The sequence below is a fragment of the Hydrogenophaga sp. 2FB genome, from assembly GCF_005503365.1.
In the GTDB taxonomy this organism is placed as follows: Bacteria; Pseudomonadota; Gammaproteobacteria; order Burkholderiales; family Burkholderiaceae_C; genus Hydrogenophaga.
The window spans coordinates 113,582-167,320 of record NZ_SCML01000002.1 but is presented as its reverse complement, the minus strand read 5'-3'; the positions used below and the strand labels follow the sequence as shown (position 1 = coordinate 167,320).

Annotated in this window: 68 protein-coding genes (1 of these 68 running past the window's edge); 44 read left to right on the top strand and 24 right to left on the bottom strand. The window is 59.7% G+C overall.

Annotation, left to right across the window (positions count from 1 at the left end; genetic code table 11):
• The 5 genes from FFS09_RS01905 to FFS09_RS01885 all read left to right on the top strand — a co-directional run.
• Positions 1-101 carry the 3' end of a hypothetical protein gene (locus FFS09_RS01905; protein WP_137917176.1) on the top strand. 592 nt of this gene lie to the left of the window's left edge, so only the last 101 of its 693 coding nucleotides appear in the window; the start codon falls outside the window, past its left edge; it ends in the stop codon at positions 99-101.
• Between the two features lie 77 nt (positions 102-178).
• The gene (locus FFS09_RS01900; protein WP_137917175.1) at positions 179-490 is read left to right on the top strand and encodes a hypothetical protein; all 312 of its coding nucleotides are present in this window, start codon (positions 179-181) and stop codon (positions 488-490) included.
• A gap of 66 nt (positions 491-556) precedes the next feature.
• Complete coding sequence (locus tag FFS09_RS01895; protein ID WP_137917174.1) at positions 557-1,411, top strand: hypothetical protein; 855 nt, start codon at positions 557-559, stop codon at positions 1,409-1,411.
• Positions 1,412-1,463: 52 nt separating this feature from the next.
• Positions 1,464-3,230, top strand: coding sequence for a PAS domain-containing protein (locus tag FFS09_RS01890; RefSeq protein WP_137917173.1), 1,767 nt, complete (start codon positions 1,464-1,466; stop codon positions 3,228-3,230).
• Between the two features lie 210 nt (positions 3,231-3,440).
• A complete protein-coding gene (locus FFS09_RS01885; protein WP_137917172.1) occupies positions 3,441-6,683 on the top strand; it encodes a hypothetical protein in 3,243 nt (1,080 codons plus the stop codon).
• Between the two features lie 480 nt (positions 6,684-7,163).
• Here the strand turns inward: FFS09_RS01885 and FFS09_RS01880 are convergent, their stop codons facing one another.
• Complete coding sequence (locus tag FFS09_RS01880; RefSeq protein WP_137917171.1) at positions 7,164-7,568, bottom strand: nucleotidyltransferase family protein; 405 nt, start codon at positions 7,566-7,568, stop codon at positions 7,164-7,166.
• A gap of 12 nt (positions 7,569-7,580) precedes the next feature.
• The gene (locus tag FFS09_RS01875; protein WP_137917170.1) at positions 7,581-8,225 is read right to left on the bottom strand and encodes a hypothetical protein; all 645 of its coding nucleotides are present in this window, start codon (positions 8,223-8,225) and stop codon (positions 7,581-7,583) included.
• Between the two features lie 203 nt (positions 8,226-8,428).
• Here FFS09_RS01875 and FFS09_RS01870 point away from each other — a divergent pair, with 203 nt between their 5' ends.
• From FFS09_RS01870 to FFS09_RS01770, 21 genes are all read left to right on the top strand, one after another.
• A complete protein-coding gene (locus tag FFS09_RS01870; RefSeq protein WP_137917169.1) occupies positions 8,429-9,703 on the top strand; it encodes a hypothetical protein in 1,275 nt (424 codons plus the stop codon).
• Positions 9,704-9,741: 38 nt separating this feature from the next.
• A complete protein-coding gene (locus tag FFS09_RS01865; RefSeq protein WP_137917168.1) occupies positions 9,742-10,446 on the top strand; it encodes a hypothetical protein in 705 nt (234 codons plus the stop codon).
• A 161-nt stretch (positions 10,447-10,607) separates the two neighbouring features.
• Positions 10,608-11,093, top strand: coding sequence for a helix-turn-helix domain-containing protein (locus tag FFS09_RS01860; protein WP_137917167.1), 486 nt, complete (start codon positions 10,608-10,610; stop codon positions 11,091-11,093).
• Between the two features lie 115 nt (positions 11,094-11,208).
• The gene (locus tag FFS09_RS01855; protein WP_137917166.1) at positions 11,209-11,556 is read left to right on the top strand and encodes a hypothetical protein; all 348 of its coding nucleotides are present in this window, start codon (positions 11,209-11,211) and stop codon (positions 11,554-11,556) included.
• 16 nt (positions 11,557-11,572) lie between these two features.
• Complete coding sequence (locus FFS09_RS30835; protein WP_212745034.1) at positions 11,573-12,670, top strand: hypothetical protein; 1,098 nt, start codon at positions 11,573-11,575, stop codon at positions 12,668-12,670.
• Between the two features lie 306 nt (positions 12,671-12,976).
• Complete coding sequence (locus tag FFS09_RS01845; protein ID WP_137917165.1) at positions 12,977-13,660, top strand: hypothetical protein; 684 nt, start codon at positions 12,977-12,979, stop codon at positions 13,658-13,660.
• 3 nt (positions 13,661-13,663) lie between these two features.
• Positions 13,664-14,317, top strand: a complete 654-nt coding sequence (locus FFS09_RS01840) for a hypothetical protein (protein ID WP_137917164.1) — start codon at positions 13,664-13,666, stop codon at positions 14,315-14,317.
• Between the two features lie 18 nt (positions 14,318-14,335).
• Complete coding sequence (locus FFS09_RS01835) at positions 14,336-15,097, top strand: hypothetical protein (RefSeq protein ID WP_137917163.1); 762 nt, start codon at positions 14,336-14,338, stop codon at positions 15,095-15,097.
• Between the two features lie 18 nt (positions 15,098-15,115).
• A complete protein-coding gene (locus tag FFS09_RS01830; protein ID WP_137917162.1) occupies positions 15,116-15,346 on the top strand; it encodes a hypothetical protein in 231 nt (76 codons plus the stop codon).
• Positions 15,339-15,548: a hypothetical protein gene (locus FFS09_RS01825; RefSeq protein ID WP_137917161.1), complete on the top strand. Its 210-nt coding sequence runs from the start codon at positions 15,339-15,341 to the stop codon at positions 15,546-15,548. Before FFS09_RS01830 ends, FFS09_RS01825 begins: the two co-directional genes overlap by 8 nt.
• Positions 15,538-16,086 (top strand): hypothetical protein, encoded by a 549-nt coding sequence (locus FFS09_RS01820; RefSeq protein ID WP_137917160.1) that lies wholly within the window; start codon positions 15,538-15,540, stop codon positions 16,084-16,086. Before FFS09_RS01825 ends, FFS09_RS01820 begins: the two co-directional genes overlap by 11 nt.
• A 583-nt stretch (positions 16,087-16,669) precedes the next feature.
• Positions 16,670-17,881: a DNA-methyltransferase gene (locus FFS09_RS01815; protein ID WP_137917159.1), complete on the top strand. Its 1,212-nt coding sequence runs from the start codon at positions 16,670-16,672 to the stop codon at positions 17,879-17,881.
• A complete protein-coding gene (locus FFS09_RS01810; protein WP_137917158.1) occupies positions 17,878-19,047 on the top strand; it encodes a deazapurine DNA modification protein DpdA family protein in 1,170 nt (389 codons plus the stop codon). Before FFS09_RS01815 ends, FFS09_RS01810 begins: the two co-directional genes overlap by 4 nt.
• Entirely contained in the window at positions 19,044-19,586 is a 543-nt protein-coding gene (locus FFS09_RS01805; RefSeq protein WP_137917157.1) for a hypothetical protein, read from the top strand. The genes FFS09_RS01810 and FFS09_RS01805 overlap by 4 nt, the downstream gene beginning before the upstream one ends.
• Before the next feature lie 31 nt (positions 19,587-19,617).
• Positions 19,618-20,067, top strand: a complete 450-nt coding sequence (locus FFS09_RS01800; RefSeq protein ID WP_137917156.1) for a hypothetical protein — start codon at positions 19,618-19,620, stop codon at positions 20,065-20,067.
• Positions 20,015-21,904 (top strand): RNB domain-containing ribonuclease, encoded by a 1,890-nt coding sequence (locus FFS09_RS01795; protein WP_171019829.1) that lies wholly within the window; start codon positions 20,015-20,017, stop codon positions 21,902-21,904. Before FFS09_RS01800 ends, FFS09_RS01795 begins: the two co-directional genes overlap by 53 nt.
• A gap of 22 nt (positions 21,905-21,926) precedes the next feature.
• A complete protein-coding gene (locus FFS09_RS01790; protein ID WP_137917154.1) occupies positions 21,927-22,985 on the top strand; it encodes a hypothetical protein in 1,059 nt (352 codons plus the stop codon).
• Positions 22,986-22,996: 11 nt separating this feature from the next.
• Complete coding sequence (locus tag FFS09_RS01785) at positions 22,997-24,031, top strand: hypothetical protein (RefSeq protein ID WP_137917153.1); 1,035 nt, start codon at positions 22,997-22,999, stop codon at positions 24,029-24,031.
• 119 nt (positions 24,032-24,150) lie between these two features.
• On the top strand, positions 24,151-24,564 hold the full coding sequence (locus FFS09_RS01780) for a phage protein NinX family protein (RefSeq protein ID WP_171019828.1): 414 nt from the start codon (positions 24,151-24,153) through the stop codon (positions 24,562-24,564).
• 398 nt (positions 24,565-24,962) lie between these two features.
• Positions 24,963-26,129 (top strand): RNA ligase family protein, encoded by a 1,167-nt coding sequence (locus FFS09_RS01775; RefSeq protein WP_171019827.1) that lies wholly within the window; start codon positions 24,963-24,965, stop codon positions 26,127-26,129.
• A gap of 33 nt (positions 26,130-26,162) precedes the next feature.
• Entirely contained in the window at positions 26,163-26,987 is an 825-nt protein-coding gene (locus FFS09_RS01770) for a phosphoadenosine phosphosulfate reductase domain-containing protein (RefSeq protein ID WP_171019826.1), read from the top strand.
• Between the two features lie 3 nt (positions 26,988-26,990).
• Here FFS09_RS01770 and FFS09_RS01765 read toward each other — a convergent pair whose 3' ends face one another.
• The 7 genes from FFS09_RS01765 to FFS09_RS01735 form a co-directional block, all read right to left on the bottom strand.
• Positions 26,991-27,191 (bottom strand): hypothetical protein, encoded by a 201-nt coding sequence (locus tag FFS09_RS01765; RefSeq protein WP_137917149.1) that lies wholly within the window; start codon positions 27,189-27,191, stop codon positions 26,991-26,993.
• A gap of 138 nt (positions 27,192-27,329) precedes the next feature.
• The gene (locus FFS09_RS01760) at positions 27,330-28,355 is read right to left on the bottom strand and encodes a hypothetical protein (RefSeq protein ID WP_137917148.1); all 1,026 of its coding nucleotides are present in this window, start codon (positions 28,353-28,355) and stop codon (positions 27,330-27,332) included.
• A 108-nt stretch (positions 28,356-28,463) separates the two neighbouring features.
• The gene (locus tag FFS09_RS01755) at positions 28,464-28,682 is read right to left on the bottom strand and encodes a hypothetical protein (protein ID WP_137917147.1); all 219 of its coding nucleotides are present in this window, start codon (positions 28,680-28,682) and stop codon (positions 28,464-28,466) included.
• A gap of 31 nt (positions 28,683-28,713) precedes the next feature.
• A complete protein-coding gene (locus FFS09_RS01750) occupies positions 28,714-29,106 on the bottom strand; it encodes a hypothetical protein (protein WP_137917146.1) in 393 nt (130 codons plus the stop codon).
• Positions 29,107-29,122: 16 nt separating this feature from the next.
• Positions 29,123-29,476 (bottom strand): hypothetical protein, encoded by a 354-nt coding sequence (locus FFS09_RS01745; protein ID WP_137917145.1) that lies wholly within the window; start codon positions 29,474-29,476, stop codon positions 29,123-29,125.
• A gap of 89 nt (positions 29,477-29,565) precedes the next feature.
• Positions 29,566-29,955, bottom strand: a complete 390-nt coding sequence (locus FFS09_RS01740) for a hypothetical protein (RefSeq protein ID WP_137917144.1) — start codon at positions 29,953-29,955, stop codon at positions 29,566-29,568.
• 107 nt (positions 29,956-30,062) lie between these two features.
• Positions 30,063-30,473, bottom strand: coding sequence for a hypothetical protein (locus tag FFS09_RS01735; RefSeq protein ID WP_137917143.1), 411 nt, complete (start codon positions 30,471-30,473; stop codon positions 30,063-30,065).
• 170 nt (positions 30,474-30,643) lie between these two features.
• Between FFS09_RS01735 and FFS09_RS01730 the strand changes: the two genes are divergently transcribed.
• Both FFS09_RS01730 and FFS09_RS01725 read left to right on the top strand, forming a co-directional pair.
• Positions 30,644-30,955 carry a hypothetical protein gene (locus tag FFS09_RS01730; RefSeq protein ID WP_137917142.1) on the top strand — a complete coding sequence of 104 codons (312 nt, stop codon included), beginning with the start codon at positions 30,644-30,646 and terminating at the stop codon, positions 30,953-30,955.
• 37 nt (positions 30,956-30,992) lie between these two features.
• On the top strand, positions 30,993-31,565 hold the full coding sequence (locus FFS09_RS01725; RefSeq protein ID WP_137917141.1) for a DUF2939 domain-containing protein: 573 nt from the start codon (positions 30,993-30,995) through the stop codon (positions 31,563-31,565).
• A 44-nt stretch (positions 31,566-31,609) separates the two neighbouring features.
• Here the strand turns inward: FFS09_RS01725 and FFS09_RS01720 are convergent, their stop codons facing one another.
• The 5 genes from FFS09_RS01720 to FFS09_RS01700 form a co-directional block, all read right to left on the bottom strand.
• A complete protein-coding gene (locus FFS09_RS01720; protein WP_137917140.1) occupies positions 31,610-32,464 on the bottom strand; it encodes a sce7726 family protein in 855 nt (284 codons plus the stop codon).
• Positions 32,465-32,605: 141 nt separating this feature from the next.
• Positions 32,606-32,935: a hypothetical protein gene (locus FFS09_RS01715; RefSeq protein WP_137917139.1), complete on the bottom strand. Its 330-nt coding sequence runs from the start codon at positions 32,933-32,935 to the stop codon at positions 32,606-32,608.
• A gap of 4 nt (positions 32,936-32,939) precedes the next feature.
• Positions 32,940-33,182 (bottom strand): hypothetical protein, encoded by a 243-nt coding sequence (locus FFS09_RS01710; RefSeq protein ID WP_137917138.1) that lies wholly within the window; start codon positions 33,180-33,182, stop codon positions 32,940-32,942.
• A gap of 22 nt (positions 33,183-33,204) precedes the next feature.
• Complete coding sequence (locus tag FFS09_RS01705; protein WP_212745033.1) at positions 33,205-34,158, bottom strand: M48 family metallopeptidase; 954 nt, start codon at positions 34,156-34,158, stop codon at positions 33,205-33,207.
• A gap of 95 nt (positions 34,159-34,253) precedes the next feature.
• Positions 34,254-35,006 (bottom strand): hypothetical protein, encoded by a 753-nt coding sequence (locus FFS09_RS01700; RefSeq protein ID WP_137917137.1) that lies wholly within the window; start codon positions 35,004-35,006, stop codon positions 34,254-34,256.
• A gap of 147 nt (positions 35,007-35,153) precedes the next feature.
• On the opposite strand from FFS09_RS01700, the gene FFS09_RS01695 reads away from it, so the two are divergent.
• Genes FFS09_RS01695 through FFS09_RS01685 form a run of 3 tightly spaced genes read left to right on the top strand, consistent with a single transcriptional unit; the run spans position 35,154 to position 36,432 of the window.
• Complete coding sequence (locus FFS09_RS01695; RefSeq protein ID WP_137917136.1) at positions 35,154-35,474, top strand: hypothetical protein; 321 nt, start codon at positions 35,154-35,156, stop codon at positions 35,472-35,474.
• A 58-nt stretch (positions 35,475-35,532) separates the two neighbouring features.
• The gene (locus tag FFS09_RS01690) at positions 35,533-36,000 is read left to right on the top strand and encodes a helix-turn-helix domain-containing protein (protein WP_137917135.1); all 468 of its coding nucleotides are present in this window, start codon (positions 35,533-35,535) and stop codon (positions 35,998-36,000) included.
• A gap of 12 nt (positions 36,001-36,012) precedes the next feature.
• Positions 36,013-36,432, top strand: a complete 420-nt coding sequence (locus FFS09_RS01685) for a hypothetical protein (protein ID WP_137917134.1) — start codon at positions 36,013-36,015, stop codon at positions 36,430-36,432.
• A gap of 58 nt (positions 36,433-36,490) precedes the next feature.
• Here FFS09_RS01685 and FFS09_RS01680 read toward each other — a convergent pair whose 3' ends face one another.
• Both FFS09_RS01680 and FFS09_RS01675 read right to left on the bottom strand, forming a co-directional pair.
• Positions 36,491-37,357, bottom strand: a complete 867-nt coding sequence (locus FFS09_RS01680; protein WP_137917133.1) for a hypothetical protein — start codon at positions 37,355-37,357, stop codon at positions 36,491-36,493.
• Position 37,358: 1 nt separating this feature from the next.
• Positions 37,359-37,796: a hypothetical protein gene (locus FFS09_RS01675; protein WP_137917132.1), complete on the bottom strand. Its 438-nt coding sequence runs from the start codon at positions 37,794-37,796 to the stop codon at positions 37,359-37,361.
• 161 nt (positions 37,797-37,957) lie between these two features.
• Here FFS09_RS01675 and FFS09_RS01670 point away from each other — a divergent pair, with 161 nt between their 5' ends.
• The gene (locus FFS09_RS01670) at positions 37,958-38,383 is read left to right on the top strand and encodes a hypothetical protein (RefSeq protein WP_137917131.1); all 426 of its coding nucleotides are present in this window, start codon (positions 37,958-37,960) and stop codon (positions 38,381-38,383) included.
• A 14-nt stretch (positions 38,384-38,397) separates the two neighbouring features.
• Entirely contained in the window at positions 38,398-39,174 is a 777-nt protein-coding gene (locus FFS09_RS01665) for a hypothetical protein (protein WP_137917130.1), read from the top strand.
• A 36-nt stretch (positions 39,175-39,210) separates the two neighbouring features.
• Here FFS09_RS01665 and FFS09_RS01660 read toward each other — a convergent pair whose 3' ends face one another.
• Positions 39,211-39,798 carry a hypothetical protein gene (locus FFS09_RS01660; RefSeq protein ID WP_137917129.1) on the bottom strand — a complete coding sequence of 196 codons (588 nt, stop codon included), beginning with the start codon at positions 39,796-39,798 and terminating at the stop codon, positions 39,211-39,213.
• A gap of 225 nt (positions 39,799-40,023) precedes the next feature.
• On the opposite strand from FFS09_RS01660, the gene FFS09_RS01655 reads away from it, so the two are divergent.
• The 6 genes from FFS09_RS01655 to FFS09_RS01630 all read left to right on the top strand — a co-directional run bounded on the left by FFS09_RS01655 (position 40,024) and on the right by FFS09_RS01630 (position 44,775).
• Entirely contained in the window at positions 40,024-40,299 is a 276-nt protein-coding gene (locus FFS09_RS01655; protein WP_137917128.1) for a hypothetical protein, read from the top strand.
• Positions 40,300-40,301: 2 nt separating this feature from the next.
• Positions 40,302-41,072 (top strand): hypothetical protein, encoded by a 771-nt coding sequence (locus FFS09_RS01650; protein WP_137917127.1) that lies wholly within the window; start codon positions 40,302-40,304, stop codon positions 41,070-41,072.
• Positions 41,073-41,304: 232 nt separating this feature from the next.
• Positions 41,305-42,090, top strand: a complete 786-nt coding sequence (locus FFS09_RS01645) for a hypothetical protein (RefSeq protein ID WP_137917126.1) — start codon at positions 41,305-41,307, stop codon at positions 42,088-42,090.
• Positions 42,091-42,131: 41 nt separating this feature from the next.
• Complete coding sequence (locus tag FFS09_RS01640) at positions 42,132-42,812, top strand: hypothetical protein (RefSeq protein WP_137917125.1); 681 nt, start codon at positions 42,132-42,134, stop codon at positions 42,810-42,812.
• A gap of 382 nt (positions 42,813-43,194) precedes the next feature.
• Positions 43,195-43,935, top strand: coding sequence for a hypothetical protein (locus FFS09_RS01635; RefSeq protein ID WP_137917124.1), 741 nt, complete (start codon positions 43,195-43,197; stop codon positions 43,933-43,935).
• 57 nt (positions 43,936-43,992) lie between these two features.
• Entirely contained in the window at positions 43,993-44,775 is a 783-nt protein-coding gene (locus tag FFS09_RS01630; RefSeq protein ID WP_137917123.1) for a hypothetical protein, read from the top strand.
• Between the two features lie 110 nt (positions 44,776-44,885).
• On the opposite strand, the gene FFS09_RS01625 is transcribed toward FFS09_RS01630, so the two are convergent.
• The 6 genes from FFS09_RS01625 to FFS09_RS01600 form a co-directional block, all read right to left on the bottom strand.
• Entirely contained in the window at positions 44,886-46,136 is a 1,251-nt protein-coding gene (locus FFS09_RS01625; protein ID WP_137917122.1) for a hypothetical protein, read from the bottom strand.
• Positions 46,137-46,187: 51 nt separating this feature from the next.
• Positions 46,188-47,045: a hypothetical protein gene (locus FFS09_RS01620; protein WP_137917121.1), complete on the bottom strand. Its 858-nt coding sequence runs from the start codon at positions 47,043-47,045 to the stop codon at positions 46,188-46,190.
• A gap of 142 nt (positions 47,046-47,187) precedes the next feature.
• Complete coding sequence (locus FFS09_RS01615) at positions 47,188-47,610, bottom strand: hypothetical protein (RefSeq protein ID WP_137917120.1); 423 nt, start codon at positions 47,608-47,610, stop codon at positions 47,188-47,190.
• A complete protein-coding gene (locus FFS09_RS01610) occupies positions 47,607-47,831 on the bottom strand; it encodes a hypothetical protein (RefSeq protein WP_137917119.1) in 225 nt (74 codons plus the stop codon). Before FFS09_RS01610 ends, FFS09_RS01615 begins: the two co-directional genes overlap by 4 nt.
• Positions 47,818-48,048, bottom strand: coding sequence for a hypothetical protein (locus FFS09_RS01605; RefSeq protein ID WP_137917118.1), 231 nt, complete (start codon positions 48,046-48,048; stop codon positions 47,818-47,820). The genes FFS09_RS01610 and FFS09_RS01605 overlap by 14 nt, the downstream gene beginning before the upstream one ends.
• Positions 48,041-48,925: a hypothetical protein gene (locus tag FFS09_RS01600; protein WP_137917117.1), complete on the bottom strand. Its 885-nt coding sequence runs from the start codon at positions 48,923-48,925 to the stop codon at positions 48,041-48,043. The genes FFS09_RS01605 and FFS09_RS01600 overlap by 8 nt, the downstream gene beginning before the upstream one ends.
• Positions 48,926-49,100: 175 nt before the next feature.
• Between FFS09_RS01600 and FFS09_RS01595 the strand changes: the two genes are divergently transcribed.
• The 3 genes from FFS09_RS01595 to FFS09_RS01585 are packed head-to-tail and all read left to right on the top strand — an operon-like array spanning position 49,101 to position 51,292.
• The gene (locus FFS09_RS01595; protein ID WP_137917116.1) at positions 49,101-49,709 is read left to right on the top strand and encodes a hypothetical protein; all 609 of its coding nucleotides are present in this window, start codon (positions 49,101-49,103) and stop codon (positions 49,707-49,709) included.
• Positions 49,709-50,557, top strand: a complete 849-nt coding sequence (locus tag FFS09_RS01590) for a hypothetical protein (protein ID WP_137917115.1) — start codon at positions 49,709-49,711, stop codon at positions 50,555-50,557. Before FFS09_RS01595 ends, FFS09_RS01590 begins: the two co-directional genes overlap by 1 nt.
• Positions 50,558-50,560: 3 nt before the next feature.
• Entirely contained in the window at positions 50,561-51,292 is a 732-nt protein-coding gene (locus tag FFS09_RS01585) for a hypothetical protein (RefSeq protein WP_137917114.1), read from the top strand.
• Positions 51,293-51,311: 19 nt separating this feature from the next.
• Here the strand turns inward: FFS09_RS01585 and FFS09_RS01580 are convergent, their stop codons facing one another.
• Positions 51,312-52,007: a hypothetical protein gene (locus FFS09_RS01580; RefSeq protein ID WP_137917113.1), complete on the bottom strand. Its 696-nt coding sequence runs from the start codon at positions 52,005-52,007 to the stop codon at positions 51,312-51,314.
• Between the two features lie 631 nt (positions 52,008-52,638).
• On the opposite strand from FFS09_RS01580, the gene FFS09_RS01575 reads away from it, so the two are divergent.
• A complete protein-coding gene (locus FFS09_RS01575) occupies positions 52,639-53,139 on the top strand; it encodes a phage protein NinX family protein (protein WP_171019824.1) in 501 nt (166 codons plus the stop codon).
• Between the two features lie 30 nt (positions 53,140-53,169).
• Entirely contained in the window at positions 53,170-53,730 is a 561-nt protein-coding gene (locus FFS09_RS01570) for a phage protein NinX family protein (RefSeq protein ID WP_137917111.1), read from the top strand.
• Positions 53,731-53,739 lie beyond the last annotated feature (9 nt).

Sequence of the window (53,739 nt, the reverse complement as noted above, 5' to 3'; positions counted from 1 at the left end):
CGCCAGGCTACAAGGCATTGATCGTTCGTGACGCCCCTTCCAGGCAGCGCTTCCTGAAGGAAGCTTCTCGAGCTGGGGAGGTCGAGATTTTGAGCCCCTGATTTTCCCATGACGCCTGTGACGTTTCTAGGCGTAACGGATATACTAAACACGATATTACAGACAACCCGACGACTCCATGACGACTACCTCGATGAACCAAAGTCTTACTCCTGCCCACGCCGTTGGCTTCACCATCATGAAAGCCGGCCATGGCTCGGATCTGCGTGCCTGCCTGGTCACCCCTTATGGGGGCCGAATCGAAAAGGTCGAGTTTGTCAATGAACGGGTGGAGCTGCGGGTCAGCAATGTCGACGTTCACCTCTTCCCGATTCCCGCCGATGTGCGCGATCTCATTCAGAACAAGCCCGAGAACGTGCTCCTGATAAGCGTGGACACCCTTTCTCGCGTGCGCCAGGCCACCGCCCTCGGCAACAAGCTCATGCACTGAGCCTCCAGCGGATTTCGCCTTCAATTCCCCCGATCATCATTTCGCCAAAGCTGGAGAATTCCAACAATGTCCCTCTCGACCACCGAAGCCAGCGAGGCAGCCAGCGTCGTCAACGCCTTCATCCATCACGCGGCCCTTCAGGGTGTGCTGCACGTGGAGCATGTCCGGCACACGGTTCGGCAGACCGAGACCGAGACCTTTGTGCGCAGGATTGGCCTTGGCGTGCACAAATTCGCGCCCACGGCTGAAATCTCCATCCAGGTCACCGATGCGGCCGGCATGGGCCTGAACACCGCCTCCGCCGAGGTTGCGTTCGCCGCTCTCGAGCAGCAGGGAGCCACCAGCTCCGACCCCGTGGATCGCTTCACCCTCTTGCAGGCGGCGACGATGCGCGAGTGGGCCAGCAAATTCGAATCCACCCCTGCCTTCGCCCATTCGCCGGTGACCATCGTCTTGGGCGTGAACCCGCTTCTGGACAACAAGACGCTTCAGGACGCTGCTGACTCTGTCTTCCTGCAGTCCCTGGCCGATGTGCACGCCATCTCGCGCATCGCTGCAGACTCGGGCAACAAGGCAGCGATCAACATCGCGACCTTCGTTTCCGCACGCCGCGAGCACCATGGCGACTTCTCGCAGCCCAATGCCAAGGCCCCGCTGTCCAAAGACAGCCGATTCGCAATCGAGCTTTTGACCGGCCGCCTCTCGCAAGGCGCAGAGTTCTCCCAGATGAGCTCGGCCGAACTGCTCAAGCAGTCATCGATGCTTGCCCGCGCGGCTCTGTGCGCCTGGTTGGAGTCGCACGGCATGAGCCCCACGAGCTCTGTCAAACTCAGCGACAACATCCAGACGTTTGAGCAGATGTTCTTCGACGCGAAACCCAATCCCCAACTGCAGGCAAAATCCAGTTCACGCACACCATGACCACCACCAGGCCGGACCTCTCAAAAGGAGCTCCGGCCTGGTGTCTTGTTCCATGAAGCCTTCTGCTTCCAAATCCTCCGATTCCGTCGAGAACCACAACAGAAATTCGTCCAGCCGGATCGGCAGGTTGTTTCGCCTGGGGATGCTGCTTTTCTGGGCATGCGCGCTTGCGTTTTCCCTCATGCACGTGGTGCGGGGCCTGACGCGCGAAGGTAACGGGGCTGTCGCGTTTTACTCCCTGGGCTTTTTGATCACGCTTTTGCTCGTTGCAATCGCGCTGCAGCTCTACATCATCCAGCGTACCAAGGGGATCAACAGAGCCCTTCTCTCCCAGCTTGAATCGGTCAGTCGCCATCTGCCCAAAGCCACGCTTTGGTCGCGCAATCGCGATGGGAACTTCCAGTGGTTCTTCACTCAAGAAACCGACACACATCGTGTGGCCGAACAGATCAAAGCTGCGCTGACGGCCAAGCCGTATGACCCGAATCTGATCGGCCAGCCAGATCTCGATATCGCCTCGGATTTGGAAGGTCCGACGTCGATAATCCAGCGAACATTCGCCAATTTCAGCACCGAAGCGAACACCGTTGAGATCGGCCTGGGCGACCGCCTCGTTGTGGGCATGAGTCACCACATCGATTCCATCTCCGAGACCAGCCCCGTGATCCAGGCCTTGCTGCCCATGGTGAACGACACATTCCGGATGTACCTCTACAGCGCTGACCTCAAGACCGTCACGGTCTACTGGACAAAGGATCGGTGGAAACTGGAACTGGGCGTTCCACTGGACTCCAGCATCACCTGGGCCTGCATCCACCCTGATGACCTGGAGAACCTGCGCAACGTTTTCGTGCAGTGCGTGAACACGCGCACAAGCGGCGCCTACACCTATCGGTACATCGGGCCGGACGGTACCGACAGCCTGACCATGGCTTCTACCTTCACCCCGATCTATGACGCCGTGGGCAACCTGCGCGGCATCCTGTCAATCGCCCTGGACATCAGCTCCGGTCTCATCGAGTCCCTGGATAGCGTGCGAAACAAGATCTCGGTGCGGATCTACGAGCAGTTCCTCACCCGCCTGCCGATTTTCACGGGCCCGGTCCTCGAGCGCCTGGACACACTCTCCAGCAGCATGGAAACCGAGTCCGCACTTGCCGGCCTGGAGGCAGATCCGCAAAGCGGCATGTTCGCGTTTGAACGTGCCCAAGAAATTTGCGCCCAGGTTGGCTTGACCGCCAACAAGCTTCGGCGCGACCTGAACGATCTCTCCGGGGCAATTTCCTTCATGGCCGATTCGACCATGTCTGAAACCGTTACTGAATCCCTGGCACCCCACTCCCTGGCCGAAGCCAGCCAGGAAGTCATCAGCGAAATGAGCGAGGTGATTCGCGAGCGCTCGATCAGAGTGAAACTTGAGATTGAAGCCGCACGAGGCTTCAGCATGGGCCTGGTGAATCCGGCTGCGTTCCATAGCGCTCTGTCGATGGTCCTGCACAACTCGGTTCGGTTCAGCCCGGTGGGTGGAATGGTTGTCGTCGTGGTTCGCGATGACCCTGCTGATCCCCGCGGCTACCTCATCATCGACATCTTTGATGACGGGCCAGGCCCTGACGGGGTCGACTACAGCGACATCACCAAGGCGCACTTGCTCGCCAGCCCCATCCAGTCCGGCATCCGGGATGAAACCGTTATGGTTTTCGCAATGCTCATGCTGCTGAAACAGGGTATCCACCTGAGTTACCAGGCGCGCAACCCAAACGTTCACTTCGAGCAAAGTGGACTGCACGGACAGATTCGGGTTCGTCGAGCGGCATGAGCATGAAACAGTCATCGGACTGTTTTGGCATTCAGGGTTTATGCGATATGCTTTACGCATCCGTTTTTCGCATCCAGCGCTGTTGAGCTGAGGTGCAGACCCGACCGGGGGCACCTGGTACCGATGGTCCCAATGACTTGAGCTCGCACCCCATGCAGGGGGTGAATAGCGCTGCCGCACATGCCAGCAGCTGGACACATCCAGATCATCATGAATACATCCGCCCTCGCCTCCGTTTCAGGTCCCCGTCCACTGATCTCACGAATGCTTTCGTGGATCCGTAACAGTCATGACTCCGATCTGGAGGCAGGGGTCGAAGATGGCCTCGATGGCCCGGCCGGCCTTCACGACCCAATGGACCGGGTGTCAATTGACGGAGCGCGCCCTGAAGCGCAGGCAGGATTCAGCTCCTCCGCACTCCATGCGGCAGTCCTCGCGCATGCTGAAGCCACCCTTGGACAAAGTCCTCGGTTGCTCCTTCGCGCCGGTGAAATCCCCCCAGTTCCCCACGCCCCACACCTGGCAAAAGCCATGGTCCAGGCTCGATCGAACAGTCTGGGTGCCGAATCCGCTGAGCCGAGCGAAGAGGACAACACGTGGGCTGGTCAAGTTGCAAAGGCTGCACGCGCACTATCCTCACTTCACCCAGCCGACTACGAGGACGCCAAGGCGTTCGCCTCCAACGTCTTTACCCGCAAGTCCTCGAATCGCAACGTCGCCGTCCAAAGCCTGAATGGCTCGCTCTCCGCAGCGCCTCGCGTCCCAGTGGATGAACTTGACCAGATATTCTTCACCGAGGAGGTCGGTGACAAGGCCGTCCATTTGCAGCTTCAGTATCTGCACCTGCTCAACGTTGCCTACGTGAAAACGGTGCGTGACTTCGCCGGGATCTCCCTGGGCGTTGCGCGCATTGATGCCAACCCATCGCCAAGCACCGCAGAGTACGAGCAGATGATCGTGGAGAACCACTCGAACGACATCACAAGCTCGACCACAGTCACCCCAGATCCCACAGCCGGGATCAAGGCGGTTTTTGTTGGCGCCGATGGAATGGTCATGGATTCCGTCAATCTGAATGGCGTGAACCTGTTCAGCCTGAGCCGCCACATCGAGACCTCCCTGGACATGAGGTGGCGTGAGCAACTGAAGACCAACCTGGAGGCCACCGCAAAGGCGCTGGTGGTTGAGATATCTCAGGCCCTGGGAGAGAGCCACCGTCAGCTTCGCGCTGCACTTCTGGACAACGTGGACGATCTGGGATTGCGCCTATCCCAGGTCTTCAATCCCCTGTCGCCTTTCCTCAGGCTCTCCTCGGCAGCAAAGGCCTTCGTACCGCTGCCGAGCATGAACACAGCGCTGAAGGACTTCAACTCAACACTGGACCGCGGCGCAATCAGCCTGGCACTTCGTTTCGGCAACATGCGCCTGTTCACGCATTCGGTGTATGAGACTTTTCGAGATCCATCGATTCGCGATGCCATTGCCAAGTCCGGACTGTCGGGGGCATGGCACATCCTTGCAGTCCCTCCTGAGGTGCTCACCAAGGTCACCGGCCAGACCGTCCAGAACTCACGAAAGGTCCTGGCATGCCTGCAATCGATGCATGACGCCATGAACCCCGCGGTTCGTGAACGTGTCTCCCTGGAGAAGGTCGGGTATTTCCTTGGTTTTCGCACCAATGGCGCAGTGGTCCGCAACAGCTCTGGCGCCAACCTGGGCGCCAAGAGTTTCGAGTCCCTGCCCCAGTTGCTCGAAGCCAATCTCACCGACCCCATCGTCGCCGGCCGTGTTCTCGGCCTGGCCTTCAACCGGATAGCGGACGAAGCCGGGATCGAGGCCGGCCTAAAGTCGCTGGCCCCGCCCAAAGCACTGATGTGCAGTCGCCCTTTGATGGAGCTGCTGGCGAATGCTCGACCTGGTGAGCAGCTCTTCGCATTGGAGCCCTTGAACCTTGATGAGAGCACACGCGTTCGAGCGGCCGCACACATCCTGCGCGATGCCGCAGAAAACCGGCTCAAACGCGACCTGCAAGCTGGCACTGGTGACCAGGAATCGTCTGAGTTCAAGCTCGGATTGGCTGACTTCATCAAGGCGCCGTCGTACCAGGCGCTTCAGACCTACCGCGGCACCAACTTGCAGCACGGCGCCGCTCAACGAGCCCGCTCCAGCGCTCTGCGCTCACTCATCGGGATGTCAGCAGCTTCCACCAATCCACTGACCACTCGAGTGAACAAGAAGAGCCCTATCCGTGGCAAGCTTGAGTGGAAGCTGGCCATGATCCGCTCTGATGTGGACTTTCCACAAAAATTGGCAATAGAGAGCAGGGACCCAGAGGTTCTCGCATCTGGCAGCGCGTACCAGTTAAGCTTTCGCTCGGAAGGCTCCAACCCTATGTGGGTTCACATGACCCTGCTCTGCGCCCATCACTGCGACGAAGACGTCGACTTCACAAAGGCGCTGGATATCGCCCCTGATGCGCACCCCCTCTTTCTGGCCGGCCCGAAGCTGACTCGAGCCACACTGGAGAAGGGCACACTGCGGGCAGTCACCTTGCCGATGGCCAGTGAGACTTGGTACTACGGGACCAACAACGATGAGAGCTACTTGCCCATCCTTGGTCGCAATGAGCTCAAGCGCAACGCCAGGTCAGAACCAGTGACCGGCATCTTGTTCCGCGGCGTGGCTGGCACTGGCCAACTGTATGTCGACCTCACCGAGCGCAAGCTGAGGAAGGAGTCCCTCGAGGCCCTGCAGGCGCATGCGGCCGACCTGGCCGAGCAATTGCACGAGCGAATCGCGAAGGGGGCGCGGCGAGATCCCATGCTGTTCGCCGCCACGATGGGGAGCAAAACCCTTGACCTGACGCATCAAGGTTCGCTCTTCGAGAAGACGCGGCCGACATATGCAACCGACGCCGGCATGCGCTGCGCTCTGGTCGCCGGGGCAACTGGTGCGGTGGGCGTCATCCGGGAGGCGGCCGCACGGATGATCGATCCGTTCAAGCGAACCTCAAGAGGCGCCACCATCCTTGACGTTGCAGAAGGTGCTCAGACGCCTTCGCGCCCTGGACAGGCAAGTGAGGGCTCCGGCGTTCCGTCTGCGCACGTGGCGCAAGCACTGATGGGGCTCCTGAAGAATCCTGCCGTGAATTCGGACCCCGAGATGCATGTGGCCATGATCGAGCGCAGCGCGCCGAACATCCTGGCCAAGCAGCCCGAAATGCTGGAGGAGCTCATTGGCATGGGGCTGAAACCCAGCGTGGAACTTCTCGGCATGCTTGACGCCGTTCACCCTGGTCAGCTTTCCGAAGATGTGGCCCTGCGCTGGGCAATGCACAAGGCGATCGCATCTCAGGCCGCCAACAGAAGTGCGCAGCATGGCACGAGCGAACAGAGCGTCGAAACTGTGCAAGGTTGCGGCGCAGCCAGCGCCCGGCGTCGCAGGAGCCTCTGAGGCATGGGCTGGCCTCCAAGGGGCCAGCCTTCTCAGGCCTTCTCAGTTGTCTTCGCGCAAAGATACCAGGCCGGAGTCTCGCGACAGTGTTCGCCGTACCTGGAAATACTCCGTTCTGCGTCGCAGAGCGATTTCAGCCTGGCGGTGCTTGAACCAGCCCCAGCCCAATACACAGAGCCCCACGAAAGCACAAAAGCCCAACACGCCTGCTGGCGTGATGTTGGAGAGAACGGTATGCATCATTTACGCGTAGTAGTGCGTCATGGCCTTTTGGACCCGGACGCACATCTGAAAGCACGAGCTCGAATGGGTTGATGCCGCGCTCGAGTCGACTCCAGAAATTGACAATTCGTCATCATCTCAGCCAACTGCCTTGAATCTGGCGAGAAGGCTTCTCTGGCATAGAAGGCGTGTACTTTGTCACGAAGGTATTGCACAGGGATGGCCAGTTTCGGGTTCAGATGAACATGGAACCTTGGCCTACGGCCTCATTCGAGCCTTGGGGGCAAGCCGCTCCAGTTCGATCTTCGGTCGCTGCTCTGGTGTCGCATCAAAGGTGAAGTAGACGTCGACACGTCGGCCGCACCATTGCGGATGGACATGATCGGCGACACCCCGGATACCGTGCGTCACAAAATACTGAGCCAGTCGCTTGCGGTAATGCTCATCCAAATCGGAAGCACTTTGCTCACGAGCCTCGACCTCGATCAGCACGTCCACGTCGCTGCGCTCATGTGTGGCGCCAACACCAAGGTGCTCGGCCGCAAAGGAGCCCACCAGAAAGCAGCGAGAGACCTTCTCCCGCAACTTGACGAGCGGGTGCAGCTTGAGCACCTCGCAAATCTCTTCCTGCGTTGGAATCACGAACTTTGCTTGGTGGACCATGATGCGCTCGATTTATGGGCGGTTGCGCGACCTGGCGCGGATGGCTTCAATGGTCCGGCGGCCAGCGGCCACTGCCTGAGTGGCTTCGGTGCTTGCTGCTGGCGCGATTGCGCCTGCGTGGCTTGCGTTGGCCTGTGCATTTCTCGCATTGGCTGGATGCTCCACATATTCGCCCGTCGCCTTCAAGTGGTCAATCAACAACTCTTCTTCGTGCCCATCGACTGAACAGCGAAGCCCCTCGCTGTTGGCCCACGCCCTGGCTTCTTCTGCGGCTCCACCTGGTGTGCTGTAGCTGCCAAGGCCGGACTGCTCAGGCTCCGGGCACCCGTCTTCGCCGATCTTGTAGTGAACGGCAAAATGACCACGGAGGCCTTGTGTGACGGTGATGATGCCAAGCCTGCTGTCCAACGCCCTTTCGATATCGGCAAGCCAGCGTACTTGCGCGGGTGTGGCCGGAGAGAACGTCCGTTGCCGCATCTGCACCGAGCGCACGAACTCGGCCTCCCGCGCGCTCAAGATCTCAATGTGCAGGGCGCATCGTTCGATCGCGGAGTCAATGAGTCCATCCCGCTTTGCCTGAATGGCTTCGGCCGCCTCGCGGTCGGCCCTGGCGCGAGCCCTGTGTTCAGGATCATTGAGTTTTGCGAAATCGACCATGACGTGCAAGCAGCGACAATGCGCCGCCTCCCTTTCTGCACAAAGGATATCCACTATGCACGTCGAATTCAACTTGAATGCGACCCGGCGCCATGAGACTCCTCACGCTTTCTTGACATCTTGTTCACAAGTTGCTGGAGAGTGGTTGACCAGGTATCTTTTATTCAAGCCACTTCCGAATCAATCCAGCACCGCACACCCGCATGTCTCACGTCGAATCAACCCCACTTCCATCGCCAGCCATTTCAACGTCGACGAAGGTCTTTGAGTCCATTTTCACGCGCGAGGTGTACGAGGCTGCTCGTGCTGCCTGGGAGGCGGTGGATGAGGCCAAGATGAGCGCCGAGGCAGCCGAAGAAGCTCGGCGAACTCGTCGCTTGCATTCCGACCTCCTCGATCAAGCTGTTGTGGCGCATCTGAAGGTTGTGCGCGAGGATGGCCACCTCCATGCGGTGCAGAACGTGGAGAGGCGGCGGTTTGGGTGGGCAAACGCCTGGAACAGCCTCATCGCCCGTACCGAAGAGCCGTGGTCTGAAGAACGTGCTGCCTACCCATTTTCTCGTGAAATCAGCTTCGGTTGGCTGATGAACAAGACCGTGAAGGAAGGTCGAACCGATTACGAGGGGCTTCTCGCGTCACTTGCAAGCGGAGACTTTGGTGCGGAGATCGAGCAAATGGCAGACGAGCCCTGCAGCGCGACTGGCCAACGGATTGGCGTCCTTGTATACCCGGGTTGGCGCCCGGTCGCGGCAAGCTTTTCTTTCGGGGAAACGTGGAGCGATCCTCTGGAAATCAGGCCTCTGCCTCCAACGCCGCTGGCGCGCGTCATCGAAGTGGCCATCCCCGCCCCCTCCGGACGCATGCTTCTTGCCGACTGGTTCAGGATGGATGGCAATATCTTCACGTCCATCGTGGAGGAGGGAAAGCCATCGCTGTCCATCAACACCGCTCTGGGGACGCAATTGCAGACCGAGCACTTCGCCTCACGGCACGGCTTCCTTTCGGTTTCGGTGGGCAACACAAGCCCCAGGATCGTCGTTCGAGGCGATCATTTGCTCTTGGCCTGCGTGGATGAGGATTGCAGTGAGTTTGAGGGCGATGTCCGAGGCGGCATCTGCACCGACTTGTGGCAAGCGACCATGATTGACCAGGAGGTTCTGACGAAGATGATTCAGTCCAAGCTGGGCGAAGAAGAGGGCCTGGCGGCTGTTCGGTCATTTCTCGACAACCCGAACACGGATATCACGGTCCTGGACATCCCGCCAGGCACGCTGCACTGCAGCTACACAGCAGAATACGGCGCGATGTCGACGTTCGAATGCGAATCCACCGTGGTCAGCCTGGTCGGCGTCGACAGGTTGTTCGCCACCATCCACCGCTCCCCGCAGACCTGGAAGCCCTGGGATGACGCCAATCCACCTGCTCCCGCACCCGAATCACCCCCCTCCCCCATCGTGCGCCGGCGCGCGCGTCGGTAACACTGCGCCACACTTCGCGGACAAGAACGGAAAGAACCATGCAGACCATCAATTCCACCGTCTCCGAGACACACCAGCCGGCCATGGGCACCGCACACACCTCTGAGGACCCCATGAGCGGCCTGTTCGATAACCGCATCCCGTCGGCGGCCGCCCGTCAAACCGCTACGGTGCTGGCCTGGTTGACCGAGTGCCAGCTGGCAACCCTGGAGTCGCTTCAGATGCGCAAATCGACGCCGAAGTCTGAACTTCGCCGACAGCAAAGCATCTGTGACGATGCGGTCAGCCAGTGTCAGGACCTTGGCATCGGCCCTGGTGTACGTGGACTGCGAGGCCATGGATGCCCAAGGCTGTCTGCCTTGCTGGCCTCAAAGGCATCCAAGATTTCACGGGAACCCAATTTGGCTGCCCTTTGCTCAACGGGTATCCATCTTGCGTACAACTACAGGCAGGAGTGGTCTGCGAAAGTCGAATACGCCACATGGCACCATGGCGCGAGCATGCGCTATGAGGGTCAGGTCTGCACGTCGTACGCCGACAAGGATCTGTCCGCCGTCATCGATCACATGTTGAAGGTGGCCGACTCGATCGGCGTCTCTTTCCCGCGGGGGAACGGCATTGAGCCGCACATCTACGTTGAGATGGATGGCGAAGACAGTGACGTGCCACTGCCGGAAGATTGGGTCACCTTGGTTGCCGAACAGTGCAAGCGACTTGGATGGAGCACCTGCTACATTGGATGAACGGCCACCACGTCCTGAGGCGTGAACTTTTCCCGGCTCCGGCTCCGAAATCCGCAGGAACGTCAAAGAATCTGGCAAAATTGGTCGATTCACTGCTTATGAGATATCTTGTAGGCACCAAATAACAGGAAGCGAATGTGAGCTCGGCAGCAGCACCCAAAGTGGCCCAAACCCAAGACAAGGAAGTCCCTGATTTCCTGCCACATATCACGACCGAAGATCTCGATCAGGCTGGTGAGTGGTCGCTTGCTGCAATAGGCCGACACATCAAGAAGGCGCGCATAGACGTCTTTCATGTCACCCAGGACGCCTTTGCCGCCAAGCTGGGCATCTCGCATGTCACCCTGCGGAAAATGGAGAAGGGCGACCCGAGTCTGTCGGCGGGAACGTACTTTCGGGCGTTGGCCCTGATGCGGCGCACCAAGACCATCGCTCAGGCGGCCGACTACTACGCCTCCGACACCTTGACCCCTCGAGGTAGCCAGGGGGTGGGCCTGATGGCTCCGGCAGGCCTTGCGGCTCCTGCTGCACCGCCTTCAACGACGCCTGTAGTCCCGGCCGCCGCGACGCCTGCAACGCCTTCGGAAGACCTCGGCACCATCGTAGGTCGCTTCACCAGCGGCCAAAGGCTTGCCAGGCCTCGCTGAGTCTCAGGCAGTTCGCAGTTGACTCCGGCTGAGTGGTCATGATTTCGTATTCGGGTTGCCGTTTGTCTGTGTATCAGATATCTTATCTGCATACCAACACACGTTTGATTCGACCATGAAAACCACCAACTCCTCCTTCTCCCGCGGCCCTTCCGATCGCCTTGCTCGCGCTGGCCAGCGCGGCGCCTACAAGCCCGAGACCCTGATCCGCGCCTCCAACGAGGCGACTCTGGCGCTTCTGAAGTCGCCGCTGCGCACGCGCGATGCTGCGAACACCATGGAAGGCAGTCTTCCCGAGGGCTACAAGATCATCGATGCCGATGGATACGTGATTGGCTTGCGTGACCTGGTGTTTGTGGGTGGCTCCAAGCCCACCTGGGTCCCGGCCCGACGCGCGGGTGAGGCCGGTGAAATGATCCGCTTCTCCACCGCGCGTGCTGTCGCCTGCCTGAGCCGCCGCTGAACCTGAGCACCTACCCATGACTGATTTCGAGCTGCCCGATCCCGCATTCAAGCTTTCCTGGAATGACGGGCGGGCTGCGTACACGGTCAACAAGCCCCGCATTGGGAGCACAGACGTTTTCACGCCCGAGCAGGTTCGCGAAATCGTGGCAAATGACCGCGCCAGGCGCGGCCAGCCTGTGGCATGGCAGGTTCGTCGTTCCGATGGCAGTCCTTTGGCTGTTTGGGAGACCTGCACGTTTGAACTCTATGAGGCCACCCTGGCCACTGGCCGCTATGCCGGCTACGAAAACGGCCCGCCTTGCGAAGTTCGCGTCCTGTCTGACAACACCGCGCCAGTGATCTCGGTGCAGGTCAAGGTGTTGCCGGGAGATCCGCAGGCCGAGGCAGGTGAGCCCACGATGGAGTCTCGAGTCGGTGAGTTCAAGGCTTGGCAGGATGACTTCATCCAACAGTACGGTCGACACCCAACTGCATATGAAGCATGGTGTTCCGGAGGGCCGGATGCACTGGCCGAGACCCGAGTTGCACTTGGAGGCTGCGGTGCAACGGACGCATTGCCAACATCTGGCTGGTTGGATGCCTATGCTGCGTTTCAAGCTGCCTTCGACACCCCGGTAGCAAGACGCAAGTATCAGGACGAATACGCGGACGGTGCACGAAAGCGCATGCGAGCTTTCAATGATGCAATGACATCAGCGATTCCGGATTCGAGTCAGGCAATGGGCTTTGAGGAGATGCGGCAGAAGTACCTCGACCTGCTTTCCGATGTGCTTGATGCAAAGGAATTGATGAGAGCAAAAGGCATTGAAAACGCCGAATTCTCTCTGATGTTCAGTGCATTCATCTCACTTGCGATTGCAGCCCGACCGCCTGCTGACAAATGGCGCGTTGTCCCGGTTCAGCCCACCGACGAGATGATGGACGCGTGGAATGGCGCTGGCTCGTTCAGCACGTGGGAGGAGGCATACGCGAAGTTGCTCGATGCTGTTCCCCAGTATCAATGGGACATGCTTCCCGGCCCGCAAGCGCTGCAGCTCGATCAGCAGGCTCTTCTGCAGCCCTCCACGCCTGAGAAGAAAGCGGTCACATCGCGCCGCTCGCGCCCTATCTGAAATCGGCGCGCCGGAGCCCCGGCGGCCTCTCATTCAACTGCCATGCAATCGCACGCTCAACCCGCTCCACGCTCCAGTCACTCGCTTATCCTGGGTCGCATCTCTGTCGTCACGTCGCCGGGCGGGATGGAGACTGCTGTTTCCTCGTGCACCTTGTGGGCGCCTGCAGGCGTTGGTCCGGCGGACTGGCCTCAGGGCGAAGTGACTCGCCGCCAAATGCCATGGGGTGCACACCAGTACCTGGTGTTGACAGTGGAGGCGCCGGGGCAAGCGCTCCGCGTAGCGATTCCCCCCAATGAGGAGCAGATGCTGACCGAGGCTGATCGGGCTCTGGCTGAACTCATGCGTCCCAGTGTTCGAGCGCATTTCGTGCCTCAGACTTGGGATGGTGACGAAGCTGTTGAAGCGGGCGGACGTACGGCGTTCGACGTGGCTCGTGCTTTCAGCGAAATGACCTTCGCACAGGCGCTTGAGGCCTTGAAGCCCGGGCACAAGCGTGATGAGCTTGCACGAGCACTGCCCGCTCGCTTGGCGCATGACGGCCCCTTCGAGGTGCGCGTCAATGAGGCGGCACTCGTCCGGCTGGTCTGCCTGATGAGCAACAACGTGCACCTTCCCGCCTTTTCAAGTGGGCGCCTCTCTGAAACTGGCCCAGAAGCATGGGGGGGTTTCAAGGCCGGCTACGCTTTTGCTCGTCGGGCCATGGACGGGGAGTCGTTCGTTCAGGATCCTTCATCCGGCGCCTCGGGTATGGAAGTGTTCAGCATGAAGGAAGCCGCCAATGAGCCCAACATGGTTGAAGGCGCGTTGGCGCGCCTGGTTGAGGCTTTTGGCCCAGGCTACCCTGCCTCGCTTCGCGCAGACATGAAGCTGGTCGCCGCCGAGATGGCTCGACTGAAAGCAAAGCCGCAGCCTGCAGCAAAACCTGTTTCCACAGCCCCGCGCAAACGCCCCATTCGAGCCGCCCGGCTGAAAAACAAGACGCCTTGAGACATGGGTGCGATTTCCGAGATCAACCATAAGGTGCTTTCCGTCACTGCTTACGATGCTGCCTTCGTTGTCCTGACCCGCGGCCAGGTCAAAGCCCCTGGCAACACGCCGTCGGCAACTCGCCCGCTTCTGGTCATCGTTCACCCCGGGGATGCGCTGGAGCCGCCATTCGGATGGTCCCATGCGGACTACCAGGCGGTTCTGGGGTTCAGCCTGAGCAACCAGGTGGGCATGTCCGCAGAGATCCTTGCGCGCGTCGAGACGTGTGAGGTTTTCGTGCTTCACCGCTCCTCGAGCTCAGACCTTCTTTCGGGAGGCGCTGCCAGGTGGGTGGATCCTTCCTATGCAAAGGCCGTGCGCCGTGCAAGCGAGGTCGGCAGCGTTGCATACGGCGATGACCTCACCTCGGCAGCCGACTGGATCTGCGCGAGCACAGAACTCATGGCCGGCCGAGAGGTGTTCATGACGGGCGCCTACGCTGATGCCGTTCATGGATGCATCACTGCACTCGGGTCTTCGCTGCTGGGTGCTCAACCTGATCTGAAGATCAACGTCAGTGACCACGCGCCGACCGACAACGCCAACCACGCCCCGAGATGGGTGCCGTCCGCCGCAAAGCCTGGCTCCCCCTTCACGCCAGCGCAAAAACCTCGCTGAACATCTCCCGACCATCCGATGGCCCTCTCTTCCCAGCTCGAAACAACGAAGTCGCATGAGCAGATTTGTGCCGAGGCGCTCGCTTTTGACAAACACTGCAGCATCCTTGCCCAGGGGCACACGCACAAGAGCACGCTAACGGGACTGTTCACCTCAGTCCCAGGCGTGCATCCGGAAGAGGACCTGGCTCTCAAGCGCATCGGGGTTGCACGAATTCACGCCTTTATCGAGCGAGGCATCAACTTTCGCAGGCCATCGACATCCCAGGAAGGTTCGTCAGCGACCTCGGAGGAGACGTATCACTCCAGGGCCCCTTACTCGGCATACCTGCTGAGTCCCGCGGTCCCGCTGCTCAGTCTTCAATGGCCACGCGGTCTCCAGGACGAAATCGCGGGTCTGTTGCGTCACTACGTCCAAGAGGGATACTTTGCTCTCAACGGGCCAATCACCGGTTCCTGGGACGACATCCAGCGTGATGACCTCGTTGCAGAGTCGGCTCTGGAGCAAGCCGTGGAGTGTGGTTGTGCTGCAGCCATCCTCACGCTCATCGACATGGGTGCTGATGCCAGCGTCGTGCCCGCCAAACCCAGGGTTGTGAGCGGCCTCACAAGGATCGAAGCCGGTGACCTTCTCGGTTTCGTAGACTCAAAGCACGGCCACGCCTCTTCGCAGGCAGCTTCTGTGCGCTCGGCGCTCATGAAAAGAGCCATTGCATCCGCCGGGATTCAGAATGCTGAGGAAACCCTTGCTCTAGCCCGCCCCCGGCGAATGGCCATCTGAAATCGAAAGGGACGCAACATGTTTTCTGAGATCACCTCGTCCACCAACCCAAGCCTTGCGCCCAAGAAGTCCAGCACGCTTCGGAACAAAGAAATCACCCGATACCAAGTCCTCCGGCACAATGGCTGCGATCCTGTCTCAGCTGGTTTTGTCGCCTTCTTGAACTGGCTGGTTGGCGTGCGTGAGGGTGAGATTCGCTTCATGCACATCACCGCCGACTACGACACAAAGGAGCCGAACAATGGCTGAAAATCATGATCCACGGGAAGAATTCAATCGCGCTATTGATTTCGCAATTGAGCAAGGCGTCGAGGCTGCGACCTTCCTGCGCAGTTGGCGCGAAGGGGATACCTCCGAATGGCCCGAGTTCGCCGCACAACCACCGCAACTGCAGGATGCAACATCGCGAGCAGAGGCAGTGAAATCGAAAGGGAAACATCATGTCTGCTGAGATCTCCACTACTGCCGACCCAAGCATTGCACCCAAGAAGCCCAGCGCGTTTCGCAAGTTCTTGGGGAACTTGGCTTTATTCAGTATCTTGCTCGCCGTTTTCACGGGGTTCAAGATCTACAGGGACCAGCAAGCCACTCTCGAAGTGGAGCGCGCCGAGTGGAAGCAATTTATGAAGGACTCGGAGAAGGGCGTCCTTGAAAAGTTCGGAAAATGGCGAACCGTCACTGCAGCGAACGGAGAGGCTCTGGTCTGGGAAGGGGCTGCGAGCGAAGTGCTCCATGTGAGATCCTCGTCGGGAACTGCGGAAAACCTGAGTGAAGTCGAAACAGCAGGAACGAAACCCCACTGGAGCGTGCTTGCGAAGACGAAGAATGGCGTCTACTACACCGTGCTTTTTTCGTACACCGTCAAGCGAGGCTTCTACTCCGATGAGCCTCCGTTTCCCATTTCGGAAGCTGATGTGGTGAAGAATCTGGTCTGGTATGGCCGCATTGACCTCATCGAGAAGTACAAGCTTCCCATGCGGCCGGCGTAGGCTTCGTGAGAAACCCGTCCAGTCTTCACCACGACCAGAAATCATCCTGGGAGTCTCGCGTTTCAATACGCCGCGTGGGTCAGCTGGACACACACGGCTGCGGCGTCGCTTGTCTGGCGATGCTTCTGGGTGATTCGTACGACGCAGCCAGGCAGACATTCTTGGACGCCGGCCTTGGCATTCGCCGCCCCGGCCGCGCGCCATTCTCAAGCAACTTTCGAGACCTGCAGGCGGCCCTCAGATCTCATGGGATTGGAACCAGGCGACGGCGCTGGAAAGACTGGAGCGAGTTCTCTGGTACCGGCGTCCTGAAGGTCGCCCTTCAAGCCCGAGGTCAAACAAGACCCGGGGGAAACTGGCACTGGGTTGTTGCCGAGCTCACTGATGACTTTGGCGTCGTTGTGCACGATCCCCTCAGCGTGCTGCCTGGATTCGAACACCCTCCTCTCGATGTCGCCTATGCACGGCTGAGTGCGTTTTCTCCACTTGGGAGTTGGCTTCAAGTCCAGCGCTGAACATCGCCCCATCAAGTTGGCGAAGGCATTCGGATTGGGTATCTTTTATTCAGATACCCAAGCCCAACATGCCAAAGAATCTCCAGCTCTCACTATTCACGGCCATCCAGGACACCTACCGTGAAGCCGCCAACGATGCGCCGATCAGCAATGCCTACCTCTATGGCTCCCTGATCGAAAGAGGCGTCGTCACCCATGACGAAATCCACGAGCGCGTTCCCGTTGGTAGAGCCGGGGCCTTGCACAGTGTTGGCGCCCGCAAAGTGCGCTGGCTGCAGAACACCATGCGTTCCATGGGCGTGCTCGAGCGCGTTGATGGCATGCGGGGTCGGTGGCGGATCAGCCCTGATGCCAAGAAACGCCTGACACAGGTGCCGGAGGGCGTCACGATGCTGGCGTTCGAATCCAAGTTCGGGTTCGCTATCTGGTCGGATTGCCGCACTTTTTTTTCTGGCATCAACGAAGAAATCCATGCGGTCATCTCTTCGCCGCCCTACCCGCTCCGCCAAAAACGTGCGTACGGAAATCCCACGGAACAGGAGTACGTCGACTTCATCCTGCGCTGCATTGATCCGATCTTGAAGAACCTGGTCGACGGCGGCTCCATCGTCCTGAACTTGTCAAACGACATCTTTGAGGCTGGCCTCCCCAGCAGAAGCATGTACCTCGAGCGGCTCATGCTGGCGCTCCACGATCAGGGCTTGCGAAAAATGGATTCCATTGTCTGGCACAACGCAAGCAAGCCGCCGGGCCCGATGCAATGGAGCAGCAGGACCAGGCAGCAGCTGAATGTCGCCTGGGAGCCATGCTACTGGCTCACCAACAACCCGGCGAAGGTTCGATCGGACAACCGCCGTATCCTCAAGCCCCACACCGATCGCCAGAAGACGCTCATTGCGGCCGGGGGTGAAGATCGCACCGGCGTCTGGAGCGATGGGGCCTACCGAATCAAGCCCGGGTCGTTTGGCGGGCAAACAGAAGGCTCCATCGAGCGTAACTTGTGGAGCATCGGCCACCGCTGCGCACGCCACAACCTGGTTCGCCGATACCAGGCTGAGCAGGGGCTTCCGGCTCACGGTGCTCCGATGCCGTATGCGCTGGCCGATCGATTTGTCCGCTTCCTCACCGAGCCCGGCGAACTGGTGGTCGACCCTTTCGCCGGCACGCTGACCACGGGCGATGCGGCAGAGCAGAACGAGCGCCGGTGGATCTGCACCGACACCACGCTTGAATACCTCATGGGCGGGCGCGTGCGGTTTCCCGGGCTTGTTGCTCCATGAGATCCACAGCAGCTGAAAACGAAGCCCTTGCATTCGTTGCAGGTGAGGAGTTCCGGCCCAGGCAGATCACCGTGCGCGCCGGCGTTCCACAGGTCTACGGCCACCTGGTTGCCGCGGCCCATGAGGCCGGCATCCCGACCCTGTTCTCTGCGAACGCATTCGCCAGGCCGACGACGCTACCCTCGCATATCGGGGCGTTCCGACTGAGCCCGGCGGCCACATTCGCGGGCTTCAACTTGTCGGCTGCCAAGAAGCTGCCCTCAGGCCTTGACGCCGCGCTCGACTCGGCTGGGTTCGTGGCGGCCAATCGGTATGGCTGCTACCGCTGGAGCGTCCAGCAGTATTACGACCTGGTCACCGCTCGCGACTGGACATGGCACGCGGCCATGGACTACTGCATGGAGCCACAGGTGGCGAGCTCGAAGCTTGTTCGCATGATCCGCATCCACGCCACGGCCCAGGGCTACCTGGAATGCGTGAACGAGGCACAGCGTCGTGGTGCTGCCATGCCGATGCCGGTGCTGCAGGGCTGGATGCCTGAGGACTATCTGCGTTGCATGGATCTGCTGGCCATCGACACCTGGCCGGATCTTGTTGGGCTTGGCTCGGTGTGTCGCCGCAACCTGGGAGGTCCAGACGGGATCGAACAGATCGTCGAGACGCTGGACAGCGTGCTCCCACCGAATGTGAAACTCCACTGCTTCGGCGTGAAAGGTGGGGCCATCCGGGAACTTGGTGCGCACCCACGATTGGCGAGCATCGATTCGATGGCCTGGGATTTCGGCGTGCGGTGCAAGCAGCGAACTGGCCGAACCCAAGCCATGCGCGCAGAGGCCATGACGTCCTGGCAGCGCTCGCAATCAGCGGTGAAGCCGCTTCCGTGGGCTCCTGTTGGAGACCTTTTTTCGGGCCTGATGGCGGGTGAAAATACGCCGCGCACCACAGAAGAGATTCTCCATCACATCGTGGTCGAGTGGTATGCAGAGAATCTCGCGGACCACGGGTACGAGGAGGTCGTTCGAATGACAACGGGCCAGGCAAAGGAGATCGCGATGAAGGTCGCTCACTTCGGGCTTGAGTCCCTTGAAGACAGCTCTGATCTCGTCGAAATGGCCGTGTACGAAGGCCTTCTCTCTCGCATGTCTGTTGAACTGGTCGAAGCATGAAAACCTCATCCGCAGTGGCTGAAGCATCTCCAAGTGAATTCTTCGCGTCGGAATTGAGTGGTGACGAACTCGAGGTCACCCTGGTGCTGGCCAGCGTGCTCAGGCAATACTGCGACCCGTTCCGAGGCTGCTGGCTCGACATCGACGCCCCCATTCAACAAGATGAGGTCGCAGCTTGCCTGGCCGCCGGCAAAGAATTTCTGCATCCGCCCAGCGACTGGTGCCCCTGGGTGCCTCAGACCAAACGGCTGTTGCTGGAAAATCGGAGGCGGCACATCCAGAAGATTGCCTGGTTCGTCAAGAACGGCTTCTATCAACCCATCTCGGTCGATGTCGGCGTGCCCTCACTGAGCTGCCATGTCGACCACCTCATCGTGGATGGCAATCACAGGTTCGGATCCGCTGTCTTTCGCCTGGATTCCATGGGTGAGGATGTCTTGGTCCCACTGGCACTCATGGGCTGCGAGCGGCATGCGAAGTCACTGGGGCTGGTTGCGGCTGAAGCCGGCGCGCAGCCCTACCGAGGCTCTTTCAGGTGACACCGAAGATGAGATCGCCGAAAGTGTCTCTATGAAGCTCAACGCGAACAGCGAGAACGTGCACGAACAGGAGCTGCAGGAGATCGCCGCAATGATCCGTCGCATCTACCTGTCCGTGCTCAAGGACGCCATCGGCCGCGCTGAAACCAACGGTGCCTGCTTCTATGCGTGCGTCCTGCTGCACCAAGCCATCGAGAAGTTCTCTTCCATGGCGGCCACGATCCGCGGTGGAGACGGACTGAGTGACGGGGGCTACTTCGACCCTTGGGGCCGGGGATTCGGGCACTACTGGGTGGAGGCCAGGCTTGATTCCGGCTCGGCCTGGGTGATTGACATCACGGCCGATCAGTTCGGCGGCCCCGATGTGCTCGTGGCTCCCCTTGCAGGATCCCAGATCACGTATCGACCCGGCGATCAGAGCAAGGTCGATGAGCACATATCTGAGCACGGTACGTTTACAGGCACAGATTTTCAATCATGATGGAGTTTTTTCCTTGAAATCGCAGGCGAAAACACCAAGCACAGACACTCCCGAAAGCATGAATTCATCTCCCAACCTGCTGATCACAGTTGACGGCCCGTCAACACGCGACATCGATGACGCCTTCTCACTTGCTTCCACCGAAGCCGGTTGGCAGCTCAAAGTGGCCATCGCGACGCCTGCCGCAATCGTCACGCCGGGGAGCGAGCTCGACATGGCCGCCCGAAAACTGGCGGCCACGGTCTACGGCGGCACCAGGGTGATCAAAAGCATGCTGCCTCTGGCATTGAGCGAGAACCAGTGCTCACTGGTTGCGGGGGCAGATCGCCTGGCCATGGTCATTTCCATCGACCTCGACGCGCGGCTTCAAGTGCTGGCCACCCAGGTCAGCTTCGACCAGGTCACGGTCAGCAACCGCTTGACCTATGAGGATGTCCCGCGGCTGGCGGGGCAGCAAGACACCCTCGGGCAGCTGCTGCGTGATGCGATCAACGTCTCCAAAGGCCTACTTGCCGGTCGGCGCAGCTCTGGCGCCCTGGCTTTCTTCGACCTGAAAACCCTCATCTACCTCGATGAGGACGGTGCGATGCAGCACGCCAAATCTGTCGACGACATGGTTGGGCACATCGTGATCCAGGAATTCATGGTGCTGGCCAACACGCAGCTTGCTCGCTGGGCCATCGAAAAGGAGCTGCCGTTCATTTACCGATCGCACCGGCCCAAGTTGGCGGCCCCTCCTGTGGCCGACATCCTGGAGTCCATGCAGACCATGAACGAGGAGGCACTCAAGGCGCAGCTGGCGGTCATCATGGGCACTGCCGTCTACAGCCCCCACGCGCTCGGGCACTACGCCCTGAGCCTGCCCTACTACGCTCACACGACGTCGCCATTGCGCCGGTACGTCGACCTGGTCAATCAGCGACAGATTCGGGCTCACTGCGCAGGCATGCCCCCGGCTCATGGCCAGGATGAAATCACGGCAATCTGCAGTGAAATCAATGAAGTCCTGGCCCAGGCCAAGATTGACCGCTCCGACAGCTTCAAGGCGGCCGTCGTGAATCGCGCCGCACGTGCGCTCGATGGAGGCCATCTCAGCCGCCTCGGAGACCCAGAGTTGGTCCAGGCGATCAAGTTGGCCGCCTCCTCCGGCGGGATGCCAGCCACCCTGGGCGCCTATCTCGCCAATCGGATGCGTGCCGAAGGCCTGGCGGACAAGGTGCTCGACGTGATGGTCACCGCGGCGTCTGCCATTGAGCTGCCCGAGGTACTGATTGAAGCCTGGTGCGCACTCCTGCTGAACGAGCCCACCAGGGCCAAGCATTTTCTGATGTTTGCCATCCAGACGGACCTGGCTGGCCAGCACAGCACGCGCGACCGCGCCATCGACACCAGCGGGTTCGAGGTCCACGTCTCGATCCTGAGAAAGTCCGACGGCACCACTCTCAGCGCCTCGGCCCTTGCACCACGGAAAAAGGACGCGGAAAACCTCGCCAGCGCGCGACTCATCTGCCAGTTCATGGGCGCTCCCGCCTCATCAACGCAAGCCCGAGATGTGCTTTCCACCAGCACACCGCCCGCTGCACCTGCCGGCGCACTGCAGGCCTCGGATCGCCGCAACTTCAAGGGCGAAATCATGGAGTTCTGCCAGAAGCGGCGCATCGCGCCACCTGCGTTCGAAGTGTCTTCGACGGGGCCATCCAATGATGCGAGGTTCACCTGCAGGGCCACGCTTCAACACCCGGGAGGACTGAAGAGCGTTGTGTTTGAAGGCGCCAAGACCAAGAAGGACGCCGAGGCTGGTGCCTCACGCAAACTGCTTGATGAGGTCGGACTTTGAAGCAGGGATCTGGAGGCCATCAATGACGAACACAATCCCCTTTGAAGCTAACCATAGTGGAGCTCAGGCGTGCTTCACCCTCAGCCTTCCCGATACAGCAACTCATGGATCTGATCGCCTGGCGCAGGATGTCCAAGAGTTGCTCCTGAGCAGCGTGCACACCCGCTTTCCCAGCCTGGGTTGCGAAGCGACGACTGGAATCAGCAGTTACCAGGGCGATGGGGTATGCGCGCGCACGGCCAGCGATGTGGAACATGGGTTCTTTGCCATCGAGGTGATCGACCTTCGATCCCGGGACCGCTGGGATGCGTTCATCGTCCGTCTTCCAGACGGTACGCACCGCACCGGGTGGACCAGGCACTGCGCCGGTGAAGTTACAGAGCCTTCGGAGTGGCTCGAAGCCGTGGCGCATTTCAAGCTGGGAGAAGAGGTCCAGCCTCAAATCCAGCCATCCTTCCTCTCACTGGTCGCTGTCTTCTGCAGTGACACGCAGATTGCGGTGGCCAGCTCTGATCTGCCCGAGCGCCAGGCCATGGCCGCGGAAATTGATGACTTGAAGCAGATCACTGCGCTTCAGGCCATGCAACTGCACGCCATGAGGGTCCGGCTTGCAAATGCGCCGGCATCGGTTGAGCAGGAGCAGGTGAAGACCGTCTACACGGGCTATGACCAGGTGGGTGCGTGGGCCGCCGAAAACGCCGATCGCATCATCATCCTCCCGCGCGCCATCTCGGCCTGCAAAAACGCCCAGTACGACAACCCGGAACTGCTCTTCCAAGCCCTGGAGCTGCTGGCCACCACCTATCGCGAGGTGCGCACGAGCACCCTGCCAAGAGAGCAGCTGATCCAGCGCGCCACCGAGCTGGGTCTGAGCATTGGCGGGTCGGTCGATCCGGCTCGCGCCACCGAGGACTACTTCTTTCGCTGGGGCCGCCGACGCCGCTTCCTCGACCAGCACCTTGGCCGTGGCAACTCGCGTGATCCGCGGCACTGCCTGCGCGTCTACTTCACGTGGGATCAGGACACGCAGATGGTGATCTGCGGCTCCATGCCGATCCACCTCCCCAACTCGATGACCTGAGGGGAAATCCCATGTCAAAAGCAAGTCAACGTCGCCTGTCAGAAGCCCAGAAACGCTACGAAACGAAGAAGAAGAACGATCCTGTCTTCCGCGCATTCGCAGCTTTTGAAGAGTCCGACCCCCTGGACATGATGCTCCGCCCGGCCAGCTACTACAAGAAGGTCATGGCGGCGCTCCAACCAAATCGGCCGCATGAAGATGACGCCATCCTCGACAGGTTTTACAGGGGATCACGAGGAATCTTAGAAGTCATTCACGAATCAATTGAACACGGCCTCAGCAACGAGTCGTTTGTTCCTGGACTGGTGATCCAGTTTGGGAAGAATGGCGTGCTTTCAGTCTCTCCACGAAGTCCGAGCTTTTTTGAGCCGCCGGGCCCTGAAGTCAGCTTTCACGAGCATCTGGTCGCCCAGGAGATGAAGAAGTCGTGCCATCGGGATTCCGCTGTTGCATGGTTCTGGATTGCCTCCGCGACTGTGCCCGGACAACCCATGTTGGTCCTGGCCGCCAGTCGCACCGGTGCTGGACGCCTGTGGATGCGCATTGAGGACCAGTGGATACACAGCCCCAACACCAGCTTCTTTGGCATCATCTTCGAAGATGCCGAGACCTCCTACAGCCGAACCAGTCATGAGCGCGCCAAACTGGCTCTGGACAGAGCGCTGGCGAATGGCGTCATGCCTCGCGGCAGTTCGTGGTGCGATATCCCCGGCACCGCGAACGCCGTGTCCGAACTCATCATGGATTTTGCGACGCCCTACCTCTCAACCGCCATAGCGTTGGCGGTGATGCATGGAGATGCCAAGTTCGAGGCCCAGGATGAGGCTCAGGCAGCCAAGGACACTCAGCAACGTGAGCGCCGAGATCTGAAGGCCGAATTGGCGACCGCGCTACAGAGCCTGGCGGCCGAGCGCCTGGTATCCGCAGGCCTTCGCAGAGACGTTTCCAGGGCTCAGGAGGCACCAAAGGCTCCACCTCAAGGTCATGTGGTCACCCACCCCTCGCGCAGCATTTCCGAGCGCATGGGTGTTTTCTTCGGACAGTGATACGGAAGCACCGATGACACGGTTACCCTCATAAGAAGGGCATCAAGCAGGCTTGAAAGTGGTTCTGGTGGCGCCTATTGGATATGCTCTCTGCATATTCAGGACCACAGCTGCACCCCATGAGCTCCCTAAATCTTTCAACGCTGAAAACCATCAAGATCAACAAAGCCACGCCACACCAGATCGACTATCTGGTTGCCAAGTGCGAGGGTTATGAACTCGTTTCCGATGGAATCTCGCTTCTACTGAAGCAGGGACAGAAGCTTCTCATCCTGGGGCCCAACAGCAGTTCGTTGGCGTACTCGCCTTCCACCGATCCGTCTGTGGGCTTCCCCATCATCGAGCGGCTCATGAAGCAGCACACCTTCAGCGTTGGCAGCGTCCTTGGCGACGATGTTGGCTGCACGGCGCAGTTGATCTCTGCTGGGCAAAAAGTGTGGGCGTGCGGCACCACGGCGCTCATCGCTGCCATGCGTTGCTATGTGATTTCCTTGCGTGGCGAGTCCGTTGAGGTGCCGGAGGCAATTCAATGAGATACCGCGGCCACACCCTCACCACCCACTACCTTCCAGGCGCAGACTTCAGGATCACCGCCGAAGGAAAGACGGTAGACCGCAAGCCGACAAGCAAGGACATCGACTACGTGCGCTCAGTACCCGATGACGGAGGCACCGCGGTCAACTCCTCCAGCATCAAGGAGGCGAAGGAATTCATCAGGCACCTGGAGCGTCATGACCAAAATGCCGGCTCCCCGGGAGCGGCGTCGGAGGTCTCGTCACCGGTCGATCCAGTTGCTCCCAGGCGACCTCGCATGCGCCGATAAATTCTCTTGAGCATCGTGTAGTCGCTCGCCGGCAAGCGGGCATTGAGTGGTTTTGGTTGTGCTTATTGGATATCCTTTGTGCATATTCAACTGATGCCAACAAAGACCATGACCACTCAAAATCAAGAGAAATCGATCTTCCTGTTCATGACGGAAGGCAGTTCGGACAAGGAGTACCACGTTCATCTGCGCACGCAGGGTGACGGATGGGTGGTCCAGGCGGCGAATGGCCCGCGCGGGCGTGTTGGCAAGACGAGCTTGAGAACGCACAGCCCCGTTGACTACGCGGCCGCCTGCGACGTCTACGACAGCCTGGTGAAGGCCAAGAAGAAAAAGGGATACACCGAGGCAGAGAGCGGCATCCGCTTCACAAACTACGAGGGCACTGCCGCGCCCAGTGGTCACGTTCAACAGTTGCCTACGCCAGTCGATCGCGCTGGCGCCGGGCGGATGATCTTCGATGACCGTTTCGGCATGCAGGAAAAGGCAAACGGAGAGCGCTGCAGCATCGAGGTCCGCAACGGCGTCGCGCGCGGCATCAACAAGCTCGGCCTGTACCGCAACCTGCCTGAGAACATTGCCGAGGAGATGGGCGGCTTCCAGAACGCCTTCTTCGACGGCGAGATTGTGGGCAACACCTACTACGCCTTCGACTTGCTGGACTACGTTGGCGACGATCTTCGTGGCAAGCCCTTTGCCGAGCGCTATGAGGCCCTGGCCAATGACGCCCTGGAAAGTCTGTTCATGGTGCCCCACAGCTGCGTGAAATTGCTTCAGTGCTCGTTCACGACCGTCGCGAAATCCGAAAAGCTGAAGAGCATTGAAGAGACCAATGCCGAGGGCGTGGTTTTCAAGGACGTCACAGCACCTTACGCAGGAGGCCGCAGCGACAACGTCTTCAAGTTCAAGCTCATCGAGTCCGCCACCTGCATCGTCACCGGCATCAACACCGGGCGCTCCGTTGGCATCGGCCTGCTCAATGCCTCCCTCGAGCTCTTGCCCGTTGGCAATGTGACGATCCTGGCCAACTTCAGCATGCCGGCAGTTGGCGACCTGGCCGAGGTGCAGTACCTGTACTTCAACCCGGGCGGCGCATTTGAGCAACCGGTCTACCTTGGCCCGCGCTCGGACATCGCGACCAACGAATGCCTGATCACCCAGGTGTCGCGCCTCAAACCTGGCGTCAGCATGGACGACATGGGGCGACGTATCTCCGGCGCCGATTCGATCGTCGCTACGGCCTCTGCCCCCGCTGCGCGCCGCGCGCGCATCTGAGCAGACCGGACAGCCTCAACAGATCACGGGTAGATGACAATGAATGCAGAGATCCTCGCGAAGGTCCAAAGCCTCATCGACCTCAAAGCCCTGTTCGTCGTGAATCACAGCGGCGGCAAGGATAGCCAGGCAATGTACCTGGTGCTACGGGATATGGTGCCTCGCGATCAGCTTGTTCTGGTACACGCCGACCTGGGTGCCGTGGAGTGGGCCGGGGCGCTTGCCCACATCAAGGAAACCACTGCGGGGGAGCCTCTGCATGTTTGCACATCCCGTCGTGGATTGCTGCAAATGATTGAGGAACGTGGCATGTTCCCTTCACCAGCAAACCGATCCTGCACCAGCGACCTGAAGCGTGGCCCGATTGAACGAACTATCCGCGGCATCACACGCGAACGCCAGGCTGTCGGCATCGAGAACTGGGGCCTGGTGGTCAACTGCATGGGCATGCGTGCACAGGAATCCAGCAATCGAAAGAAGCTGCCAGTCCTAAAGTTCAGCCACCGCAATAGTAAGGCTGGCCGTGAGTGGTATGACCTGCTGCCAATCCACGACATGCTCGAGCACGAGGTGTATGAGACGATTGCAGCAGCAGGGCAGCGGCCACACCCTGTGTATGCGCTGGGCATGAAAAGATTCTCATGCGTTCTGTGCATCATGGCCAGCGAAGAGGATCTCAAAACCGCTGCCCGCCTGGCCACGGAGCAGCCCGAGTTGCTCAACGATCCCCACCTCTACCGCAAGTATGTGGGCCTCGAGAAATCCACTGGCCAAGTCATGATGATGCCCACCAAAAAGCATGGGCGCCGCACACTCGAAGAAATCACTGGAGTGATTGCTGACGAGATGGCGGCATAAGCTTCACGGCCACATTCGTCTCGCCTCATCTGCCGCATCATCAAGCGTTTGGAAGAGGCTGTCGCTGTCACCTGTATCTGGTTGACCCACCTCGGTAATGGTGTCGATCATCCACCCGCTCTCGTACCGCCTGAGCAGGGCAACGGCTTTTCTTGCGCCGCTTGCAAGCTCGATCTTCTTCTCGTCCAAGAAATCATGCTCCATCTTGCACTCCTTTGACTGAGGTCAGTATCGCGCATCGCGTGTGCGACTGTCACACTCAACACGGCGCACGGCCAAAGCCTTGGCGCAAAAAAGGCGATGCCAAGCATCGCCTTTTACTTCCGCACGGGACAAATTTATTCAGTACGGCCGCTCAACGCAAGAGATGCCGACATAGTTGCTTGCACCATATCTCCTGACAGCTACTGTGCAGTTCTCGTAGTAGATGCGTTGAATGAGGTTGGAATGGACTACAGCACCGGGTGGATACTGGAAGTACATATTGCTACTAAGAATCTTCCAGATTGAGATGTAGCCTGCATTCTCATATGGCTGATTCATCGTATTGATGGCGGGACCAGTTGCAGGACCAGTGGCACTCAAAGGAACTGGCGCAGCCCAGGCCTTATTCATCTGCCCCTTGAATTCAGTGCAGCAGGTGTACCAGATAAAGACCGTTCGTGCCGGCGCTGGGGGAGTGCAGCTCGCCGAGGAAATCGACCGAACACCCGCAGCCGAGCAGAACAGCGACGCACTTCCTGCAACCCCGTTTGTGCTTGCAACGCCCAATGAAGCTCCGGCGCTCATCACCGGAGCATTTGCCGCGCAAACGGAACTACCGTTGGCCCACGAGACAGGGCCCGCCGCACACGATGATGAACAGGTCGAGCCGGGTTGCACCGACAACGCACCCGAGTTACAGGCCAGGACAGCGGATCCAGTGGACGGTGCATCGATGTCAGACACCGAAGCCGACTCACGCGAAATGATCACAGGCGATGCTGCGTTACAGGTGACGCCACCAACCGTCCAGTTCACCGCTTGCGCAGGACACGAAGGCTCTCCATTCGTCACCATCGTCCCTGGCTGAGCAAGCAGGGCATCGTTCACACGGACATTCAGGCCTGTGGCATTGGTGCTGGCGGCCGCGTTGCCTGAGCCCTGGGTCGACCCAACGCTCGTGGTCGAATTCATCTGGGCGGCACGCCCTGCTCGCTCGTGGTCCCAGACGGCATCGGGTTGAACGTGCCGGTTGGACTGGATCACGATCGGCGCCGGGTACGCATTGCCTTGCGCAACCGCGTCACTGGCACCCATCACATTGACGGCAGCCATCAACGCAGCCCCATAGAGACTGAAGTTCAGGGCGGATTTGAATGAAGCCATACGCGGTCCCAGAGAAATAGAAAGAATGCCGCCAAATCGACATGCTTCCTATTGTATATCTCTTACACCTTATATGACAGTTTTGTGTCTCCACATCCAGCGTCGACCTTAGGATCCCTCGTTCTCGGCGACGTGGTCCTTCTCTGCCTGAGATTCGAAGATCCGCTTGCCGCTCGAGTGGTGCTCAACCCATACACGCCAGCCATTCTTCGACACCGTCTCGGCACCATCCAGCGCGCTCGCGCGTACCTGAGGGTTTCCGGCATCACCGAAGATGCGGCCCGTGTTGCCAACTGCGTACATGAGGTTCCACACCTTCGTCGTCATGATTCTCTTCCTGTTCGATTTCGCGCCTGGCTCAAATGTCGCCGATCGAGAGTCTGCAGGCCTCGATAACCGGGGCCGACAGGCAGACACGGCCCAAGGCCTTGTCATCGACGCGCGCGCCCTCCAGGAGAGATCGCACCATGCCTAGGTTTCGAAGTCTCAGCAAACGCGCGACCATCTGGAATTGCATCCCCCAGTCGTGAGCAAACGGATCCCAGCTCTGCCCCAGGCTCTTGCTGCTGATCTCGAAGGCAGAGCCGGACAGGCGGGTGACAGCAGGATTCTGCATCTGAGCGGCGATCGCCTCGATCTCCTCACAGGCTTTGTCGATTGCCTGGCTGATCAGCGTTTCCGCGTGCTTGAGGGCCCCGGCCAGGCTGTCGGAGTGGTGGCGTTGGAGTTGGAGTTGGGTAGTCGAATTCATGATGTGTGGCACGGACTCAATCGAGCAGCACAAAGCCATGTCGAATGATGGCGTAGAGGTTGAACTCGCCGCTGGGCTCGAGCACAACGACATCATCTTGTTGCATGCCCATCTCTGCGCGAGTGAACGTTGAGCCGATGTAGCCGGCCTTGCGCAGCTCTTCGAAGACGTTGCCAAGGAAGACTTTGTCTTCACAAAGCTCGGCTTCAAAGGCGCCGGATCGGTCCAGGTGGATGCTCAAATCTGGGATGAATCCCTCACCGGGGATGGTGGCGCCATGCACGCCCCAAACGACGCCTCTGCGATCTTTGGCGACGAATGGGCCGGTGACGTGAATCGTGTTCTCGGTGATGGGAGTTGCCTGTGTCATATCGGGTTCCTTATTGCTGCAAATAAGATACCCAATCGCACAGGCTTTCGCCACATTCTTGCAGTGCGCCGGAAGGGCGCGTGACCGCTTCAGGGGCGGGGGCGACGTGCCGGAGCGCGCGTTTCCTCGGCCTCATTGGCCGCTGGCTTTTCGACGCGCTCCTCGCTGTAGTCGGCGTCCAGAAACGTGACACCAGGCGGTAGCTGGCTGATGCGCAGGTGAATCTTTTCCGCGCCGGCCTCGATGGTTTTCCAGAGCTCTTCCTTGAGCATTCGAGCCTCCATCAGGGCGGGAACCTTCCCCTCCTCAGTTGCGCGCTTCTCCAGCTTCTCCAGGCTATCCATGGCCGCCTTGAAGCGGACCACGTTGTCGCACAAAGCCTGGGCGTCCGTGACGAGTTCCACGTGATAGTGGTAGTACGAGGAGCGAAGCGCCCTGATTTCAGCCTCCAGGCGCTTGAATTCAGCCTCGTAGTTCACGGGCGCTGTCGTCGGTTGAGGAGCTTGTGACATGGTGGTCCTGCTGCGTGGTTGATTGCCGGGGAGGTGCTTGGGGAACGCTTTTGGGTGGCGGCTTGATGCCGCGTTCAGCCGACATAGGGGCCAAAGAGCCAGATGAAGCCGTTGACAAGCACTTGGCGACTCTGCGGGTCCGCAACACCAACGAAGGTGGCCAATCCGAGGCTCATGAAGAGAACGACCGCCACCCTCAGCGGACGTGCACGCCGCGCCTCAAGGATCTGCTCGGCCTCATCGATTCTTCGCGCGTGCGCGGCGTGAAGTTCACGCATGTCGACACTCTCGTTGCCGAGCGGGCGAACCCACGCTTCAGCACCCCATTCCTCTTCCAGCTTGCCCTGGGCCGTCACGCTGATCGCGTTCTGGCGGGAGAGAAAGCGGCCGATCGCCTCCGTTGGCGTGAACGGGTTGCGCATCGGCTGTACATGGGATGGACGCAAGGCTGCGGGGCTCATCTGAGGCTCCTTGAGAGCGGTCATAGGATCAGGGCTTTAAATGTTAGCTTATACTATATCCTATACGCCGCCTTTACGGATATGAAATCGGTTTGGATCTTGGCGGCCATCCGCACGTGGCGTGCCGCGTCGCACCCCCACCCCTCTACGTCGCCCCATCTCATCGCTGAAGCATCTACGCTTCCCCCTCCCCCATGCCCACCATCGAGAAAGAAATCGCCGATCAGATCAACCGCCACCTGCGCATGCTTCTGTCATCTGGCAGGACAGTCACCGTTTGCGATCAAGATCGGATTCGACCGCTTCTTGCGGCCGCAGCAAGGACGGGCGGAGGAATCGAAATCGCCGTCGACTCACCCCTGTCGCAGGAAGCCGCACGCGAACGAAAGGCTCCAATGCTCAGCAAGGTGCGCGGGATTCTGTTGAGCGCAGCGCTTAGCTCCAGGGTGCACGAATTCTGCTGTTCCGGGGTCAACGACGAGCCCTTGACATTTCGGATTCAATGATCAGGCATCTCGGCCCGTTTCCCTCTAAACTGAATTCATGAAGCTCAAACTCATCACCGCGGCTGTTGCAGTTGCTGGCGCGGCCCTGGCCGGGTACTGGTACTACTCTCCTTACCTGGCGATCGACACCATGCAAGCCGCAGCCAAGGCTGGTGATGGTGAAACCTTCAACGATCACGTGGACTACCCTGCCCTGCGGGACAGCCTCAAGGGCCAGCTCATGGCCTCCATCACCGCCAAGATGCAAAGAGGCCGGGATGACAGTGCCTTCTCGGCCATGGGCGCCATGCTGGGCACGGCTCTCGTGAACCAGATGATCGATTCCTTTGTCCGCCCCGAAATGGTCATGACGATGCTGGCGCAAGGCAGAACCACGCCAGTTCAGCCTGGGGTCAAACCCGCTTCGTCACCTGCTGATCCGGCGCCGGTCTCTGACGCCCCGGAAAAGAAGTGGAGTCTCGAGAGAATCTCGATGAACAAGGTGATTGCCAGCAAGGGTGAACTGGCCGACTCCGAGGGTGGACTCTCAGGCCTGGTGTTCCTGCGAAGCGGTTTTTCGACCTGGAAGCTGTCCGAGATTCGCTTGCCCGCTGAAGCGACCTCAGACTGACCCGGGCCAACCCGATGCTGGCCCACCACGCGAAGATGGTGCACTTAAAGCGGCGCGGCCAGGGCTTTGAGCACCCGTCTTCGTTGAGGGCGAGATAGTGGGGTGGCGAACCCGAGCGCCCGCAGGCTCTTTGGCAGCTCGCCCAGGAAGTCTGCGAGCTCGCCGTCTTGGGTGCGGGTGACGAAAGCTGTCATTAGTGCCTCATGGGCTTGCTGACTGCTCAGCTGCACGAACAGCTTTTCGTAGTGCCGGTACAGAAGCCCGTTGGGCAGGGCGGGTTGCACACCGTGGTGGACGTGGACCGTGTCCATGTACTCATGTCTGCGAAGCATGCGCAGCACCGTAATGGGCTCAACCTCACTGATGCCCGGGGTCGCTGCCCGCACCTCGTTCAAGCTGCCGTCAGTCTCCAGAGTCAGCACCCCGACACGAGCATCAATCCGAGGCATGTGTCGAGCGGCCAACGTGGGGTGCGTCACGAGGTACACCCGATCAAACGCGCGCAGGTAGTCATTGGTCTGAGTGGTGAGGCGCTTGGGGCTATCGAACTCGGTCTTGATTTCGTATGCAGCAGAGGTGGCGCCGAACGCAGCCACATCCACAAACGAACTGGCGACGTGCTGCTCAATGACCACCCCAGCAGGGGGCGCTGTCGCATGAAATGCCAGGTGGTTGGCCAGAGCGTTCTTGTAGACGAATTCGCAGCGGTAGCAGTGCAGAAGCGACTGATACGCAGCATCGAAGAGCGTGGCCACGGTCGCGGCGCTACTCGATACACCCATGCCGTGGCTCAGCAACTGCCCGGTCACTGCGCTGGCATCCCCCGTGACCCCGAGTGCCTTGAAAATGGGCCGGGTGAACGCGCGTGCGGTTGCGCGGAGTCCGTCCAGGAAAGGCATCGATGGCTTCGTCACTGCGGATAATCGAGTGGAATAACGTGAGAGTCGCGCATGGCCTGAAGACGCAGGCCGAGCTGGGAAGGAGAAGGCTTGATGGCCTGAATGGACGCGGCGGGCCAGATGGTTGGCCCACACAGACTATTAGGTAGGTGTTGAAGCTGCGAGCCTGCGCCCTGTCATGCCGTCGAAGACGGGCGCCGGGGTGTAGTTGCTGTCAATTTCGTAGACCACCAGGACATCGGCGACCTCTGCCACGCGGGTGTAGTAGCGAAAAACACCATCCGCCCAATCCCAATCGTGGATCCGGTCTTCAAGAAAGACGGAGCCGTGGTGGATGAGCAGCTTGTCCACGTTGAAAAGGGCTTCGTTGAGGATCGTGGCCACCCGAACCGGCTTCTCGGCCAATGGAATGCGGATGCGGCCACTTGCCGTGATTCCACGCAAGATTTCGTAGCGTAGAGCCTTGAGCATGATTTCAGTACCTCGGAATGCCACCAGGATGACGGCGTGCGGTGGATGACGCCCAAAAGGCGATGGCTTGATCGATTTCTTCGGAGCGATCGGGCCAGAGCCCCTTCATTCGCGCGCGAAGCGTCGCCACCTTCTGAATACCCTGCTCGCGGGCCAAATTGAGCGCACTGCGAAGCATGTCGAACGCTGCCGGACTCAGTTCCGGCAGCTGGGGCTCATCAGTAGGGGGCGTCGAAACAGTTTCCATGGTGGCGGTATTCTGCGACCGGTTACTGTGCTTTGAAGAGCTGCAGCGGGGCCTGCACCTTGATGTCAGGACGCATCGCCTTGGGTGCGCCGAGCCAGTTGAAGGGTTCCGGTCGGTTCTTGGCATCCAGCGCCACCGTGGGTCGCGCCTTGCCTTTCCCGGCCACCATGGGGGCACTTTCCGCCCGCAGTTGCTTCATGTGATCGTGCAACCCGCTCAAGGCTTGGATCCGTTCACCGTCGGATGGGTGGGTGTCGAGGAAACCGGTTTTCGTCGCGCCACCCTTCGCGGCCATCTTCTGCCACAAAGTTACCGCAGCTTTGGGATCGTAGCCAGCGCGCGCCGCAAACTCGATGCCCATGGCATCTGCTTCGCTTTCAGCTTTTCGGCTGTTCGGCGCCACGATGAAACCACTGGCACCAAGCGCAACGGCCTCTTGAGACAACGGCATACCAGTTTGACCCAGGAGCGCGCCGCCGATGGAGGTCAGGACAGCAGCACCTTGACGGGTGGACTTCTTCTCCAGGCCGTGTTTCGCAAGTGCGTGACCGATTTCGTGGCCCATGATCTGGGCGATTTCATCGTCCGTGAGGGGGAGGTTGATCATCCCTGTGAAGATGGCCATCTTGCCCCCTGGAAGCGCCCATGCGTTGAGCTCAGGGGTGTTCACCACCATGACCTCCCAATCCCATGCCGCCGAATCTGGCCGGTATTTGACGGCCTGATCAATCAGGCGGTTCGTGATGGCGTTGATGCGCTTGATCGTGGGCGCATGCGTGACCAGTTCACGCTTTGCTGCGTACTGCGACTTCATGGCGGCAAATCCTTGCGCCGACTCCACGATCAGGTCTTGTTCGCTGCCCAGCGTCACCTGCATGCGCCCGGTCATGGTGTTGGTTGCGCAGCCGGTGATCAGAACCATGATGGCAAGTCCAAAAGCTGCGAAGGCGCGCCTGAAGATCGAGGTGGTGTTCATTGGGTCCTTTGATGTCGGGGTTTCTGATGTGGTGGCGTTTCACGCGCCGCTTGAATAAAAGATACCCAATCAAGCAGCCGAAAACCACTGCGGCCTCAAGTCCGTGACGCCGGCAGCAATGACCTGCCAGGTCTTCCCATTGCGGTGAAGTCCAGAAGCGGCTCGCCCCACGTCTCACCAATGGGGAAGCACTGTCGAAACTCGGTTGTCAGGTCAGCAGCCTTCGCTGTGACCTCTTGTTCGTTCATGGAGATCATGGCGACCACACGAGTAGCCAGAACCGCAACAGCGTTGAAGCCCAGGATGAGGTCGATGACCTGCTGCATCTCTTGGCCGGAGACCTGATTCATACGCGCGCTCAAGGGCTCTTGGGTGTGTCCGTACACGCGCCCGATGCTCTCCAGAAGCTCACCCCGTGAGCCTCCATGGCGGCGATTCTGCAGTGCCAGGAACTCCGCCATTTCGCGATCCGAAGGGAAGGCGGTGGCAAATCCGGGTGAGGAAGGCGCCTGAATGCGCTTCAGCTCGGCGTCAATGGCGTCATCATGTGGTCGCAACGCATGACATGCACTGAGCAACAAGAAATGGATCTGCTGGTGGTGCATCGCCCTCAATGAGTTGGCGGCCATTTGCTGTGCAACCAGAGAGGACGTACCGCAGAGCTCAAGCGCGAGATCCGCGGCGGCAATGACGGCACCCGTTTGCGGCGTCTCATCCTTGAAACACATCGTGTCGAAAATCAAGAACAGCTTTGACCTCATCTCGAAGGTCAAATGAATCAGGCCGCTGTACTGGGCCCTTTCGACCATGCGCTCTGCGAGCCTTTCTGTAATGGCGCCTTTGGGCATGGGGCTTTCGATGTCCGGGAAATTGGGGAGACTCTTCTATCGGCAAACTGAGTTCAATCTGAAGGCACAGACCCATCCCCGAGCCCGACGAATGAGCGGCTATCCTCACTGCTTCCGCCCGATCTCGGCGACCTTCTGAAAAATGCCATGCTCAAGAAGCCCTGGTACATCATCGCCACGAATTTCGCGCTCTCAGCTCTGGGCATTCAAACGATCACGCTGAACTCCAAGTGGCGCCAGGACAATGTGCAAATGGCGTTTGAGCAAGGCCTGACGCCCAAGGAGGCCGCCCTGGTGATCTACAAGCTCTTGCCGATCACGCAGAGCACGTCGGTCGATCGCGTGCTCGCCGAGAAAACGATCGCGGCCTGGCGCGCTTCCCAAAGTGTGCGCAACGAGGTGTTTTTGCTCGCCGACATGCAGGCGTATCCCAAAAGCCTACATTCCCCCGTCAAGACTCCAAGGTAGAGTCGCACCGTCGGCGGCCGCCGCACGGAATGCCCATTGACAGATACAGGATTCGAACATGACCAATTTCGCCACATCGCTCAAGCAAGAGATCTCTCGCGTCGCTCGCAAAGAGATGCGCAACGAGATGACTGCCTTGCGCAAGAATGCGGCCGATCAGAAGGCTCAAATCTCCGGTCTCAAGAAACAGCTCGCTGCCATCCAGCCCCAACTGCGCGCCATGGCCAAGGCCATCGCCAAAGTCACGCCCGCAGCTGAACAGGTGCCCGAAGATGAAGCGAGCTCGACACGGTTGAAGCCCGGTAGAAAGGTCGTTTTCACACCTGAGCGACTGCAGGAAGCGAGAAAGCGCCTGGGCTTCACCCAAGCTCAGATGTCGACGCTCCTTGGCGTCTCCTCCCTCACCATCTCCAAGTGGGAAACCGGCCAGGCCGCGCCCAGACCCAAACGCACCGGCCTGGTTCTGGAAACGCTGGCGCTGGGAAAGCGAGCGGCGCTTGCCCGTCTCGAATCACAAGTTGCCTGAAGCCGCGACTCCATGAGCAAGACCGCGTACGAGCAATCTGTCGATGACCGCCGGGCCGCGGCGCGCGCACAGCGCGCCGAAGGCGGCTCGCTTGCCGACTACGGCTTGCGCGAACAGCTGGAGTGGCTGGGAGGTCAGCCAGCGAGTGCCGATGGCATGCTGACCGTATATAGGGCCATGACGGAGCGCGGTGAAGTCCTGCCTGGCGACTACGTTACGAACTCAAAGGACTACGCCCAAGCTCACATCGAGAACAACATGGGCTGTGTCGGCGTGATCGTTGAGCTGCCAGCCCACCTCGACGAGCTCTTCCCGGCGGACGGCCCCAAGGAGTTTTGGTACCTGCCCAGATCTCTGGATGCGAGTCAAGACGCAAAGGACAGCGCGGAAGTCGGCGCGGCGCCAGCCAAGCGTCCGTTGCGACCACGGTAGATTTCAGCCCCCGCAGCCGTCCGCTTTGGCTTTCGCCTTCATCTGCGCTCGTGCTGATCTACGGGCGTAACCTGCTCGCTTGTGGAGGGCGGGTGGTCTGGTGCTGGCTCACCGTGGAGTCGCCGGGCTCCGAAGAACACTGGGCGTAAGTCCGATCCCTTTGCGCCTCCTCTTCGGCAAGAACCCTTTTGAGAACCTTCAACGATGTCGCTTCAAGTTGACCTTTCTGCGACTCGGTGTAGACGGTCGGCGTCGTGCCGGCGCCATCCTCTTTCATGATCTCGATGAAGCGGGCGTACGTTGGGTCCCGACGCGCGTTGGTGACACGCTCCTTCTCGATCCACTTGTCGTAGTACGAGGGAGGCATGCTCGTGGCCAGGCCGAATCCCCCGCCAGGCCCCCACAGGCAGTCGCGCATCACGCAGCTGATGGTCGATCCGTTGTAGACGCTGGATGGGACATTGAGGTACACGAGCCCCGATTCACGGAGCTCATAGAGCCCCATGGGGCCCGCCAGGGGGATGGGCTTCTTGCTCACGCCGGCAACCATCATCCACTTCGAACCCTGCGAAAGCGCGTCAGATTCAAGGTGCGTCTCTCGAAGGAAGAGGTCAAGGGTATCGCCCAGGACATGCTGGCGGTAGCGGAGACAGGTCAGGAGCGAGTCCACCCCGCATTCATTGAGATCCTCGGGGAATGGCATGCTCTCCGAGGGTGATACGAAATTGGCAAGGTCGACGTACAGGTTCTCGTTGACCCGGGCCAACACCTGGACCTCGGCCGGCGTCCTCTTCGGCAGTGCCACGATGCCGGCAAGCACCATTTCTCCGCCACCAACGATCCTGGTGAAAAATCTTCCAGTTGCGACCTTGTGCAGTGGATACGCGCCCGCAATCACGCCTGCTTGTTCATGGGAGACTTTCAAGTCAGCTCCTCCGTGTATGTGGTGCGGTGGCTCCTTCCACTCGCACGATGATTGCGCCTGGTTCTCTTTCCTTGATATCGGCCACAACCCTACCCTTGCCGAGCGTGTCAAGGACCTGATTTTTAAGGTCTTCAATATCCTTGAACCATCCACGCTTGATGGCGGTTTCAGGAGAAATCACGTAGTCATGACGCCTCATCGTCGACATGAGACCAAGCCTGTGTGCCAATTGGGGATGTTCTTCCCAAAGCGCCTTTGCGGCCATGCATGCAAGGCTGGTCATGATCAGCGCATTCCTGTCTGTTTTGCGCCTTTCGCGCCATCCCATTCCAATATCCAACGAGATTTCCCCACGGAGTACACCTTCTTCGGCCCAGACAAGGAACCTGGCAACGTGGGACTCGTTCAGTAGCTTTGTGGTCGAAATCGGGCTTTCCATGGTGTACCTATTCGTGGTTATCGATGGCTGAGTTCTGCTCAACTCGTTCGATGAACGACGGCAGCCTCTGTCAAGACGGTTATCAACATGCGTTTAGCATATTCCTTACACACCAGTATACTGACCTTCGACTACACCACCAACCTTCTTGACGCCGCGGCATGACCATCGAAAACGAACAAGTCCACCTCCGATTCACCCTGGATGCCGTCATCGACACCAACGGCGAGGGCCACCAGGCTCTGGCCGCTCACCTGGAGAAGTCGATGGCCCAGGCAGTAGGCAATGGGGCCATCACTGGCCATACCGCCGCCGAGGTCCAAGACTACACCTCGAACGTCAGCATTATGGACAAGGGCGCCATGGCTCTCAGCGAAGACGATCTGAGCAGCTACTTCAGCAACCAGATTGAAAGCGGCGCCATGGATCTTGAGCGAATCCCACTCATGATGGCGCGCCTGGCCTTGCGCGATCCCGCAGATGTGCGAGTGGAAATCGCCGAGCGCATTGAAATGCTCAACGAGAGCTGCGACCCGGCACCGGCCTCGGCCACAGGCTCCTCGATCGCCCCTCCCCGCCCCTTCTGAACGGCCGACGCCATATGAATCCGCAGATTGCATCGCCCCTGGATCGGGCTGCTGAAGGCGAGGCGGAGTCGATCGCCGCAATTGGCGCCTCAGAACGTGCGGCTCGCGCACTTGCTCACGCTCGATGCTTTCGTGAGTTCATGTCCGCAGGCCGTGAGGTCAATGCGAGCGAATTGAAGCTGCAGGCCCACTTCGAGAAATTGATGCCCTTCATTCGCCGGCGTGACGATTTCGATCTGCGCGTCACGAAAGCCGACCTGGCGAAACCGTTGACCGAAGAGGGATACGGCAGCACCTTGACAGTTGCCATCGGAGACCTGCTGTCATGGGACTGCGCCGATCGGTTTCCTGAACTTGCAGCGAAGCTGATCGCCGCATACGTTCTCGCCGGCTACTTTCACATCGACGACTTCGATGCGCACATGGGTGGAATGGAGGATTACTGGACACCCCTGGAGAAATGCATCCGGTCTGGCTACGGCGCGGCTGCATCCATCCTGATTGACCTCGGCGCCGACATCTCCAGGGTGCCGGCGCCAGCCATGATCCAGAATGCGACGCCGCCAGAGGCGAATTCCCAGGATCAGTCCGGCGATCACGCCTCAGTCCCGGGGCTGGACGGTCTTTTGAGTGAGGTCGAGGCTCAGCATCCCGCAACCGTGTCTGCTGTGCATGCTGCCCTGATGAGGCGCGTCATGAAGGCGCGTTCATCGCTGGTTGCCGCCAACGAATCAAGCGCGTTGGTATCGAGCGGCTTGTCTGCTCGCACCTCGTCTCGCGCGCGACTCTAGGGCCGGCGGCGAAACAGCTGGCGCGAGACCAGATCTTCAACGGTCGGCTCGGCCGCTCATGGCCTTGACTCTTTCGACGATCACGTCGGTCATCCGGCGATTCAGGTGTTCGGGAAAGTGATGCATCGTGTGCACAGCGTTCATGCCGTCGAACATGCGCATCATCTCCTTGCTCAGTTGAGCCATGTCGATGCTGGTGCCGATCTGGGATCCGTTTTGGAACACCACCTTGCTGTCGCACAGGCACAGCATGAGGATGGCGATTGAGTCTCCCTTCTTTTCAAGGAAGTGATACCAGAACGGCCAGGCGTTCGTGATGTTGCGCAGGTATGCCACGCATTCCGGGATCTGGTGTACCGGGCGCGGGTCATTGTCGTACCCGGAGAAGGTGAAAGTGATGCCGTCCATGAACCGGTCTGCGAATTCAGGGGTGTCCGACAGGAGCATGAGCCGCTCTACTGCGGTGCCGATCAAGCCTTCCTCGACCTCCCTCTTGGAGAACTCGATGACAACGAAGTCGCTGGCGCTCACCTGCGCGTGGAAGTCGTCAGCCGTGACGCGGCTGATCAGGGGGCGTCCAATGCGGCCGGTGTTTTGGTTGGCTGGTTTTGGGGCTTTTCTCATGTGCTCTTGATTGTGTGCTTTGCTGGATCAAGAATATCCAGAAAGTACCGAGTATTCCACTGCTCGATTCGATCGGTATGGCCAAAACTCCATCCGAGCTGGGGAAGAGCTGGCCGGGGCCTGCGCATGGTGGCGCAAGGGTACTTCAGGTTGGATACTCGGTGCCTATGGGATATCCTATGTACATCCATCGCACATCGCGCTCGGAATTCACTGGAGCAACTCATGACCCGTTTCAACACCCTGAAGATTTCCCTGGCCATGGCCGCTGCCTTGGCCGCCGGCACCGCAATGGCTGCTGCGCCCAAGGCCAAGACCTGCGCCGCTGACGCCACGGGCGGCATTGTCAAGGAGGTCAAGCAGGTGGGCTCGAACACCGTCATGTCCTTCAAGGACAGCAAGTACCAGATCACCATTCCCTCGAACAAGAAGGAAGCCAAGGCACTGGCCAAGGTCAAGCCTGGCACTCTGCACTGCGAAGTGGATGACACGGACGTTTGAGCTTGAGCGTTCCGCTCAAAGTCAAATTGACGATCGAAAAGGCCCGAGGGGCCTTTTCCTATGTGGGGGCAAACATGGCGACAGGACATGGCGACGGCTATCAGGACTCGCACGGCGAGCTGGCGGCGACGCACTACAAGCTGGTGCACTCGATTTTTTCTCCGAACGCCACCCGTGAGACGAAGGAGCACTTCGCCAGGAAGCTCCACGAGTTCATCGGCCGCGGCATCCCGATGTATTCTGGCGACGAAGAGGTGGATCTCACCAAGCCGGCCTTGCGAAGCATGTGCTCTCAGGACTGGCCAGACGATGCGGCAGATTTGATCGAGCGACTTTTCAAGGCCTACGTGGCTGCCGGGCAAATTGAGGTTCAGGACTGTGGGTTTCCCCTGACGTATTCGTTGCCGGACGATCGCCCGAAGGACGGCTCTCTTCTCGAGCTCGCGGTGAACAGGGGTTCGCACCACGCCGTTCGGGCCCTCTTGGATCTGGGCGCCGACATTTCGTGCGTTCCGTTCAAACGCAGTGTCATCGTGCCCAATTCGACCACCAATCCATCAAAACGGGTGGAGGTCGAGCGTGGCGACATTCTGGGCTACGCCATGGCCATGGGGCGTTACAGCAACCCGCTTTTCAAGCATTTGACCGAAGCCGTCATGCGCAAAACGCTCGAGGCACCAAGCCCTTCCTCATCAACTGAAGACGCCGATCAGCCACCGCAAAGCGCTGACGCGCCATTGCCTGGCGCACGGCCGCGGCGAGCCGCACTTTGAGCCCAAGCACCCTCCATCCCGCCAAGTTGCATGAACCAGCTCTCACGACCCATCCTCCCAGCCTGGATTGAACCCAGATACGGATTCCGATCCGGCCCTGTCGGGGGGCTCCCTTGGGTCTGACCCTGGGTCTGCCGCTTCAACCGACATCCCTCATCTCCGCCCCATCCGCCTCGGCGCGCCAGGTTGTGACACCCTCACCCGAGCCCCCAGCTCTACGCTCCCTGAAGTCATGAGCAAAACGCCTGAACTCATCTCGACATCCACGAAACCGCTCAACAGTCTGGACACCACCTGGCACCAGGTCCGAACCCACCTGGAGCTGGGCCGAGATCTGTTGAGCGAGCCGATCGACATCCCGGCCATGGAGGCGGCCAGGCATGCATGGCTCCTCGCGCACGTGCTTCACCTTCCAGACGGAGGTGCTGAACCGCTTTCGATCGAGTCGCACCTGGCTGACTGCTTAGAGCTGATTCACGACTTTGCGGCCCGTGGAGTTGCTCTGATCGAGATGTCCGAAGTCACGGGGCCTCACCAGATCGCTCACGTGCTAATTCCCCAAGTGGTGACCTGGTCACACAGAAGCAAGCATCCCGACGTGGTCCGTGATCTGCTGGACACCTACGGCCGCGCGGGATACTTCGACGTCGTCGCAAGCACGATCGAGGTCCCCCAAGGTGGGCGGCCAAGCCTTGTTCTCTGCGACACCCTTCTGGAGCTGGCGATCGAATGCTCGGCGGCCGACGCCGCGGCTGTTCTGATCGATCTCGGCGCCGACATCACTCAGACGCCCATGCAGCCCACCGCCGAGCTAGCAGCGGAGCTCACCTGCACCCTCCCTTCCAAGGCCGGCGACTTTTTCACCTTCCTGGAGGAATCGGTCAATCCTGGTAGCGCGACTGATCTGGCTGTGCGTGCCGCACTGATGCGTCGCAGCATCAACACGGCGGTGGCGGCCACCATCAAGGCACAAGAGCCACCTCCTGCAGCACCGCGCTCGCGCAGGGCCCGCCTGTGATCGGCCAACGTCCAATGACACCTCAAATAACGATGCAGGCAATGGATCCCAGGATTGAACAGGCCATCGCCGAAGACCGCACCCTCCCAGATCTAGGTCAGGGCCGACTTCACCAGGCACTGCTTACAGACATCGAATCGCTGGTTCCATGGCACGCACCCGACTGGGGCAAGCTAAATGCTGCGCGCCTTCACCGGCTGAAGGACCTCATTGCCCGCAAAGTCCCGATCCTGAAGCTCTCCGAGACCATTGACACGGCCGATCTGCGGGCTAACAACATCATGGCAGTTCGCCGACTCATCAGCTGGTCGACGCCAAAACCCCTGCGCGTCGTCGGCGTCGACCTGGTCAAGGCCTATGTCGCCGAAGGGTACATCGACCTCTCGCTGCAGATGTTTCCAGAGCTTCCCAGTGGGCCGACATCATTGCTCGAGTGTGCGATAAAGACGAATCACCCTGAAATCAGCGCGGCGCTGATCGATATCGGTGCAGACATCTCGCTGGTGCCTCTGGCCGGCATCAACATCGTTGGCCATGGCTATCTGGCCGCTGGGGACCTGCTCAGCTACGTCGAAATTGACTTCGGCCCGGACTCCGAGATGACCCAGCAAGTACGCGCGGCCGTAATGCGCCGCATGATCGGTCGGGGCATCGATTCGAATCCCCCACCAGAAGGCTCAATTGAGGCCCATACCCCTCGACCGCGGCGCCGATCGATCTGAGTTGCCATCACGCCCCGGTGAGGGTCCCGCCTTCAACCCTGAACCAGCAGGCGCAACCGTCAGGTCCTGCGTGGTCCACCACGCCACCGTTTCGACAAACTCCGGGCGCCCCGAGGGCTGGCCATGATCACTCACATGCTGCCCGATGCCGAGAACCCTGCCTGCAAAGCGCACCAACGGGCTGACCCGCTTCGGAATGGGCGGCATCGGAGATAGCTCAAGGCGATGAGGTCGGGATTGCTTGCTCACAGGCGTTCTGGCTGAATTGTGTATGCGTTTACTATATCGCCTACACTACCTTTTCGGTTGGCGATGGCACTGAATTCCGTGGCAAACCTCATGATCCCTCACCTTTGGCAATCCATCGAGGCCTCACTCTTCCATGTTGGCGGCGCAGCTTGACCCTTCGATTCTGGCTTCAAAGCTAAGCCAGGACGCATCACTTTTCGCGCCCGAAGCCGCTGAAGCTCACCGCCAGGCGCTGGATGAGTTTTTCGTGTATCAGGACCATCTCACACATGGCGCCAACGAGGTTCGAAGGGAGATTGCGCTCCACCGGCTCAACCAGTTCATCGATCGCAGTGTTCCAGTCCTTGAGGCCCTCAAGCGACCTGGTCGACCGGTGAGGGAGGTGAACCCCTTCTCTGCGTTCGCCGGCAACTTCTGGCCATCTTTGGGCGACGGCACCGTCACTATCACCACCCTGCTCCAACGCTATATGGAGGCGGGTTACATCAGCTTTCGTGACGACAAGATCGTCACATCCTGGGGCACCGAAGATCAGAAGTTCTCCGAGGCCGGCGATCTGTTGTGCGTGGCCATGGAACTGAGAAAGCCAGACCTGATCATGGCGCTGTTTGCGATCGGCTTCACATTCGACAACGTGCCTGGGAAAGATCACGTTTTCGAACGCAGAAAGCGCAAAGAGTTGATCAAGGCCGGCGACGCATGTGCGCTCGTCGATTTTTTCCACGGCGACGACGATTCACCGATCAGCATGCACCCGCGACTTCATGCGCTGGCCATGGAGGCGGAAATGCGTCGAGTCATCCTGGGCTCGGCTACGCCAACTCATGAAGCCGATCAACTTCAAAAGCCCGCCAGGCGGCGCGCTGCGATCTAACCGTTCACCACTTCGCCCAGCGCCGGCGCAGCCCAAACAACCTCATCTCAAGCGCTCATGGCTCACTTCATTCCAATGTCCTCTGCCGTGAGGCGAGTTCAGATTCCTTCAGAGCAGATCACGGATCCTGGAAACCCACTTGTTGACCAGGCCCAGTACCACGGGTGGCTCCTGCGCAGCATCACCGGCATCTCGATCGGCATCCCGGAGCGGGGACCTGAGCCGCTCAAGAAGTTCGATACCATGTCCCTGGTCAACCGCGTGGCCCTGAGGAATTTGCTCACTCGGATGATCGCCATCAAGGCCCCGATTTCGCTGCATTGGGAAGAGGCCACGGTGTTCGCCCCAATGCAGGCCGCACAGACAAAAACGGCAATGGACAGCCTGCTGATGATCGGAAGCCACTACCCGCACAACCAGCTACTGTACGAGCTCATCATGGCCTACGGCAAAGCTGAATACATCAGCCCCAATCAGGCTACAAACGGGACCAAAGCGCTGGAGTACGCGCTGCGTGGGCGCAACCACACCTCGATACGTGCCCTTGTTGAGCTTGGCGCCGACACAACGGGCATCCCGCATCAGGAGAACCGATCGGCCAGAGGCAAGACCTTTCCTGCCGGCGACTTCGACTACTTCATGGAGCACTGGGTGGGCCACGGGAGCTCTGTTGCCCAGACCTATCTGAGCGCTCGAATGAACCGCGATATTCAGGAGCAGGCGGACCAGGCCGCCATTGCTCTTGCTGCACTAAGAGAGGGCACACACCTCAGCCCCGAACTCACACACGCGGCAGAGACGGCCAAGCCCGCCCCATCATCTCGTCGGCGCGGCATCTGAGCCCCCAAGGGCGCGTACTTCGATTTCGGCGCACAGGCTTCGAGTTGAAATGGCTCATGGCCAACAAGGTCCAGCTCGTCGGCGCCGCAAGCATGTAGAACCCTCGATCGTTACCGCTTGGGTCGGCTCGGTTTTCGGGCCGTCTCTTCCTTGGCTTTTTCGCGCTTCAACCTCGCCTGGTCGAATTTCACGTGAGCGATGATGTGCTGAAGGGCCTTCATGCCTTCTGGCCGCGCCACCGTCTCATCAACCCATTGCGAAAATTCGGGGCACCCCTTCTTCGAGAAGCCGGCCTTGAGCTTGGCAACGAATTCCGAGGCCGCTTCATGCATGACGTCTGGCAATTCAACTTCCGGGAATTCTCCACCGCGCACCGCGGTCAATGCGCGGTAGGACAGATCCACGGCATCGTTGACCCGCAGTACCTGAACCCTTTCTGCAAGTTGATTGGATTGCATGCCGAGCCTCTCTAGGTACCCAACGGCAGCTTTGATGGACTCATCGTCCATTTGCGCGATCAGTGCGCTCTTTGCAGCATCCGGCTCGGCCAGCGAACGGTTCTCCCGCTCCAGGGTGTCCAGCACTTCTTTGCTGAGTTCCAAGCCCTTCGCAATGACTTCGCCTTCAGCGCCAGCGCCGAGGAACATCAGGCGCTTCACGCCGAACGAGGCCTCGCGAGCTTCGTCGAAAACCCCTTTGCGCAAAGCCGAAATGACGGCCTTGCGACCGGCTTCCATGTTCCCATCGCCCATGGCGCCCATCATTTGGACCAGGCTCACCCAGTCCTTTCCACCGAAGACGCCCAGGGGCATGCTGAATCCGCTGGAGCTGTGACGCTTGGCCTCATAGATTCGTTCGTCGTCTTCCTCATTCTCTCCGCCCAGCAGCGGAGAATCGTGGTCGACTTCGCCCAGGGCATTGATCCAGTTGTCCCGAATGCAGACGGGCCGCAGAAGGTCAAGGAGTGTGGCGCGATACGCCGCACTGAGTTCATTTTTTCTGTCGACAGGAAAGTCCTGGTCATGGAGATGACGCCGCTCGGATTTGTCGCAGGCAAAGTACGGCGTGAAGGAGAACCTGGCGCCGGTCAAGCTGGGGGACACACCCAAAAAGAAGCTGGCGTCGGGCGATGAAAGCATCCATCCGGCCGACAGATCCTTGTAGTCGTCGCCTCCCACATGCGGTGGGCCGAAACGCCTGTGCATGTACGCAAAGAGATAGCTCCATTCGACGTCATTCAGCGGCGACGATGCGAGCGCCTGGTCTACGAAATCGTCATCCTCGAACAGGTGGCTGCACGGCACCAGAGTGCCTTTCCAGTTCGTTGCCTGAGAAACAAAGTTTCGATCCGGTGTGTTCATAGGGCCTCAGGAGATTGATGTGCACGGGGCAGATGATTTCGGGAGCGGAACTCAAAATGGCCGCGGAGTCTTCATGCGATGCATGCTCTCTGCAAGAACAGCGCTTTCGCTGGTTTTCACCGGTGTCGGCTTGAGACCGCGATGCGCAGCTTCCACAAGGTCCTTGTAGATCGTGACTTGTTGCGGGGGCTCAAGGGCAATCGCAAACAGCCGCGTCATCGCCGAGCGAAAGGCATGCTTTTGCGTGCCAATTTTTCGGGCGGACGCCTCGGCTTCAGTGGCAATCACCGTCGGCGCATAGACCCCCGGATGCGCGTCAATGAGGTCCTGCAGAAGATTCACCTGGTGCTCGAGACGGTCTTCGAATGCCGCCTTCTGCAGCAAGCTGAGACCTTGCTGTTTAGAGGCATGATGAATCTCATCAGCGAGCTCGGCCGTACGGCTCACCAGCGCCCTGGGATTGGCCTCATAGGAGGCGCGAACGGGGTGAACATCCACGATCAAACGCACAGCTTGCGTGTGGCCCTGCATGGCTGCGATGTCGAGGACGGTCGAATGATAGGGCGCCTTCGAATCGCTTTGGATGAACTTCGGAATGAGTTCAACCATGCCCCGCGAGATGTAGGCGCCCAACAGCGCTTTCAGGTCTTCTTCGGTGCTTTTTGGCCAGGGCTTGCTGGTGATCTCCAAGGCAAGCCCGGTCCACTTGTCAGTGGCCTGGCGACCAGCAAATCGCGGCGACACGCCTTTGTCGATCAAACGCTCGCAGGTCCTGCGGGCCGCAATCAACTCATCCGGGGTACCCGTCCCCTTCAGAAGTACGGTCAAAGCACGCGCATGATCCAACTCGCGTCGCTGATAGAGCTCGAATTCATTGATGAAGTGCTTCGGAAGAACAGCTCTGCTCATATGCGGCCTCTCAGGTCAACGGCTTTTGGTGTAAATGATATTCTTTGCACTGATTGTGGCACACCATCACCGCCATACCCTTGACTGATTGCAGCACCCATCGCCGACTTATCTCCCATGAAGCCGGCGATTTGCGTCAATCTCAAGCTCGCTTTGCTGCGAGTGCGCGCTTGGCGACAGTCCCGTCTTCTACCGTTGCCGTGTGAGCTTCGTCCTCAAGGAAATTGCCAGGCTCGCCACTCACCGACTCCCAGTCATCGGGGTTCACAGGAATGAAGTGGTTGCCTTCGGCGTAGAAACGGAGCGCCTGGCGCATCTCGGAGTCCTCGTTCTCAGCTCCGGCAGTGACCAGGCTGGCTTCTTCGACCTTGACGCCCAGCAGCGCCGTGAGACGCCCTGCAACCGCGATCAACTCGTCGTGAGCCGCTTTGGCTTCTTCCTCGCCCGTCCAATTCCCGTCGCCACCAATGGTGTGCGACTGGAGCAGCTCCTTGGCGTTTTCAAGCAGTAACTCCGCAGCCCTGGTCAACGCTTTGCGTGCACCGGCATCGTTCAAGTTTTTCATGTGCGCTCCGTCTCTGGCACGTAATGCCACATGCCGCCCTGAAATCGGATCTTCCCGGTCTTGCGCATGGCCTGCAGCCGTCGATCCAGAACCCGGAAGCCCTCTGCCCCAAGCGGCGCGGCTGCATCCATGATGATTTTCGTTTGCAGCTGGGTGAAGTTCCTGGGGCGTAGACGGATCTCCTCCAGCACCATGGTGTCGAAGTCTTCAAATTTGCTCACGGCGCTCTCCTTGCAGTTGATGACCGACCTGCCCTGCCCGGACGCACCGAGCAGCCGCGGATGTGGGCGTCTCGCGAGATTCCTCATCCCCCTCCTGCGGATTGAGCACGGCGTAGCACAGTGCGTGCACATCGGTCGGACGCATGGATGCGACGTTGAACTTGTGCGACTCCATGATCGTCCTGAGGACCGCGCGTGCTGCGCACTCTTCACTCATGCCAAGTCTCCTTCGCCGATTCCCGTACCTTGTTGGCCAGGCCTTGCAGTTCAACGTGATCGGTACCCGCCTGGGCGCTGGTGGCGAACCGATCGAGCAACGCCCGATCGCGGTCATCCAGAAAGGCCATATCCTTGGCAACGCGCAGTGCGTTTCCATAGTGGGCGTCACCCAGCGCCGTTCGATCGAGCTCCCACGCAATCCGATTGGCATCGTAGGGTCCAGTGCCCTGCGGCTGCAGCACGGTCTTCGGGGCATGTGGCGTTTGCGCTTCGGGCACATGGGCGGCCGCGCGCACGTAGTTCGGCTCCGCATCTTGGATGAGTAGCGTCACGCCGTGCTTGCTCTGAGGATCGTCCATCACCTCGCAGACCGTCCCAAACAGCCGGTGCCCAGCGTCAGCCTCACCCGTGCTGACGTCAACCGAGACGGACATCCCTTCGATGAGGGCGCGGTACCGCTCATGCATGAGGCCACCGGAATCCAGCACATCGGCATCGAAGGCATCGCTTGCGCCGTCTTGGTCTTCGCTCTTCCCTCCCACAAGGGAGTTGGAGTGGATGGCTCCGTCTTGCCGAGGCGCCCGGCGAAACTCCAGGGCATGCCGACCAAACCCGGCCGCCACACGCTTTTCTCCGTACCTCTCAGGCTGTGGGGACGCAATTCCAAGCTCGACGGCCAGGCAGTGCAGCTCGTGCAGGCCTCGGTCGATCTCTTTCTTGATGTCACGGCGCTGCAGGGCATCTTTCTCGGCGACCTTGGGGCTGGGTGGAGCACGTTTGGCCAGGCGCTCAATCTCCCTTTCGATTGATCGCGCGGTTGCCTGAATCGACTTCAGCAGCGAAGCTGGGCTTTGGTCTGTGGGTGTCGGGTCCATGAAGGTGGATATGCTTGTGTGCGTTACAGATATGCTTAACACAGTATACTGAGCGCCCATTCGTTCGCCAACCATCCCGACAGGACCGCTCGTGCACAACCCTTTGCCAGGCAGGATTTCGGATCAGGAGTCCGGGGTTCAGTGCACAGCTGAGGACGATGAGCACGAGGGCGGGTTGCACTACAAAGCCCTCACGGCCCTGGTGCACTCAATTGGTGGTTCTCAAAAGAATGTCGACGCCTTTCGCTCGCAGGCAGAAGAACTCCGCGCTTTCATCGAGCGAGGCATCCCCCTCATTGCCAATCAGGTGCGTGCAGACGCCCGGGATCGCGATACAGGGGAGCTCTGCCGCACTCTCTACGTCCTCGAAAACTTCCGCGACCTGGTGGAGACGCCCTGGAAGCCAGAAATCGCGAACGACCTCGGTGATTTGCTTGCGCTGTATGTGGAGCGTGGATACCTGGACGTCAACGACCCGCGCGTCCCAGAGATGCACCTGGACGGCACACTGCTGGAGCAAGCGATTGCACGTGGGAACATTCCCGGGGCCGCGGCGCTCATCATGCTCGGCTCGGACCTGAGCCTGGTCCCCAGGCATGCGTACATGCTCTCTGGCGTTGCATCCGGTGATTTTGAGGGCTTCCTGCGAATTGATCGCGAGCCTGGACACCCGATGATCACCGCCATGAACACGGCGATCATGAATCGGTCGATCGCGCGCTCCTCGGGGTTTGCGCCGTGCGGGGCTGCCGTCCCACCGAAACACCGCCGAAAGGGACTCTGATGGAACTCCACCCTGCTTTCTCGTTGATTGCCGATACCGACATTCTCGGGATTCTGGAGCGTGATGCATCGCTGCCGCAGGAGACTCAAGAGGCCATTCACCGGACGCTGATGACCTCAGCGTTTCAGGGGCTTGATGGGGCGGACAGATCCGATCCCAAATACCACTGGATCCGCAAGCAGGGCATGCAGACCTACGCCAGGCTGCACGGCTTCGCTTCTCGGTCCATTTCGTTTCAGCCCTGGGAGGCTGCAGAGAATGAAGGCACAAGATCTTCGGACGGCGCCGACTCCAACACCATAGGCGGTCGCATCACTCCCGACACCATCACAGTGGCGATGATGACCAGCTTGATCTCTGGGAAGTGGTACGAGCCGCTGGTGGAGTCCTTGCACCATTTGCTGGCCACCTACGCCGAGAACGGGTACCTGGACCTCGCTGACGATCGAGCTGTCCACAACAAGATGCCTGCGAGCGGCTCCTACCTTGAGGTGGCTGTCTGCTGCGGAAATACCCAGGCCATCTCCAGCTTGATGGATCTTGGCGCCTTGGCGGAGGCCATGCCCCTCAAGCCACAGCCCCTTGCGGGCTTCAACACCACGATTCCTCCAGGTGCCCACGAGGCGTTTTTGGACCTAGTGCTGGGGATTGCTGCTGAGCACCCGGTCAGGCAAGCGATTGACATGGGCCGGCGCCGGCAGCATGCAGCGGCAATGCATGCCGCGATGCACAGTCAGATCGAGCTGGGGAAGGAGGGTCCTGGTACGGGTGGGGGATCGCCCGCCGATCACGGCTCTTCATCGCGGATCACCACATCCGCGCACAGCAGCAGGCGCAGAAGGCTCTGAACCGTGAGCACGAGCCTCAGCCCTGAACTCATCCGCTTTGCCGATGAACACAGCATCCATCTCGATGAGCCCGGCCGCGCGCATGCGCAGGCGCTTGGTGAGCTGTTTGAATCCCATGGCCTTCCCGTATCCATCAACGTCGCACGGAAGGCGCTGGCGCTGGTTCACCACTTCATCGAAATCAAGGCGCCCCTGCACATGCCCAACCTCCATTGGCGCTCCGCGGCGTACAAGACAGTCGAGCTGAACCCGGCAACGGTCTTCTGCACGTGGTATTGGTGCCAAGGTCTGGATGATGAACTCACGGACCTGATGCGGCGGTACATGGATGCCGGCTATTTCAGCCTGGCGGACACCCAGCTGCCATTGCGCTGGGATCAGCCATCGAATGAGGTCCTTGAGGGCGTGAATCTCTTCGACGCCTCGCTGCGTGTTGTGAACGCCAAGGCGGCCGTCGCCCTGCTGCGGCTTGGAGCCGACCCCCGAGAAACGCCGTCAAAGCCGATCCGACGTGAGCACCTGGGCACCACCATTGAAGTCGGCGTCGGCGAGGTTTCGTATCTGATGCAGCGACTGAGCGCAGGTGATTCCGGGTTGATCCCACGGTGCGTGGCGGCCATCGTTCAGGCCGAAATGCTTCAGCACATTGAAGGCGCGAGCGATGCCTTTGGCAAACCAACGGTATCAGGCGCTGCAACAAGCCAGGCGCTGCGGCGCGGTCGCCGGGCGATCTGAGGGCCGTCCCAGGAAATGGCTATGGCTTCCTGGAGCGCTTGACCGCGGGTTTACCAGCCTCAGCCTCTGGAGGCGTTGTCAGCGATGTGACCACCGAGGTGAAGTCGGCGCGGATCCGCTTCGCAAGCATGGCGTTGCCCTGCGCGAGCGAAAGAGCATGCGGCCCTCCCGCCACCTGTTTTAGCAGGGCAAGGTGTTCGTCCTGCAAATACGGCAACGCCAGCTCAGGCCTGAAGCCATTCCCGCCCTGAGAAGCCACCGCGGCGATTCGAAGCAAGTCCTTGGCATCCTTGTCACCCTTGGAACTGCCCTTGCGATCCATGAACGCCATCAGCTTGAGCACCAGCAGATGCTCCAATGACGCAACCCGCATGCCGCCATACACATCGGAACTCGACAGGACCATGTCGTAGGGAACGATGAGTGATGACTGCCGCTCAGTGTAGATGTCGAATTCAAATCCCTTCTTGATCATCTGGTGCTTGCTCAGGCGCCTATTCGGAGTCACCTCCTCGATGTCACGCAAGTCACCCATGTCGGCGAATGAGATGTAGAAATCGGCATCGTGCGTGAACTCCGCCAGTTCACTGGTGGTGGCTACGTTCTTGGCGTGAAGGTACACCGCGATGCCGCCGATGTAGATGACACCTTCAGGGAACAACTCCGCCACCTCAGCACATGCGCCGAGCAAGACTTCAAATTCTTTGGTTTCCATGGAGAACTGCTTTCGTGCTTTCGTAGACCTTGCCAGTATTTTACGTTACAGTAACGTTATATGTCGATCCCATTCTTCTTCCCACTGCCGCGCGTCGTGCCGAACATCAACATTGATGACGCCATGACATTGCGCAGCTTGCTGGAATCCGCAGGGGCACAATGCCGCGCCAGCGGTAGGTGGACGGAGCGCCTGATCGTTCTGGTTCATGGTGAGAGCGGAATTGAACGAGCGCCCGGCGACTGGGGAGCCGTTCGCATTGGCATCCCTCAAGCAGACTCCGCCCTCGCGGCCGCTCGGTATGCAGCCGCGGCCATGGCATATGCACTCATGGATGTGGTGGCTCGGGAGAGCATTAAGGGCCTGCCCTGGACCAAGCCTTCAGCACCAAGGGGTCGCCCCCCAAAACCCGGCGCCCAGACGAATGCTGCGCGCCAACGCTCCTTCAGGCTGAGGCACAAGTCCTAGGGATCGTCCCAGTGCTCGAGAGAAATTGAGGGCCCCACCGAAGATCAAAAAACCGAGGATGATGTTTGTCTATACGATATCCTATAGGCTACTTGCTTCATCCAATAGCTCCAGGCAGTCTTCGGTCTTCCATCCGCACCTCTTTTACCTGTTAGGCATTCACATGATCACGATCAAAGTTTCCGAACTCACCGGCGTTGCACTCGATTGGGCGGTGGCGAAGGCGGTGAACCTTCGAGCCGAGATCGGCATGAATCACACCATGACGGGCCCAGTTGTACTGGACGCGGAGTTGCACGAAATGGGTGTGGATTCGGGTGTCGAATTTAAGCCCTCCACGGATTGGGCACAGGGTGGGCCGATCCTTGATCGACTCTATGATCAAGGCTTGCAGTTGATTCGCACTGACTGGCCGGAGCCTGAAAACAAGTTCAGGGCGTCGATGCACAACCTCGAGGGCTACTTCTTCGGCTCAACTCCTCGCATCGCGGCCTTGCGCTGCCTGGTGGCATCGAATCTTGGCGTTGAGATTCAGGTGCCCGTCGAACTTATGCGCGGTGTGGGAAGCATCACAAAACCTGAGAATCCCCGTTCAGATTCCGCGCCGCAGGAGACCCCGCAATCCCCGGCTACAACCAAGGTCGCTCGCCGCAAGGGTCCTTGAAAACTATACGGGCACAGCGAGGAATTCCTCATGACCATGACCGCGATCAAAGTTTCCGATCTCTCCGGCGCCGCGCTCGACTGGGCGGTGGCGAAGTGCGAGGGCGAGGAATACAGCCAGGTGCCCACTGTCAACGGCATCGGCATGGAATTTCCGGCGACCAACTACTCCACAGACTGGGGGCTTGGTGGTCCGATCCTTGATCGCATGAACATCACCACCATCCGAGCAAACGACACATACGAGGTTGATGACAAAGGCTTCACAACCACCCAGCGAATCCCGCAGTGGTTCGCTGAGTGCGATCAATGGACAGGTCACAGTCTGACGACGAGCTACGAAGGCGAGAACATGGACCCGACGTTCATGATCGGCGAGGCTGGCGGCTACTACGGGACAACCCGCCTCATCGCCGGTTTCCGCGCACTTGTCGCATTCAAGCTTGGCGCCGAGGTTCAAGTGCCCATTGAACTCGTCCAAGGGGTTCAGAACACACTCAAACGTGAGCAGCCCCACGCAGATTCCGTTGAGCAGCAGGAACCCCAGCATGCCCAAGTCACGACCAAGAGCGTCCGTCGCAAAGGCCCTTGAGGATGGGCG

Excerpts from the sequence above, each read along its gene's own strand:
- FFS09_RS01890 (WP_137917173.1), top strand. The coding sequence starts at position 1,464 with ATGAAGCCTTCTGCTTCCAAATCCTCCGATTCCGTCGAGAACCACAAC.
- FFS09_RS01755 (WP_137917147.1), bottom strand. The coding sequence starts at position 28,682 with ATGACGACGAAGGTGTGGAACCTCATGTACGCAGTTGGCAACACGGGC.
- FFS09_RS01700 (WP_137917137.1), bottom strand. The coding sequence starts at position 35,006 with ATGCCCAAAGGCGCCATTACAGAAAGGCTCGCAGAGCGCATGGTCGAA.
- FFS09_RS01675 (WP_137917132.1), bottom strand. The coding sequence starts at position 37,796 with ATGGAAAGCCCGATTTCGACCACAAAGCTACTGAACGAGTCCCACGTT.
- FFS09_RS01820 (WP_137917160.1), top strand. The coding sequence starts at position 15,538 with ATGTCTGCTGAGATCTCCACTACTGCCGACCCAAGCATTGCACCCAAG.
- FFS09_RS01685 (WP_137917134.1), top strand. The coding sequence starts at position 36,013 with ATGAGCAAGACCGCGTACGAGCAATCTGTCGATGACCGCCGGGCCGCG.
- FFS09_RS01885 (WP_137917172.1), top strand. The coding sequence starts at position 3,441 with ATGAATACATCCGCCCTCGCCTCCGTTTCAGGTCCCCGTCCACTGATC.
- FFS09_RS01760 (WP_137917148.1), bottom strand. The coding sequence starts at position 28,355 with ATGGCTTCATTCAAATCCGCCCTGAACTTCAGTCTCTATGGGGCTGCG.
- FFS09_RS01640 (WP_137917125.1), top strand. The coding sequence starts at position 42,132 with ATGGATCCCAGGATTGAACAGGCCATCGCCGAAGACCGCACCCTCCCA.
- FFS09_RS01645 (WP_137917126.1), top strand. The coding sequence starts at position 41,305 with ATGAGCAAAACGCCTGAACTCATCTCGACATCCACGAAACCGCTCAAC.
- FFS09_RS01600 (WP_137917117.1), bottom strand. The coding sequence starts at position 48,925 with ATGGACCCGACACCCACAGACCAAAGCCCAGCTTCGCTGCTGAAGTCG.
- FFS09_RS01870 (WP_137917169.1), top strand. The coding sequence starts at position 8,429 with ATGTCTCACGTCGAATCAACCCCACTTCCATCGCCAGCCATTTCAACG.
- FFS09_RS01855 (WP_137917166.1), top strand. The coding sequence starts at position 11,209 with ATGAAAACCACCAACTCCTCCTTCTCCCGCGGCCCTTCCGATCGCCTT.
- FFS09_RS01895 (WP_137917174.1), top strand. The coding sequence starts at position 557 with ATGTCCCTCTCGACCACCGAAGCCAGCGAGGCAGCCAGCGTCGTCAAC.
- FFS09_RS01875 (WP_137917170.1), bottom strand. The coding sequence starts at position 8,225 with ATGGTCGATTTCGCAAAACTCAATGATCCTGAACACAGGGCTCGCGCC.
- FFS09_RS01790 (WP_137917154.1), top strand. The coding sequence starts at position 21,927 with ATGACGAACACAATCCCCTTTGAAGCTAACCATAGTGGAGCTCAGGCG.
- FFS09_RS01665 (WP_137917130.1), top strand. The coding sequence starts at position 38,398 with ATGAATCCGCAGATTGCATCGCCCCTGGATCGGGCTGCTGAAGGCGAG.
- FFS09_RS01715 (WP_137917139.1), bottom strand. The coding sequence starts at position 32,935 with ATGCTCAAGGCTCTACGCTACGAAATCTTGCGTGGAATCACGGCAAGT.
- FFS09_RS01720 (WP_137917140.1), bottom strand. The coding sequence starts at position 32,464 with ATGCCTTTCCTGGACGGACTCCGCGCAACCGCACGCGCGTTCACCCGG.
- FFS09_RS01695 (WP_137917136.1), top strand. The coding sequence starts at position 35,154 with ATGCTCAAGAAGCCCTGGTACATCATCGCCACGAATTTCGCGCTCTCA.
- FFS09_RS01900 (WP_137917175.1), top strand. The coding sequence starts at position 179 with ATGACGACTACCTCGATGAACCAAAGTCTTACTCCTGCCCACGCCGTT.
- FFS09_RS01635 (WP_137917124.1), top strand. The coding sequence starts at position 43,195 with ATGTTGGCGGCGCAGCTTGACCCTTCGATTCTGGCTTCAAAGCTAAGC.
- FFS09_RS01590 (WP_137917115.1), top strand. The coding sequence starts at position 49,709 with ATGGAACTCCACCCTGCTTTCTCGTTGATTGCCGATACCGACATTCTC.
- FFS09_RS01705 (WP_212745033.1), bottom strand. The coding sequence starts at position 34,158 with ATGAACACCACCTCGATCTTCAGGCGCGCCTTCGCAGCTTTTGGACTT.
- FFS09_RS01615 (WP_137917120.1), bottom strand. The coding sequence starts at position 47,610 with ATGAAAAACTTGAACGATGCCGGTGCACGCAAAGCGTTGACCAGGGCT.
- FFS09_RS01575 (WP_171019824.1), top strand. The coding sequence starts at position 52,639 with ATGATCACGATCAAAGTTTCCGAACTCACCGGCGTTGCACTCGATTGG.
- FFS09_RS01620 (WP_137917121.1), bottom strand. The coding sequence starts at position 47,045 with ATGAGCAGAGCTGTTCTTCCGAAGCACTTCATCAATGAATTCGAGCTC.
- FFS09_RS01630 (WP_137917123.1), top strand. The coding sequence starts at position 43,993 with ATGGCTCACTTCATTCCAATGTCCTCTGCCGTGAGGCGAGTTCAGATT.
- FFS09_RS01830 (WP_137917162.1), top strand. The coding sequence starts at position 15,116 with ATGTTTTCTGAGATCACCTCGTCCACCAACCCAAGCCTTGCGCCCAAG.
- FFS09_RS30835 (WP_212745034.1), top strand. The coding sequence starts at position 11,573 with ATGACTGATTTCGAGCTGCCCGATCCCGCATTCAAGCTTTCCTGGAAT.
- FFS09_RS01770 (WP_171019826.1), top strand. The coding sequence starts at position 26,163 with ATGACAATGAATGCAGAGATCCTCGCGAAGGTCCAAAGCCTCATCGAC.
- FFS09_RS01835 (WP_137917163.1), top strand. The coding sequence starts at position 14,336 with ATGGCCCTCTCTTCCCAGCTCGAAACAACGAAGTCGCATGAGCAGATT.
- FFS09_RS01725 (WP_137917141.1), top strand. The coding sequence starts at position 30,993 with ATGAAGCTCAAACTCATCACCGCGGCTGTTGCAGTTGCTGGCGCGGCC.
- FFS09_RS01810 (WP_137917158.1), top strand. The coding sequence starts at position 17,878 with ATGAGATCCACAGCAGCTGAAAACGAAGCCCTTGCATTCGTTGCAGGT.
- FFS09_RS01780 (WP_171019828.1), top strand. The coding sequence starts at position 24,151 with ATGAGCTCCCTAAATCTTTCAACGCTGAAAACCATCAAGATCAACAAA.
- FFS09_RS01815 (WP_137917159.1), top strand. The coding sequence starts at position 16,670 with ATGCCAAAGAATCTCCAGCTCTCACTATTCACGGCCATCCAGGACACC.
- FFS09_RS01670 (WP_137917131.1), top strand. The coding sequence starts at position 37,958 with ATGACCATCGAAAACGAACAAGTCCACCTCCGATTCACCCTGGATGCC.
- FFS09_RS01765 (WP_137917149.1), bottom strand. The coding sequence starts at position 27,191 with ATGGAGCATGATTTCTTGGACGAGAAGAAGATCGAGCTTGCAAGCGGC.
- FFS09_RS01660 (WP_137917129.1), bottom strand. The coding sequence starts at position 39,798 with ATGAGAAAAGCCCCAAAACCAGCCAACCAAAACACCGGCCGCATTGGA.
- FFS09_RS01845 (WP_137917165.1), top strand. The coding sequence starts at position 12,977 with ATGCTGACCGAGGCTGATCGGGCTCTGGCTGAACTCATGCGTCCCAGT.
- FFS09_RS01880 (WP_137917171.1), bottom strand. The coding sequence starts at position 7,568 with ATGGTCCACCAAGCAAAGTTCGTGATTCCAACGCAGGAAGAGATTTGC.
- FFS09_RS01840 (WP_137917164.1), top strand. The coding sequence starts at position 13,664 with ATGGGTGCGATTTCCGAGATCAACCATAAGGTGCTTTCCGTCACTGCT.
- FFS09_RS01710 (WP_137917138.1), bottom strand. The coding sequence starts at position 33,182 with ATGGAAACTGTTTCGACGCCCCCTACTGATGAGCCCCAGCTGCCGGAA.
- FFS09_RS01800 (WP_137917156.1), top strand. The coding sequence starts at position 19,618 with ATGAAGCTCAACGCGAACAGCGAGAACGTGCACGAACAGGAGCTGCAG.
- FFS09_RS01785 (WP_137917153.1), top strand. The coding sequence starts at position 22,997 with ATGTCAAAAGCAAGTCAACGTCGCCTGTCAGAAGCCCAGAAACGCTAC.
- FFS09_RS01570 (WP_137917111.1), top strand. The coding sequence starts at position 53,170 with ATGACCATGACCGCGATCAAAGTTTCCGATCTCTCCGGCGCCGCGCTC.
- FFS09_RS01625 (WP_137917122.1), bottom strand. The coding sequence starts at position 46,136 with ATGAACACACCGGATCGAAACTTTGTTTCTCAGGCAACGAACTGGAAA.
- FFS09_RS01865 (WP_137917168.1), top strand. The coding sequence starts at position 9,742 with ATGCAGACCATCAATTCCACCGTCTCCGAGACACACCAGCCGGCCATG.
- FFS09_RS01750 (WP_137917146.1), bottom strand. The coding sequence starts at position 29,106 with ATGAATTCGACTACCCAACTCCAACTCCAACGCCACCACTCCGACAGC.
- FFS09_RS01775 (WP_171019827.1), top strand. The coding sequence starts at position 24,963 with ATGACCACTCAAAATCAAGAGAAATCGATCTTCCTGTTCATGACGGAA.
- FFS09_RS01580 (WP_137917113.1), bottom strand. The coding sequence starts at position 52,007 with ATGGAAACCAAAGAATTTGAAGTCTTGCTCGGCGCATGTGCTGAGGTG.
- FFS09_RS01605 (WP_137917118.1), bottom strand. The coding sequence starts at position 48,048 with ATGAGTGAAGAGTGCGCAGCACGCGCGGTCCTCAGGACGATCATGGAG.
- FFS09_RS01690 (WP_137917135.1), top strand. The coding sequence starts at position 35,533 with ATGACCAATTTCGCCACATCGCTCAAGCAAGAGATCTCTCGCGTCGCT.
- FFS09_RS01825 (WP_137917161.1), top strand. The coding sequence starts at position 15,339 with ATGGCTGAAAATCATGATCCACGGGAAGAATTCAATCGCGCTATTGAT.
- FFS09_RS01745 (WP_137917145.1), bottom strand. The coding sequence starts at position 29,476 with ATGACACAGGCAACTCCCATCACCGAGAACACGATTCACGTCACCGGC.
- FFS09_RS01805 (WP_137917157.1), top strand. The coding sequence starts at position 19,044 with ATGAAAACCTCATCCGCAGTGGCTGAAGCATCTCCAAGTGAATTCTTC.
- FFS09_RS01655 (WP_137917128.1), top strand. The coding sequence starts at position 40,024 with ATGACCCGTTTCAACACCCTGAAGATTTCCCTGGCCATGGCCGCTGCC.
- FFS09_RS01795 (WP_171019829.1), top strand. The coding sequence starts at position 20,015 with ATGAGCACATATCTGAGCACGGTACGTTTACAGGCACAGATTTTCAAT.
- FFS09_RS01730 (WP_137917142.1), top strand. The coding sequence starts at position 30,644 with ATGCCCACCATCGAGAAAGAAATCGCCGATCAGATCAACCGCCACCTG.
- FFS09_RS01735 (WP_137917143.1), bottom strand. The coding sequence starts at position 30,473 with ATGACCGCTCTCAAGGAGCCTCAGATGAGCCCCGCAGCCTTGCGTCCA.